Annotated in this window: 45 protein-coding genes (1 of these 45 running past the window's edge); 16 read left to right on the forward strand and 29 right to left on the reverse strand. The window is 72.3% G+C overall.

Annotated elements, in window-relative coordinates:
• Positions 1–18: 18 nt before the first annotated feature.
• The 5 genes from ACZ434_RS15860 to ACZ434_RS15880 all read right to left on the reverse strand — a co-directional run bounded on the left by ACZ434_RS15860 (position 19) and on the right by ACZ434_RS15880 (position 6,532).
• A complete protein-coding gene (locus tag ACZ434_RS15860; RefSeq protein WP_468456389.1) occupies positions 19–1,311 on the reverse strand; it encodes a M50 family metallopeptidase in 1,293 nt (430 codons plus the stop codon).
• An 8-nt stretch (positions 1,312–1,319) separates the two neighbouring features.
• Positions 1,320–2,582: a 1-deoxy-D-xylulose-5-phosphate reductoisomerase gene (gene dxr / locus ACZ434_RS15865; protein ID WP_468456007.1), complete on the reverse strand. Its 1,263-nt coding sequence runs from the start codon at positions 2,580–2,582 to the stop codon at positions 1,320–1,322.
• 113 nt (positions 2,583–2,695) lie between these two features.
• Entirely contained in the window at positions 2,696–4,636 is a 1,941-nt protein-coding gene (locus ACZ434_RS15870) for an acyl-CoA dehydrogenase family protein (RefSeq protein WP_468456009.1), read from the reverse strand.
• Between the two features lie 124 nt (positions 4,637–4,760).
• Positions 4,761–5,444, reverse strand: a complete 684-nt coding sequence (locus ACZ434_RS15875) for an ABC transporter ATP-binding protein (protein WP_468456011.1) — start codon at positions 5,442–5,444, stop codon at positions 4,761–4,763.
• Positions 5,441–6,532, reverse strand: coding sequence for an ABC transporter permease (locus tag ACZ434_RS15880; RefSeq protein WP_468456013.1), 1,092 nt, complete (start codon positions 6,530–6,532; stop codon positions 5,441–5,443). The genes ACZ434_RS15875 and ACZ434_RS15880 overlap by 4 nt, the downstream gene beginning before the upstream one ends.
• Positions 6,533–6,712: 180 nt before the next feature.
• On the opposite strand from ACZ434_RS15880, the gene ACZ434_RS15885 reads away from it, so the two are divergent.
• The 3 genes from ACZ434_RS15885 to ACZ434_RS15895 all read left to right on the forward strand — a co-directional run bounded on the left by ACZ434_RS15885 (position 6,713) and on the right by ACZ434_RS15895 (position 9,876).
• Positions 6,713–8,056: a sensor histidine kinase gene (locus tag ACZ434_RS15885; RefSeq protein ID WP_468456015.1), complete on the forward strand. Its 1,344-nt coding sequence runs from the start codon at positions 6,713–6,715 to the stop codon at positions 8,054–8,056.
• On the forward strand, positions 8,057–8,695 hold the full coding sequence (locus ACZ434_RS15890; RefSeq protein WP_468456017.1) for a response regulator: 639 nt from the start codon (positions 8,057–8,059) through the stop codon (positions 8,693–8,695).
• Between the two features lie 170 nt (positions 8,696–8,865).
• Positions 8,866–9,876, forward strand: coding sequence for a LacI family DNA-binding transcriptional regulator (locus tag ACZ434_RS15895; RefSeq protein WP_468456019.1), 1,011 nt, complete (start codon positions 8,866–8,868; stop codon positions 9,874–9,876).
• Here the strand turns inward: ACZ434_RS15895 and ACZ434_RS15900 are convergent, their stop codons facing one another.
• The 7 genes from ACZ434_RS15900 to ACZ434_RS15930 all read right to left on the reverse strand — a co-directional run bounded on the left by ACZ434_RS15900 (position 9,877) and on the right by ACZ434_RS15930 (position 21,051).
• Complete coding sequence (locus tag ACZ434_RS15900; protein WP_468456021.1) at positions 9,877–10,695, reverse strand: dioxygenase family protein; 819 nt, start codon at positions 10,693–10,695, stop codon at positions 9,877–9,879.
• Positions 10,696–10,801: 106 nt separating this feature from the next.
• A complete protein-coding gene (locus tag ACZ434_RS15905; RefSeq protein WP_468456023.1) occupies positions 10,802–13,045 on the reverse strand; it encodes a glycosyl hydrolase family 95 catalytic domain-containing protein in 2,244 nt (747 codons plus the stop codon).
• Positions 13,042–15,012, reverse strand: coding sequence for a beta-galactosidase (locus ACZ434_RS15910; protein WP_468456025.1), 1,971 nt, complete (start codon positions 15,010–15,012; stop codon positions 13,042–13,044). Before ACZ434_RS15910 ends, ACZ434_RS15905 begins: the two co-directional genes overlap by 4 nt.
• The gene (locus ACZ434_RS15915; protein WP_468456027.1) at positions 15,012–17,201 is read right to left on the reverse strand and encodes a 1,4-beta-glucanase; all 2,190 of its coding nucleotides are present in this window, start codon (positions 17,199–17,201) and stop codon (positions 15,012–15,014) included. Before ACZ434_RS15915 ends, ACZ434_RS15910 begins: the two co-directional genes overlap by 1 nt.
• Before the next feature lie 120 nt (positions 17,202–17,321).
• Positions 17,322–18,278, reverse strand: a complete 957-nt coding sequence (locus tag ACZ434_RS15920) for a carbohydrate ABC transporter permease (protein ID WP_468456029.1) — start codon at positions 18,276–18,278, stop codon at positions 17,322–17,324.
• Positions 18,275–19,339, reverse strand: coding sequence for an ABC transporter permease (locus ACZ434_RS15925; RefSeq protein WP_468456031.1), 1,065 nt, complete (start codon positions 19,337–19,339; stop codon positions 18,275–18,277). The genes ACZ434_RS15920 and ACZ434_RS15925 overlap by 4 nt, the downstream gene beginning before the upstream one ends.
• A gap of 26 nt (positions 19,340–19,365) precedes the next feature.
• A complete protein-coding gene (locus ACZ434_RS15930) occupies positions 19,366–21,051 on the reverse strand; it encodes an extracellular solute-binding protein (RefSeq protein ID WP_468456033.1) in 1,686 nt (561 codons plus the stop codon).
• 357 nt (positions 21,052–21,408) lie between these two features.
• On the opposite strand from ACZ434_RS15930, the gene ACZ434_RS15935 reads away from it, so the two are divergent.
• On the forward strand, positions 21,409–24,249 hold the full coding sequence (locus ACZ434_RS15935) for a glycoside hydrolase family 3 C-terminal domain-containing protein (protein ID WP_468456035.1): 2,841 nt from the start codon (positions 21,409–21,411) through the stop codon (positions 24,247–24,249).
• 90 nt (positions 24,250–24,339) lie between these two features.
• Here ACZ434_RS15935 and ACZ434_RS15940 read toward each other — a convergent pair whose 3' ends face one another.
• The 3 genes from ACZ434_RS15940 to ACZ434_RS15950 form a co-directional block, all read right to left on the reverse strand.
• Positions 24,340–25,785 (reverse strand): aldehyde dehydrogenase family protein, encoded by a 1,446-nt coding sequence (locus ACZ434_RS15940; RefSeq protein ID WP_468456037.1) that lies wholly within the window; start codon positions 25,783–25,785, stop codon positions 24,340–24,342.
• A 376-nt stretch (positions 25,786–26,161) separates the two neighbouring features.
• The gene (locus ACZ434_RS15945; RefSeq protein ID WP_468456039.1) at positions 26,162–27,724 is read right to left on the reverse strand and encodes a PucR family transcriptional regulator; all 1,563 of its coding nucleotides are present in this window, start codon (positions 27,722–27,724) and stop codon (positions 26,162–26,164) included.
• A 124-nt stretch (positions 27,725–27,848) separates the two neighbouring features.
• Positions 27,849–30,335, reverse strand: a complete 2,487-nt coding sequence (locus tag ACZ434_RS15950; RefSeq protein WP_468456041.1) for an ATP/GTP-binding protein — start codon at positions 30,333–30,335, stop codon at positions 27,849–27,851.
• Positions 30,336–30,598: 263 nt separating this feature from the next.
• Here ACZ434_RS15950 and gabT point away from each other — a divergent pair, with 263 nt between their 5' ends.
• Together gabT and ACZ434_RS15960 are read left to right on the forward strand one after the other, a co-directional pair.
• Complete coding sequence (gene gabT, locus ACZ434_RS15955) at positions 30,599–31,933, forward strand: 4-aminobutyrate--2-oxoglutarate transaminase (protein WP_468456043.1); 1,335 nt, start codon at positions 30,599–30,601, stop codon at positions 31,931–31,933.
• Positions 31,934–32,364: 431 nt separating this feature from the next.
• Positions 32,365–33,003 carry a phosphatase PAP2 family protein gene (locus ACZ434_RS15960; protein WP_468456045.1) on the forward strand — a complete coding sequence of 213 codons (639 nt, stop codon included), beginning with the start codon at positions 32,365–32,367 and terminating at the stop codon, positions 33,001–33,003.
• Here the strand turns inward: ACZ434_RS15960 and ACZ434_RS15965 are convergent.
• The 7 genes from ACZ434_RS15965 to ACZ434_RS15995 form a co-directional block, all read right to left on the reverse strand.
• Positions 32,942–34,756, reverse strand: coding sequence for a chitinase (locus tag ACZ434_RS15965; protein ID WP_468456047.1), 1,815 nt, complete (start codon positions 34,754–34,756; stop codon positions 32,942–32,944). The genes ACZ434_RS15960 and ACZ434_RS15965 overlap by 62 nt on opposite strands.
• 86 nt (positions 34,757–34,842) lie before the next feature.
• Complete coding sequence (locus ACZ434_RS15970; protein ID WP_468456049.1) at positions 34,843–36,261, reverse strand: NAD(P)/FAD-dependent oxidoreductase; 1,419 nt, start codon at positions 36,259–36,261, stop codon at positions 34,843–34,845.
• Between the two features lie 24 nt (positions 36,262–36,285).
• The gene (locus ACZ434_RS15975; protein WP_468456051.1) at positions 36,286–37,089 is read right to left on the reverse strand and encodes an ABC transporter permease; all 804 of its coding nucleotides are present in this window, start codon (positions 37,087–37,089) and stop codon (positions 36,286–36,288) included.
• The gene (locus ACZ434_RS15980) at positions 37,090–38,013 is read right to left on the reverse strand and encodes an ABC transporter permease (protein WP_468456053.1); all 924 of its coding nucleotides are present in this window, start codon (positions 38,011–38,013) and stop codon (positions 37,090–37,092) included.
• Complete coding sequence (locus ACZ434_RS15985) at positions 38,013–39,203, reverse strand: ABC transporter ATP-binding protein (RefSeq protein WP_468456055.1); 1,191 nt, start codon at positions 39,201–39,203, stop codon at positions 38,013–38,015. The genes ACZ434_RS15980 and ACZ434_RS15985 overlap by 1 nt, the downstream gene beginning before the upstream one ends.
• A gap of 4 nt (positions 39,204–39,207) precedes the next feature.
• The gene (locus ACZ434_RS15990) at positions 39,208–40,455 is read right to left on the reverse strand and encodes a polyamine ABC transporter substrate-binding protein (RefSeq protein WP_468456057.1); all 1,248 of its coding nucleotides are present in this window, start codon (positions 40,453–40,455) and stop codon (positions 39,208–39,210) included.
• Positions 40,456–40,504: 49 nt separating this feature from the next.
• Positions 40,505–42,040 (reverse strand): gamma-aminobutyraldehyde dehydrogenase, encoded by a 1,536-nt coding sequence (locus ACZ434_RS15995; RefSeq protein WP_468456059.1) that lies wholly within the window; start codon positions 42,038–42,040, stop codon positions 40,505–40,507.
• Positions 42,041–42,261: 221 nt separating this feature from the next.
• Between ACZ434_RS15995 and ACZ434_RS16000 the strand changes: the two genes are divergently transcribed.
• Positions 42,262–42,846: an NADAR family protein gene (locus tag ACZ434_RS16000; protein ID WP_468456390.1), complete on the forward strand. Its 585-nt coding sequence runs from the start codon at positions 42,262–42,264 to the stop codon at positions 42,844–42,846.
• Here ACZ434_RS16000 and ACZ434_RS16005 read toward each other — a convergent pair.
• A complete protein-coding gene (locus ACZ434_RS16005) occupies positions 42,839–43,798 on the reverse strand; it encodes a hypothetical protein (protein ID WP_468456061.1) in 960 nt (319 codons plus the stop codon). The genes ACZ434_RS16000 and ACZ434_RS16005 overlap by 8 nt on opposite strands.
• 153 nt (positions 43,799–43,951) lie before the next feature.
• Here ACZ434_RS16005 and ACZ434_RS16010 point away from each other — a divergent pair, with 153 nt between their 5' ends.
• Positions 43,952–45,019, forward strand: coding sequence for an adenosine deaminase (locus ACZ434_RS16010; protein WP_468456063.1), 1,068 nt, complete (start codon positions 43,952–43,954; stop codon positions 45,017–45,019).
• Between the two features lie 38 nt (positions 45,020–45,057).
• Positions 45,058–45,777, forward strand: coding sequence for a glycerophosphodiester phosphodiesterase (locus tag ACZ434_RS16015; RefSeq protein WP_468456065.1), 720 nt, complete (start codon positions 45,058–45,060; stop codon positions 45,775–45,777).
• Between the two features lie 35 nt (positions 45,778–45,812).
• Here the strand turns inward: ACZ434_RS16015 and ACZ434_RS16020 are convergent, their stop codons facing one another.
• From ACZ434_RS16020 to ACZ434_RS16030, 3 genes are all read right to left on the reverse strand, one after another.
• Complete coding sequence (locus ACZ434_RS16020; protein ID WP_468456067.1) at positions 45,813–46,301, reverse strand: hypothetical protein; 489 nt, start codon at positions 46,299–46,301, stop codon at positions 45,813–45,815.
• A 62-nt stretch (positions 46,302–46,363) separates the two neighbouring features.
• Positions 46,364–46,903, reverse strand: coding sequence for a hypothetical protein (locus ACZ434_RS16025; RefSeq protein ID WP_468456069.1), 540 nt, complete (start codon positions 46,901–46,903; stop codon positions 46,364–46,366).
• A gap of 107 nt (positions 46,904–47,010) precedes the next feature.
• Positions 47,011–48,450: a gamma-aminobutyraldehyde dehydrogenase gene (locus ACZ434_RS16030; RefSeq protein WP_468456071.1), complete on the reverse strand. Its 1,440-nt coding sequence runs from the start codon at positions 48,448–48,450 to the stop codon at positions 47,011–47,013.
• 206 nt (positions 48,451–48,656) lie between these two features.
• On the opposite strand from ACZ434_RS16030, the gene ACZ434_RS16035 reads away from it, so the two are divergent.
• The 7 genes from ACZ434_RS16035 (at position 48,657) to ACZ434_RS16065 (ending at position 55,336) form a co-directional block, all read left to right on the forward strand.
• On the forward strand, positions 48,657–49,175 hold the full coding sequence (locus ACZ434_RS16035; RefSeq protein ID WP_344565635.1) for an Lrp/AsnC family transcriptional regulator: 519 nt from the start codon (positions 48,657–48,659) through the stop codon (positions 49,173–49,175).
• A gap of 2 nt (positions 49,176–49,177) precedes the next feature.
• The gene (locus ACZ434_RS16040) at positions 49,178–50,551 is read left to right on the forward strand and encodes an aspartate aminotransferase family protein (protein ID WP_468456073.1); all 1,374 of its coding nucleotides are present in this window, start codon (positions 49,178–49,180) and stop codon (positions 50,549–50,551) included.
• 217 nt (positions 50,552–50,768) lie between these two features.
• A complete protein-coding gene (locus tag ACZ434_RS16045; RefSeq protein ID WP_468456075.1) occupies positions 50,769–51,518 on the forward strand; it encodes an ABC transporter ATP-binding protein in 750 nt (249 codons plus the stop codon).
• Positions 51,500–52,822 (forward strand): hypothetical protein, encoded by a 1,323-nt coding sequence (locus ACZ434_RS16050; RefSeq protein WP_468456077.1) that lies wholly within the window; start codon positions 51,500–51,502, stop codon positions 52,820–52,822. Before ACZ434_RS16045 ends, ACZ434_RS16050 begins: the two co-directional genes overlap by 19 nt.
• Before the next feature lie 111 nt (positions 52,823–52,933).
• Entirely contained in the window at positions 52,934–53,341 is a 408-nt protein-coding gene (locus ACZ434_RS16055; RefSeq protein ID WP_468456079.1) for a VOC family protein, read from the forward strand.
• A gap of 25 nt (positions 53,342–53,366) precedes the next feature.
• Positions 53,367–54,488 carry an LOG family protein gene (locus ACZ434_RS16060; protein WP_468456081.1) on the forward strand — a complete coding sequence of 374 codons (1,122 nt, stop codon included), beginning with the start codon at positions 53,367–53,369 and terminating at the stop codon, positions 54,486–54,488.
• Between the two features lie 179 nt (positions 54,489–54,667).
• Positions 54,668–55,336 carry an LAETG motif-containing sortase-dependent surface protein gene (locus ACZ434_RS16065; RefSeq protein WP_468456083.1) on the forward strand — a complete coding sequence of 223 codons (669 nt, stop codon included), beginning with the start codon at positions 54,668–54,670 and terminating at the stop codon, positions 55,334–55,336.
• Positions 55,337–55,402: 66 nt separating this feature from the next.
• Here the strand turns inward: ACZ434_RS16065 and ACZ434_RS16070 are convergent, their stop codons facing one another.
• The 3 genes in view from ACZ434_RS16070 to ACZ434_RS16080 are tightly spaced (at most 24 nt apart) and all read right to left on the reverse strand, a layout consistent with a single transcriptional unit that may run on beyond the window.
• On the reverse strand, positions 55,403–56,188 hold the full coding sequence (locus tag ACZ434_RS16070) for a maleylpyruvate isomerase family mycothiol-dependent enzyme (RefSeq protein ID WP_468456085.1): 786 nt from the start codon (positions 56,186–56,188) through the stop codon (positions 55,403–55,405).
• Between the two features lie 24 nt (positions 56,189–56,212).
• Positions 56,213–57,235 (reverse strand): ABC transporter ATP-binding protein, encoded by a 1,023-nt coding sequence (locus tag ACZ434_RS16075; protein ID WP_468456087.1) that lies wholly within the window; start codon positions 57,233–57,235, stop codon positions 56,213–56,215.
• Positions 57,236–57,496, reverse strand: the final stretch of a protein-coding gene (locus ACZ434_RS16080; protein WP_468456391.1) for an ABC transporter permease. 1,341 nt of this gene lie beyond the right edge of the window; 261 of the gene's 1,602 nt are visible here — the last part of the coding sequence; its start codon lies off the right edge, out of view — the gene reads right to left on this strand; the stop codon is at positions 57,236–57,238.

The following is a 57,496-nucleotide window of genomic DNA, read 5'->3' on the forward strand; positions in this document are numbered from 1 at the left end:
GGATGTGTGGGACAGGGCCTAGGAGATCCGTACCGGGTTCACCACGTCCGCGATCAGCACGAGGATGGTGAAGCAGACGAAGACCCCGGCCACCACATAGGCCACCGGCATCAGTTTCGCCACGTCGAACGGGCCCGGGTCGGGGCGGCGCAGCACCTTGGCGAGGTTGCGGCGCAGCGATTCCCACAGTGCACCCGCGATGTGCCCGCCGTCGAGCGGCAGCAGCGGGAGCATGTTGAACAGGAACAGGGAGAGGTTGAAGCCCGCGAGCAGCATCACGAACATGGCCATCTGCTGTGAGGCGGGGATCTCGAGGGTGGCGATCTCGCCGCCCACCCGGGCCGCGCCGACGACGCCCATCGGGGAGTCGGGTTCGCGCGGGCCGTCGCCGAAGGCGGCGTCCCACAGGGCGGGGATCTTGGACGGCAGGGCGGCGAGGGAGTCGACGGCGTCGCCGACCCGGTCGGTCATCCAGACCACGGAGTCCCCGAAGTCCTGTCTGACGACGCCGGTGGCGGCGCTGAAGCCGAGGAAGCCGGCCTTGACGTACTCGCCCTCGACGTAGGCGCCGTTGCCGTCCTTCTTGGCGACCAGGTTGGTGGCGATCTTCGCCTGGAGGGTCACCTCCCGGCCGTCGCGGTCGACGACGATCGGCACGCTCTGGCCGGCGCTGTCCCGGATGAGGTCGGAGAGGGTGCCCCAGTCGTCGGTGCGGACACCGGCGAAGGCGACGATCCGGTCGCCGGCCTTCATGCCGGCGGCCTCGGCCGGGGACTCGGGGTCGGACTTCTTGCACTCGTCGCGGTTCTCGCTCTGCGAGATGACGCAGGGCGAGACCGAGCTGACCGTGGTGGTCTGCTGCTGGATGCCGAAGCCCATCAGCACGGTGAGGAACAGCGCGACCGCGAGGACCAGGTTCATGAACGGGCCCGCGAACATGACGACGACCCGTTTCCACGGCTTGCGCGTGTAGAACAGGCGCTTCTCGTCGCCGGGCCTGAGCTCCTCGAAGGCGGCGGAGCGGGCGTCCTCGATCATGCCGCGCCACGGTGAGGTGGAGCGGGCCTCCAGCCGGCCGTCGGGGCCGGGCGGGAACATGCCGATCATGCGGATGTAGCCGCCGAGGGGGATCGCCTTGACGCCGTACTCGGTCTCGCCCTTGTGCCGTGACCACAGGGTCGGTCCGAAGCCGACCATGTACTGGGGCACGCGGATGCCGAACATCTTGGCCGTGGACAGGTGCCCGAGCTCGTGCCAGGCGATGGAGAACAGCAGGCCGACCGCGAAGACGACTATGCCGAGGATGAACATCAGGGTCGTCATGCACGCGCCTCCGCGCTCGCCGTCCGGACTGTCAGTTCCCGGGCCCTGGTCCGGGCCCAGGTCTCCGCTTCGAGGACGTCCGGCACGGTCAGGGAGGTTCCCTTCGCCGGGGTGCCGTGTTCCTCGACCACCCGGGTTACCGTCTCCATGATCCCGAGATACGGCAGCGCGCCGGAGCGGAAGGCCTCGACGCACTCCTCGTTCGCCGCATTGAACACCGCCGGGGCCGTTCCCGCGAGCTCGCCGACGTGCCGGGCGAGGTTCACCGAGGGGAACGCCTCGTTGTCCAGCGGGAAGAACTCCCAGGTGGACGCCTTGCTCCAGTCGAAGACCGGGGCCGCGTCCGGGACCCTTTCGGGCCATCCGAGGCCGATGGCGATGGGCCCGCGCATGTCGGGGGGCGTCGCCTGGGCCAGTGTCGATCCGTCCGTGAACTCAACCATCGAGTGGACATACGACTGCGGGTGCACGACGACCTCAATGCGGTCGAAGGGAATGTCGTAGAGGAGGTGTGCCTCGATGACCTCCAGGCCCTTGTTGACGAGGGTCGCGGAGTTGATCGTGATGACCGGGCCCATGGCCCAGGTGGGGTGGGCGAGGGCGTCCTCGACGGTGACGCCGGCCAGCTGCTCCCTGGTGCGGCCGCGGAAGGGGCCGCCGGAGGCGGTGACGACGAGCTTGCGCACATCGGCGCGGGTGCCGGCGGCCAGCGCCTGGAACAGCGCGGCGTGCTCGGAGTCGACCGGGATGATCTGCCCGGGCTTGGCCAGCGCCTTGACCAGCGGGCCGCCGACGATGAGCGACTCCTTGTTGGCGAGCGCGAGGGTGCGGCCCGCCTCCAGGGCGGCGAGGGTCGGGGCCAGTCCGATGGATCCGGTGATGCCGTTGAGGACGGTGTGGCAGTCGGAGGCGGCGAGCCGCGTGGCCGCGTCCGGTCCGGCCAGGATCTCGGGCAGCCGCTCCCCCGCCTCGTACTGCGCGGACAGCGCCTCGCGCAGCGCCGGTACGACGTCCTCGCGGGCGACGGCGACCGTGCGCACCCGCAGCCGGCGGGCCTGCTCGGCGAGGAGGGCGATCCGGCCCCCGTTGGCGGAGAGGCCGGTGACCCGGAAGCGGTCGGGGTTGCGCAGCACGAGGTCGATGGCCTGGGTGCCGATCGACCCGGTGGAGCCGAGGATCACCACGTCCTTCGGGCCGTCTCCCACCACGGGGTCGTAGACGAGGTGCGGATCGGCGAGGGGGGCTGGACTGTCGGTCATCCCCCCATTGTGTCCGTATCCCGTGGCCGCCAGGACACGGGTGCCGGTGCGAGGCGCGGCGAGTCGGCCCCGGACCGGCACCGGGGAGCCGGCCGGGTGTCCCCGGCCGGCCGTCACCTGATCGGGCGGTGGACGTTCTCCCGCTGCGAGGGGCCGGGCGAGGCGTCCGCGATCCAGGGGCCGTCGTCGGAGGGGTCGATGACGCCCTGTTCGAGCCACTCGTACGTGCCGGAGAGCACGCCCTTGACGACCTTGCGGTCGACGTCGTCGGTGTTGCTCCACAGCCGGCCGAAGAGCTCCTCGACCCGGACGCGGGACTGGCGGCAGAAGGCGTCGGCGAGCTGGTAGGCCTCCCGGCCGTTCTCGCCGCGGGAGCGGAGCAGTTCCGCGCGGACGCAGGCGGCGCTCATCGCGAAGAGTTCGGCGCCGATGTCGACGATCCGGCCCAGGAAGCCCTGCTTGGTCTCCATCCTCCCCTGCCAGCGGGACATGGCGTAGAAGGTGGAGCGGGCCAGCTTGCGGGAGGTGCGCTCGACGTGGCGCAGGTGCGGGGAGAGGTCGATGCCGTGCTTGAACGCGCCGTAGGAGCCGGGGAGCTGTCCGGGTCCCGCGACGAGCTTCGGCAGCCACTTGGCGTAGAAGACACCCGCGCCCGCGCCCGCCCTCGCCTTGTCGCCGAGGGACTTCTCCGGGTCGATCAGATCACCGGCGACCGACAGGTGGGCGTCGACGGCCTCGCGTGCGATCAGCAGGTGCATGATCTCGGTGGAGCCCTCGAAGATGCGGTTGATGCGCAGGTCGCGCAGCATCTGCTCGGCGGGGACCGCGCGCTCGCCGCGGGCGCGGAGGGACTCGGCGGTCTCGAAGCCGCGGCCACCGCGGATCTGGACCAGTTCGTCGGCCATCAGACAGCCCATCTCCGAGCCGTACAGCTTGGCGAGGGCGGCCTCGATGCGGATGTCGTTGCGGTCCTCGTCGGCCATCTGCGAGGACAGGTCGACCACGGCCTCCAGGGCGAAGGTGGTCGCCGCGATGAACGCGATCTTGGAGCCGACGGCCTCGTGCAGCGCCACCGGCTTGCCCCACTGCTCGCGGGCCGCCGACCACTCGCGGGCGATCTTCAGGCACCACTTGCCGGAGCCGACGCACATGGCGGGCAGCGACAGCCGTCCGGTGTTGAGCGTGGTGAGCGCGATCTTCAGACCGTGGCCCTCCTCGCCGATGCGGTGGGAGGCGGGGACGCGCACCCGGTGGAAGCGGGTGACGCCGTTCTCCAGTCCGCGCAGGCCCATGAAGGCGTTGCGGTTCTCGACGGTGATGCCCTCGGAGGCGGCCTCCACGACGAACGCGGTGATGCCGCCCCGGTGGCCCTCGGACTTCGGCACCCGCGCCATGACGACGAGGAGGTCGGCGACCACACCGTTGGTGGTCCACAGCTTCACCCCGTCGAGGACGTAGTGGTCGCCTTCGGGGACGGCGGTGGTGGCCAGGCGCGCGGGGTCGGAGCCGACGTCCGGCTCGGTGAGCAGGAAGGCGGAGATGTCGGTGCGGGCGCAGCGCGGGAGGAAGGTCTCCTGCTGCTCGCGCGTGCCGAAGATCTTCAGGGGCTGCGGAACGCCGATCGACTGGTGGGCGGAGAGCAGGGCGCCGATCGCCGGGCTGGCGGAGCCGACCAGGGCGAGGGCCTTGTTGTAGTAGACCTGGGTGAGGCCGAGACCGCCGTACTTGGTGTCGATCTTCATGCCGAGGGCGCCGAGCTCCTTGAGCCCGGTGATCACCTCGTCGGGGATGCGCGCGTCGCGTTCGATCGTGGCCCCGTCGATCTTCGTCTCGCAGAAGTCGCGGAGCTTGGCGAGGAACTCCTCGCCGCGCTGGACGTCGTCGTCGGCCGGCAGGGGATGGGGGTGGATCAGGTCGAGCCGGAAGCGGCCGAGGAACAGTTCCTTGGCGAAGCTGGGCTTGCGCCAGTCCTGCTCCCGGGCGGCCTCCGCGACCTGGCGGGCCTCCCGTTCGGTGACCGTGGGCCGGGACGGGGACTCGGGTACTGCGGACATGAGGCTCACCTCGCCGCGAAGAGGGTGGAGTCGTTCATTACCGACTGGTGCTACCCGATCGTATGTACCCGATTCGTAGCGACCCCACCACCCTTCGTGCGGCCGTTCGGCCGATACGGCGGCCTCAGCGGGCGGGCGCCGGGAGGGTGAGGCGGCCGTCGCGGACCTCGGCGATCCGGTCGACGGCGGTGAGCAGGGCGCGGTCGTGGGTGACCAGGACGGTGGCGGTGGCGCGCCGGTGGGTGAGCCGGGTGAGCAGGTCCATGACGGCGGCGCCGCGCTCGTGGTCGAGGGCGCTGGTGGGTTCGTCGACCAGCAGGACGGTGGGGTCGTTCATCAGGGCGCGGGCGATGTTCACCCGCTGGCGCTGGCCGCCGGAGAGCTGGTGGGGGCGGCGGTCCGCCAGGTCGGCGAGGCCGACGGCGTCGAGCAGTTCCCTCGCCCGGCCGCGGGCCTTCCCCGGTGGGCGGCCGTCGATGGCGGCCATGACCTGGAGCTGTTCGGCGGCGGTCAGGGAGGGCAGCAGGTTGGGCTGCTGGAAGACGATGCCGATGCCGCGGCGGCGCAGGTCGGTGAGGTCGCTCCGGCCGAGGCCGGTGGTCGGGGTGCCGTCGACGGTGACGGTGCCGGAGTCGGGGGTGACGAGGGTGGCGGCGACGGCGAGCAGGCTGGACTTGCCGGAGCCGGACGGGCCGACGACGGCCGTGACGCTGCCCCGCGGGACGTGCAGGGTGACGCGGTCGAGGGCGGTCAGCCGGGTGTCGCCGTCGGGGTAGGTGAGGGTGATGTCGGTCAGTTCGAGGCTCATCGGGCGCTCCCCAGGGCGGTCAGCGGGTCGACGGAGGTGATGCGGCGGACGGACAGGGCGGCCCCGAGCGCGCCGAGGACGATCAGCACGGCGGCGGGGGCCAGGACGGTGGCGGGGTCCGGTTCGAAGGGGATGCCGGAGCGGGCGACGGCGGTGCCGAGCGCGGCGGCGACGGCGGTGCCGGCGAGGGTTCCGCCGGTCAGCAGCACCAGCGCCTGGCCGAGGGCGTCCGCCAGCAGCCGGCGGGTGGGGGCGCCGAGCGCCTTCAGTACGGCGATGTCGCCGCTGCGCTGGATGGTCCACACGGTGAAGAACGCGCCGACGACGAGGGCGGAGATGGCGAACAGGAAGCCGCGCATCAGCTGCAGGGAGCCGTTCTCGGAGGTGTAGGAGCCGATCGCGGACAGGGAGTCGTCCTTGGTGACGGTCCTGGTGCCGGCGGCGCGGTCGGCGGCCGCGAGGTCGGTGTCCGGGCCGGTGGCGAGGGCGATGACGGTGGCGGTGGGGGCGCCGTCGCGGGCGGCGGTGGGCGGGGCGATGGTGTTCCAGGTGTCCAGGGAGGTCCAGACGACGGGGGTGTGGCTGAAGGAGGCGTCCCCGCGCGCGGCGGCGACGGTCAGTTTCCGGCCGGCGAGGGTGACGGGGTCGCCGGTGCCGACGCCGAGTTCTTCGGCGGCGGCGGTGGAGAGCACCACCGTGCCGTCCTCGACGCGGTCGCCGCCGGGGGCCAGCGGGGAGTCCGGCAGGACGCCGAAGACGGAGACGCCGGTGCCGCGTTCGCCGGCGCTCGCCCGGGTGGTGGTGATGCCGAGCGGTTCGGCGCGCGTCACCCCGGGGGTCGCCGCCCACCGCCGCCACTGCCGTTCGGTGACGGTGGAGTCGGCGTACGAGAGGTCCTGGCCGTCGGCGGGGGCGGCGAAGGCGATCCGGTCGGCGGGCAGCCCGGTGACGGCGGAGACGTTCTCCCTGGCCAGCCCGGCGGTCAGCCCGGACAGGAGCCCGACGAGCAGGGTGATCAGGACGACGACGGTGCCCATCAAGGCGAATCGCCCCTTGGCGAACGTGAGATCCCTCCAGGCGACGAACATGTCCCGGCCTGTCCCTTCGATCGGTGGAAACGGTGTGAGAAACGGTGTGGCTCCACCGTCGCGCCGGGCGGGGGGCACGGGCATCGCGCCCAGGAGGGGACTTTGCGAATCGAAGGATCGGGTCGCGCCTCCACCTTTTGATCGATGCCCGTGACCGGTGCTCTTCGTAGGGTGGAGGTGATGAACCGCCTCACTCCGACCTCCCGGGCCCAGGCCGGGGGTCTGCATCTGCTCGTGGCCGGGCTGCTCGCCCTGGCCGCCGTGCGGGCGCTGACCGGGGACATGGCGCACGCGGGTGCCGTGGTCGGTGTGTGCGCCGCCGTGGCGGGTGTCTACGCGGTCGGGCCGCTGACCCCGGCCGTCTCCGCCTCGCGCCGTGCCGCGCGGTGGTGGCTGGCGGCGCTGGGCGCGGTCTGGCTGCTGTTGCTGGCGCTGACCCCGGACGGGGTGTGGCTGGCGTTCCCGCTGTACTTCCTCCAGCTCCACCTGTTGTCCCGGCGCGGCGGGCTGCTCGCGGTCGTGGCCACCGCCGCCGCCGCGATCACCGCGTTCGCCGCGCACCGGGGCGCGTTCTCCCCCGCCCTGGCCATCGGGCCCGCGCTCGGGGCGGCCGTCGCCGTCGCGGTGGTGTGGGGGTACCAGGCCCTGTACCGGGAGAGCGAGCGCCGCCGCCGGCTGATCGAGGAGCTCACCGTCACCCGTGCCGATCTGGCCGCCGCGCAGCACACCGCGGGTGTGCTGGCCGAGCGTGAGCGGCTGGCCCGCGAGATCCACGACACCCTCGCCCAGGGGCTGTCGAGCATCCAGTTGCTGCTGCGGGCCGCCGAGCGGGCGCTGCCCGACCGGCCCGGGGCGGCCGCCGGCCATGTCGTGCAGGCCCGGGAGACGGCCGTCGGCAATCTCGCCGAGGCCCGCCGGTTCGTCGCCGCCCTCACCCCGCCCGCGCTGGAGGGCACCACGCTGGCGGGCGCCCTGGAGCGGCTGTGCGCCACGACCAGCGCCCAGCACCCCGTCGCCGTCCGGTTCCACCGCACCGGCACACCCCGTGCGCTGCCGACCGCCCTGGAGGTGGCGCTGCTGCGGATCGCCCAGTCGGCGTTGTCCAACACCGTCCGCCATGCCCGGGCCACCACGGCCGGGGTCACCCTGGGCCACCTCGACGACGGCGTACGGCTCGACGTGGTCGACGACGGCATCGGATTCGACCCCGGGCGGCTCCCGGCCCCGGACCCGGCCGCCGGGGGGTTCGGCATCGCCGCGATGCGGGCCCGGGCGCGCGCCCTCGGCGGCACCCTCACCCTGGAGTCGTCGCCGGGCGGCGGCGGCACGGCGCTGTCGGCCCGGTTCCCCCTGGACCCGCCGGAGCGGCACGTCGACGCGGCGGACCGGCGCACGGACGAGGCGGACGCCGGACACGACAGGCACCCGGGCGACCCGGACGCCGCGGACCGGCGCTCGGACGATCCGGGCGCCGCGGACCGGCGCTCGGGCGGGCCCGGTGTCGCGGACAGGAGCGAGGCATAGGTGAACGACGTCGTCCCCATCCGCATCCTGATCGCCGACGATCACCCCGTGGTACGGGCCGGGCTGCGCGCGGTGCTGGAGACCGAGCCGGGGTTCTCCATCGTCGCCGAGGCGGCCACCGCCGAGGAGGCCGTGGAGCTCGCCGCGGCCGGCGGGGCCGACGTGGTGCTCATGGACCTGCAGTTCGGCGGCGGCATGAACGGATCGCAGGCCACCGCCGCCATCACCGCCCGCCCCGGAGCTCCCCGCGTGCTGGTGGTCACCACGTACGACACCGACGCCGACACCCTCCCGGCGATCGAGGCCGGGGCCACCGGCTATCTGCTCAAGGACGCCCCGCCCGAGGAACTGGCCGCCGCCGTGCGCACCGCGGCCGCGGGCCGCACCACCCTCGCGCCGGCCGTCGCCGACCGGCTGATGAACCGGCTCCGCGAACCGCACGCCTCGCTGACCCGGCGCGAGACGGAGGTGCTCACCCTGGTCGCCGAGGGGCTGTCCAACCAGCGCATCGGCGAGCAGCTGCACCTCACCCAGGCCACGGTCAAGTCCCATCTGGCGCACGTCTACGCCAAACTCGGGGTGGACTCGCGCACCGCCGCGGTCGCGGCGGCCCTGGCGCTCGGCATCATCCGCCGCTGAGGGACGATTCCTCCGTCACCGGTTCGTCTTCAACCCCGCGCCACGATGTCGAAGCGCTTCGACACCCTCTGGACACCCGTTGTCCTGTGGGGCTACTGTCGAACCACCCTCACCCACCCCGGCCGGTCCGGGCTCGTTGTCGAAGCGCTTCACACACTGGGAGAACGTGGATGGTCACCCTCGCCGAGGTCGCCCAGCACGCCGGAGTCTCGGCGAGCACGGTGAGCTATGTCCTCAGCGGCAAGCGGTCCATCTCCGCGAACACCCGCCAGCGGGTCGAGCGGAGCATCCGCGAACTCGGGTACCACCCGAACGCCGGGGCGCGCGCCCTGGCCAGCAGCAGGTCCAACATCATCGCGCTGATGATCCCGCTGCGTACGGACATGTACGTGCCGGTGATGATGGAGATCGCCATCGCGGTGGCCACCACCGCCCGCACCCACGGGTACGACGTGCTGCTGCTCACCGGTGAGGAGGGCCCGGACGCGGTGCGCCGGGTCGCGGGCAGCGGACTCGCCGACGGCATGATCCTCATGGACGTCGAGCTCGACGACGAGCGGCTGCCGCTGCTCCGCGGGGCCGAGCAGCCCGCCGTGCTGATCGGGCTGCCCGCCGACACCGCCGGCCTGACCTGCGTGGACCTCGACTTCAAGGCCACCGGCGCGCTGTGCGTGGAGCACCTGGCCGAACGGGGGCACCGGGACGTCGCCGTGATCGGCGAGGCCCCGGCGGTCTACGAACGGCACACCGGCTTCGCCGAGCGCACCCTGGACGGGCTGCGCGGCCGGGCGCGGGAGCTGGGGCTGCGGCTGCTGCACCGTCCGTGCGAGGGCGGGTACGACGCGATGGCCGTGACGCTCGCCAGGATCCTCGACGAGCGTCCCGGCACCACGGGCTTCGTCGTGCAGAACGAGTCGGCGGTCGAACCGCTGCTCGCCCTGCTGCGCCAGCAGGGCCGGGCCGTGCCCGAGGACGTCTCGGTGGTGGCGATCTGCCCGGAGCAGGTCGCCGTGCAGGCCTCGGTGCGGCTGACGTCGGTCGCCATCCCCGCCCAGGAGATGGGCCGGCACGCCGTGGAGCAGCTGGTCGCCAAGCTCGGCGGGCGCGGCGGCGACGAGGTCGTCCTGCTCGCGCCCGAGCTGACCGTCCGGGCCAGCTCGGGGCCGGCGCCCGCTCCGTAGCTACTGCACGCGGCGCCAGAGGGCGGGCACGTTGGGCGGCTCCCACCCGGTCATGGACGTGTGCATCTGGAGGCAGCGGTAGCCGGCGCCTCCGTACGTCACCCGGTCGCCCGCCGCGTAGGACCGGCCGGGTGCCCAGCTGCCGCCCGGCGGGTCGGTGGGCGGGTCGGTCGGGCCGCCGTCGACGTCGAGCACGAAGTCGAAGGTGCCCTGCCGGCCGCCGCCCGCGGCGCGGACGTTCATCAGCAGCCTGGCGTCGAAGAGGGCGTCGGTGGTGTTGCGCGGCTCACCGGGGAAGTACAGCTGGGTGGTGAGGACGGGCTCGCCGGGTGCCTGGGCCTTGACGTGGAGGTGCCGGGTGCGGCCCGGGTAGAGGCCGGGCACGATGGTACGCAGGGTGAAGGCTCCGGAGGCGTCGGTGAACTGGTGCCCGCGGAAGGTGTATCCGGCGTTGTCGTAGGCGCCCGCGTTGTCGGCCTGCCAGAAGTCGAGCAGGACCCCGGCCAGCGGGACGCAGTCGCGGCCGAAGACGTAGCCGCTGACGGTGAGCGGGGTGCCGGAGGTACCGGGCGTCACGAGGTCGGTGCGCCGCGGCGAGTTGGGTTTGAAGTAGGGGCCCTCCATCTGGTCGGGCGTGGGGTCGTCGCCGTCGTCGCAGTACGGGGTGGGCGACAGGGTCCGCCCCTTGGCCTCCCTGGCGAGGGCCACCGTGCCCGTGGCGAGCAGCGGGGCGGCGGCGCCGGCGGCGACGGCCGCCCGGAGCAGGTTCTTGCGGCTGATCGGGCGGCCGTCGGGCTCGTCGGCGGCTGAGGGGGTCATCGCGGATCCTCCGGGCTTCTCGGTGGGGGCGTGTGCCGGTGAACGCCGGAAACGTAATCGCGGCGGCCACCGGCCGGGCAGCTCCCGTTCCGACCCCTGGAGCGCGTTATGGAAGGCGCGAGGGTGCCGTGGGTGTCCTCAGCGTGAGGACACGGTCCTCCCCGGCGACCAGGTCGAGCGGCTCGGCGCCGGCGGAGGTCCACAGGGTGACGCGGTGGGTGCGGGCCGGACGGACGACGGCGGTGGCGCCGTCCGGGGACCAGCCGAGATCCAGCGAGGCCCCGAAGCGGGTGCGGATGCCGCGCAGTCGCCCGCTCGGGTATGCGGGAAGCGGGGCGGGCAGCAGGACCAGCCGGTCGGGGGTGGACTGGACGAGGGCCTCGATCAGCACGGCGGGCAGGGTGTGGGCGGCGTCGGCGTTGTAGACGTGGCGGCGCGGGTAGTGCGAGCTCATCAGCGAGGCGTGGAAGAAGTCGCCGTCGAGGACCTGGGCCAGTGCGTGGGCGACCCGCTCGCCGTCCCGGAGGCGGGCCGCGATCAGCGCGTGGTGCAGGTGTCCGTGCGCCGAGTCGTTCTCGGCGCCGCGCAGTTCCAGGGCGCGGTGGGCGGCGGCGGCCGGCTCCGGGGTGTCGTAGGGGGTGATCTCGTCCAGGGGCCAGACGCCGTAGAGGTGGCTGAGGTGGCGGTGGTCGTAGGTGTCGTCCAGGCCGGGCCAGGCCCATTCGGCCAGTGCGCCGTCGGAGTTGACGCGGTGCGCGGGGAGCCGGTCGGCGAGGGCCCGCCAGCGGGCGGCGTGCAGCGGGTGGTACGCGGCGGCGGTGTACAGGGCGTGCCGGGCGGCGGAGAGGTCCATGGCCGCGTTGACGGCGCCCCAGCTCGCGTTCGCGGGCCGGTTCTCGGGCGAGTAGGAGGGGACGACGACCGGGCGGCCGTCGCCGTCGGTGCGGCTGAGGAAGTCCTCGTAGAACAGAGCGACTTCGGCGAGCGCGGCGGCGGTGTGCGGGTCGCGGGCGCCGCGTGTCTCGTCGTGGTCGACGAGGGGTTTGAGCAGCCAGTCGGCGCCGGCGGTCCACAGGTGCAGCGGGTACTCGCGGCTGAAGTGGTACGCGTGTCCCGACTCGCCGTCGCTGTGGGCGGGCGCGACCACGCCCCGGGTGCCGAACACCGTACGGGCGTTGTCCCGCCAGTCGGGCAACTGGCGCCGGATCAGGGCGGCCAGCGCCTCGGTGACCTCGGGAAGGTCGGCGGCCGCGGCGGAGGCGGTCTGGAGGCCCAGGTTGGCGTCGTTGGTGAAGGCGCCGGACCAGGCGGTGTCCCAGTCGCCGGTCCACAGTCCGGTGAGCCGGGGCGGGAACAGGCCGCTGGCGGACAGCAGGTGGTAGCGGCCGGCGGCGAAGAGCCGCTCCAGCAGGGCGGCGCTGCGCGGCCGGGTGAGCAACTCGGAGCCCGGCAGGGCGCGTTCGTCCGGGTCGGCGGCCAGGTCCAGGGCGACGCGTTCGTAGGCGGTGCGGTGCCGGAGGAGATGGCGGTCGAGGAGGCCGTCGTACGGGATGTCCGGTGTGCCGGCGAGCAGGTCGCGCAGGGCGCGGCCCTCGGCGAGCACGTCCGCCTCCCCGGTGTGCCGGCGCACCCGGGTGAGCAGCAGCACCGAGCGTGCGCGCTCGACGCGTACGCCGGGCGGGGCGAGCGTGGTCGTGCCGCCGGTGACGGCGGCGAGGGTGATGCCGGTGCAGGCGAGGTCGCTGCCCGGGTAGCGGGCGCGCAGGCTCAGCAGCGCGCCCTCGGGGGTGAGGACGGATCCGTGGCCGATGCCCAGACCGGTGGGGGCGTTCGGGAGCCGGTGGTCCAGGGAGAGGTCGAGGGTGAGTGCGGGGCCGGTGACGTACTGGACGATCACGTCGTCGGCGCGGGAGACGAAGACGCGGCTGGACCAGCCGTCCCGGGTGGCCTCCGCGACGCCGGTGGTGAAGTCGACCGTACGGCGGTACCCGGACGGGTCCGACGGGTCCGGATCACTTGCCGTGCGTCGCACGCGGACCTGGAAGGCCGGGTGGAAGGCGCGCACCCACTGCAGGGGGCGGCCGTCGGTGAAGTCCTCGGCGGCGGCCGTGTCACCGGAGAGCAGCCGGTCCTGGAGCCGGACGAGTCCGTCGGCCAGGCGGGGCGGCAGCCGGTGGGGCTCGTCGCCCTCGACCGGACGGACCAGGGTGTGATGGGTGACGACGGTACGGTCGTCGTCCGGATCGCCGAACACGAGGGCGCCGTGGTGGCCGTTGCCGCTCAGGAAGGCGTCCTCCCAGCGGCCGGCCGGACGTGGTTCCCAGGTGCCGTGGACGGGCGTGGCGCTCATGGTTTCAGCACCGCCACGCCGTAGCGGCCGAGGGTGACGCGGTCGGTCACGGTGGTCCCCGTCAGGAGGTCGCGGTGGGTGCCGGGGACGTCGACGGTGACCGGCTCCCGGCCGTGGTGGAGCAGGAACAGCAGCTCACCGCGGCGCACCGCCTCGACCCCGTCCGGGAGTCCGTCGAGCACCGGCCGCGCCCCCGCCTCCGCGGCGGCGCGGGCCAGCAGCGCGCGCAGGGCGTCCGGTTCGGGCAGCGTGGAGACGTACCAGGCGCGCCCCTTGCGCAACACGGCGGGCAGCCCTTCGAGTTCACCGCCCCGGTAGGGGACGGTCTCGTCCGCGGTGCCGTCGGGCTCCAGTTCCTCGGACCACAGGGTGCCGCGCAGGCCGTCCTCGCACTCGACGGTCTCCCCCGGCTCCAGCGGCCACCATTCGTGCAGGGTGCGGATGCCGAACAGCTCCCGCAGCCGGGCGTCCATGCCGCCGGGCCGCACCCGGTCGTCCTCGTCGGCGACACCGGTCAGGAACCCGCAGACGAGGGTGCCTCCGCCGCGTACGTACGCCAGGAGGTTGTCGGCGGCCGTGTCGGTGAGGAGGTAGAGCTGCGGGACGACGACGAGGCGGTAGCCGGACAGATCGTGCCCGGGGTGGGCGAAGTCGGTGGTGAGCTGGGACTGCCACAGCGCCCGGTGCCAGGCGCCGAGGACCGCCGGGTAGTCGACCTCGCGGGACGGGCGGCCCTCCTGGTCGCCGGCCCACCAGGAGTGCCAGTCGTGCAGCACGGCGACGTCGGCGGTGATCCGGCCGCCGCTGACGTGGGGGGCGATCCGGGCGAGGTCCGCGCCGAGCCGCTCGACCTCCCGGTACGTGCGTCCCCGCTCGCCCGCGTGGCCGACCATCCCGGAGTGGAACTTCTCGGCGCCCTGCCGGGACTGGCGCCACTGGAAGTAGCAGACGGCGTCCGCGCCGCGCGCCACGGCCTGGAGCGACCACAGCCGGTTGAGGCCGCGCGGCTTGGGGTGGTTCACGCCGCGCCAGTTGACCGCCCCGGCCGCCTGTTCCATGAGCATCCACGGGCCGCCGGCCTGGGAGCGGGTCATGTCCTGGACCAGCGCGCCGCTCTGTGCGCCGAACGGGTCGCGCGGGTCGGGGTAGAGGTCGACGGAGACGGCGTCCTCCTCCTCGGCCCAGCGCCAGGCGTCCTGGCCCGCCCACAGCGGCATGAAGTTGGTGGTGACCGGCAGGTGGGGGGTGTGCCGGCGGACGATGTCGCGCTCGGCGGTGTAGCACTCCAGGAGCATGTCGGAGGTGAAGCGCCTGAAGTCGAGCACCTGGGTGGGGTTCTTCATGTAGTGCGCGTGCCGGGGCGGCAGCACCTCCGCCCAGTCGCCGTAGCCCTGGCTCCAGAAGGCGGTTCCCCAGGCGGTGTTGAGGGCGTCGAGGGTGCCGTAGCGGTGGCGCAGCCAGGAGCGGAAGCGGGCGGCGGCCTCGTCGCCCCAGTCGTAGGTGCAGTACTCGTTGTTGATGTGCCACATGGTGAGGGCCGGGTGGCCGGCGTAGCGGGCGGCCAGGTCCTCGGTGACGGCGGCGGCGAGGCGGCGGTAGGTGGCGCTGGAGTGCGAGAAGTGCTGGCGCCCGCCCCACCACTCGGTCCGGCCCTCGGCGTCGCGGGGCAGGGTGTCGGGGTGCAGGTGGCCCATCCAGGGCGGGGGCGAGGCGGTGGGGGTGGCGAGGACGACGCCGACGCCGTGGCCGTGCATCAGGTCCATCAGCCGGTCCAGCCAGCCGAACTCCCGCTCCCCCGGGCGGGGTTCGATCCTGGCCCAGGAGAAGACGCCGAGGGTCACGGAGTTGACGCCGGCCTGCTTCATCAGGCGGGCGTCCTCGTGCCAGGTCTCCTCGGGCCACTGCTCGGGGTTGTAGTCGCCGCCGTAGAGGATGCGGCCGCGGGTGGCGTCGTTCAGACTCGGCATCAGACGGGCTCCCCGTACTGGATGCCGCGCCCGTTGGTGGCGAGGTAGACCCGGCCGTACACGCGGGGGTCGCCGGTGACGGTCTCGCCGGTCCAGCCCCACTGGTGGTCGTCGTCGTTGATGCGCACCCAGGTCCTCGCCTCGTCGTCGGAGCGGTACACGGCGGTGATCGCCTCGGTGGCGCCGACCTGGTAGATCGCCGGGTAGCCGGCGCCGCCCGCGGCCTTGCCGAAGCCGAGGGTGTAGGAGGCCCAGCAGCTCTCCACCTTGGTGAAGGTCGCGCCGCCGTCGGTGGAGCGGTACAGCCCGTTCCATTTCGCGCTCAGCCAGAGGTCGCCGGTGCGGCCGGGTGCCGCGACGACCTTGAACTGGCTGTCGCCGGAGGGCAGTCCGGTCGCCCGGGCGGTGAAGGAACGGCCGTGGTCGGTGCTGGCGAGCAGCGTTCCCGTGTCGGTGTCGTAGGCGTAGAAGAGCGCCGGGTCGGCCGGGTCGGCGACCGGCGTGGCGCCCTGGGGGAAGGAGGGGACCTCGGACCAGGTGGTGCCGTTGTCCGCCGAGCGGTGGGTTGGGTGCCTGGTTCCGTCCCAGTGCACGAAGGACCACAGGAGCACACCGCCGTCGGCGCCGGTGGCGATCGGTCCGGGTGCGTTCTCGGCGATGGGGGGCTGGGTGGCGAAGGGCGCCCAGGTCCGTCCGCCGTCGTGGGAGTACGCGCCGTTGCCGTGCTCGCCCCAGCCCGCCCGGACGACGTACGCCGGTCTGCGCGCCGCCTGCGCGAGTCCCGTCGCCGACCCGGAGACGGGGTTGGTGGCCATGCCGTGCGCCGGGGACGAGGTGAGCCGCTCGTGGTACATCACGCCGATGTCCCGCGACCCGCTGATCAGGTGCGCCCGCCCGGCCGGGGGCGAGACCAGCTGGGTCACGGAGGTCTCCTCCAGGCCGCGGACCCGCGGTGCCCAGTGACGCAGGTCGCGGGTGCCGTAGAGAGTGGCGCCGGTGCCGTACACGAGGTTCTCCGCGTCGTACGGGTCGAGGGCGAGCGCCTGGATCCACCAGCCGAACTTGGGCTCGTCCTCGCCCCACTTCAGATACGGGGTCTCGGAGACGTCGAGTACGGCGGTGTCCTTCAGCGACCGCCAGCTGCGGCCGCCGTCGGTGGAGCGGTACAGCGTGTCGACGGCCGCCCAGCGGTTGTTGGTGGAGACGACGACCGTGCCGGGGCGGCGGGCGTCGACGGCGACCCCGCCGTAGCCGAAGGTGTCGGCGGAACCGTCGCCGGTGCTCCCGCCGGGCTTCACCGGGGTGACCTCGGTCCACCGGCCGCCGGCGGTGCGCAGCTTGTGCACACTGCCGTCGGACTGGCCGTTGGGGCCGGGCGCGTCGGCGTACGTCAGATACAGCTCGCGGGCGTGCCGGTCGTAGGCGGCGCGGACGGGCACGCGCGCGGCGGCGCCGGACGGCTGCCCGGGGACCGCCTCCCAGGTCGTGCCGTCGGACGTGCGGAACAGGTTCGCCTCGCCGCCGTCGCCCCAGCCGGCGTAGACGGTGCGCCCGGCGGCGACCAGGAGGGTGACGCCCTGGCCGGTGGCGGACGGGGCGGCCGGGAAGCCGCTCACCGGGGCCCAGGTGGTGCCCCGGTCGGTCGACCTGAGCAGTCCGTCGTGCCGGGTGCCCAGCCACAGGGTGTCGCTGTCCCGCGGATCGACGAGCAGCCGCTCACCGGTGCCCCGGCCGTCCTCGTTGGCGCCGAGTTTCACGGTGAGGTCGGTGCGCTGCCAGGTGGCGCCGCGGTCGTCGGAGCGCAGGACGGCACCGTTGCTCCCCCACGACTGGGCGTAGGTGCCGCAGGCGAGGTAGAGCCGGTCCGGGTGGGCGGGGTCGACGGCCATCGCCTCGACGCCGAGCAGGTTCCAGTCGTCCCACCCGATGTGATCGAGGAGCGGTGTCCAGCGCTCCCGCCGGTCGTCCCAGCGGTAGGCACCACCGATGTCGGTACGGGCGTAGGCGAGCCCGCGCACCCGGGGGTGGAACAGCACGCCGGTGATGAACCCGGTTCCGCCGATGACGACGTTGCGCCAGCGGTAGGAGGAGGGCGGGGCGGCCTCGGCCCGGCCGGCGAGAACGGGAACAGCGGCGACTGCCGCCGCTCCGGCAAGAACGGCACGCCGGCTCAGAGAAGACGCGAACATGACAGAACCTCGCCTGTGAGGGGGTGAGTGGAGAAACCTGAAGGGGCGCGGGGAACTGCGCGATCAACCACACGTGACCCGCGGGCGAACGACCACGCAGGATCCCCACTGCACAGGGCGTCAGCCCTTGACGGCACCGGTGAGCATCCCCTTCTTGAAGTGCTTCTGGACGAAGGGCGACAGCACGGCCACCGGCAGCAGCGCCAGCACCATCACCGCCATCTGGATGGCCAGCGGCGACAGTTGCCCCGTGTTGATCTGCGCGGACAGCCCCACCGGCCGCTCCTGCTTCTGCACCAGCTGGATCATCACGTTCTGCAGCGGCATCATGTCCTGGTCGGTGAGATAGATCGACGCGTTGAACCAGGCGCTCCAGTACCCGACCGCGTAGAACAGCGCGATCACCGCGATCACCGCACGCGACAGCGGCATCACGATGCGGAACAGGATCCGCCAGTCGCCCGCCCCGTCGATGCGGGCGCTGTCGATGAGTTCCTGGGAGATGTTCATGAAGAACGCGCGCAGCACCAGGATGTTGAAGACGCTCACCGCACTGGGCAGGATCAGCGCGAGGTAGGTGTCGGTCAGTCCGAGCGCCTGCACCAGCAGATACGTCGGGATCAGGCCGGCGCCGAAGAACATCGTGGCGAGCAGGGTCATCAGGATCCAGCGGTGTCCCAGCGAGCCGCTCCGCGAGAGGCCGTAGGCGCTCAGCACCGACACGGCCATGCTGAACAGCGTGCCGACGACGGTGACGCCGATGCTGACCAGCGTGGCGCGCTGCACCTGGCCGCCGGTGAGGAGTTCCTGGTAGGCGACGAAGGTGACGCCCTTCGGGATCACCACCAGACCGCCGGCCTCGTCGATGGTCTGCTTGGTCTGGAGACTGGTGACGATGACGATCCACAGCGGAAAGAGGATGCCCAGGCAGGCCAGACCCAGGGCGAGGCCCTTGCCCGCCTGTCCGGCCTTGGACGGCTCCTCCTCCCAGACGGGACGCGGCGGCGCGGCCCACGGGCTCGGCTTCTTCTCCGCCTTCTCCGCCTTCTCCTCCGGTGCTCCGAGGACGGTGGTCACTTCTTGTACACCCCCTGCTCGCCCATGAGATGGGCCACCTTGTTGGCGGTCAGCACCAGACCCAGACCGACCACGCCCTTGATGAGGCCCGCGGCGGCGGCGTAGCTGAAGTCCTGGTTGCGGATGCCGTTCCACCACACGTAGGTGTCCAGGACCTCGGAGGCGTCGACACCCACCGCCTGCCGTTGCAGCAGCAGTTGCTCGAAGCCGACGGTGAGGGCGTCTCCTACGCGCAGCACCAGCAGCAGGGCGATCACCGGGCGCAGGGCGGGCAGCGTGATGTGCCACATGCGCCGCCAGCGTCCGGCGCCGTCCATGGCGGCGGCCTCGTACAGGTCGTTGGAGACCGCCGACAGTGCGGCGAGGAAGACGATGATGCCCCAGCCGGCGTCCTTCCAGATGGTCTCGGCCGTCACCAGGTACTTGAAGATCTCCGGGTTGGTCATCAGGTCGAAGCCCTCGTAGCCGTGCCGGCGGAGGGTCTGCGCGATGATGCCCGCGCCGCCGAAGATCTGCATGAACACGGTGACGACGAGGACCCAGGAGAAGAAGTGCGGGAGGTACATGATCGCCTGGGCGACCGCCCGCACCCGGGGCCTGACCACGCTGTTGATGAGCAGCGCGAGCAGGATGGGGATGGGGAAGTAGAGCACCAGCTGGAGGAAGAACAGCACGAAGGTGTTCCGCACCGCGTGCCAGAAGGCCGAGTCGGCGAAGATCCGCTCGAACTGCTCCAGGCCGGTCCACGGGCTCTCGAAGATGGCGACGAAGCCGTTCTCGCTGAGATACGGGTCGTAGTCCTGGAAGGCGACCACGTTGCCGAGGATCGGTATGTAGTTGAACACCAGGATCAGCAGCAGGGCCGGCACCGTCATCAGGATCAGCGTGCGGTCACGCCGGAACCTGAGCCGGAGACTCAGCTTTCGCGTCCTGCCCGGAGCCTTGCCGGACCGGCCGGGGCCCCTGCCCTTCCCGGGCTCGGCGGGATCACCGCCGGTCTCCGGCGGCTTCTCGGGTGTCCGTGCCCCGGTCGTGCTCCGGGGCACCGTGCTGTGCGACACGGCCTTCTCCTTGCGTCAGCCCCGGGTCACTTCGCCGAGCCGTTGTCGTCGAGCAGCTTCCGGTACCAGTCGCGCAGTCCGTCGCCGCCCTTGCTCCTCCAGTCGGACACGGCCTGCTGCACGTCGCTGATCTTCTTGCGGCCGCGCACCACGTCGTCCTCGAGCTGCTCGAAGTCGTCGGCGAGGTTCGACCAGCGGTTGGGCTCGGTGACGGTGAGACCGAAGAAGGAGGACTTCCTGGTGAAGGCGCCCATGCGCTGCTGCCACTCGACCATCGCCTTCGTCACCTCGGGGAGGTCGGGGTAGGCGATGTACGGGGCCGGATTGCCGGTGTAGTCGTAGGCGCCGTTGACCTCGTTGACGCCCTGCTCGGTCTTGACCGGCAGACCCTTCTCGAACTCGTAGTCGGTGCCCTCGACTCCGTAGGCGGTGAGCATGAACTCCTTGGTGCCGTAGGGGGCGGCGCAGAAGTTGCAGAGGGCGAGGAAGTCCTTGATCTGCTGCTCGGTCGCGTTCTTGGAGACGAAGGTGAAGATGTTGGCCGGCTGGACCGCCCACAGCGTCGGGTCGCCGCCGCCGGGGCCGAAGATGTCGAAGGCCTCCATCGCGAAGTCCGGGTTCCCGGTGCGCTGTTCGGCGGTCTTGCCCCACCAGTCGGAGATGTTCTGGTTGTAGACCAGCACCTCGCCGGCGGTGAACCGGTTGCCCGCGTTGCCGCCGGCCTTGCCCTGGACCGCGTCGGGGTGGACCACTTCGGCGGCGTAGAGCTTGCGGGTCCACTCCAGTGCCTCGAGGTACTGCTCGGTCTCGACGCGGTTGACCAGCTTGTCGCCCTCGAGGTTCCACCAGAGCGCCTTGTCGCTGCCGGAGAGGACGCCGAAAATGTTGAACGCCGTCCACTTCATGTCGTCGCAGGCCCAGAGCTTGGACTTGGCGTCGGTGGCCTCCTTCGCCCAGGACAGGAACTCCTCGGGGCTCTTCGGGACGGCGTAGCCCTTCTTCGCGAACAGGTCCTTGCGGTACAGGGGGGCGATGTCGGTGACGTACGGGGCGGGCATCGGGACGCCGCGGAGCCGGCCGCCGAAGATGCCGCGCTGCCACGCCTCCGTGGGGACGGCCGCCAGGTTGGGGTAGTCCTTGACCTTGTCGCCGGCGAGGTGGGGGCCGAGGTCGGCGAACTTGGCGTTGATGGCGCTGGGGATGCGCCCCATCAGGTTCCAGCCGGGGACGACCACGACGTCCGGGATGTCGCTGGAGGCGAGGACCGCGCCGAGCTTCTGGTCGTAGGTGACGCCGTCCTGGTTCTGCCAGGTGACGTCGACGCCGACGGCCTCGTTCATCGCCGTGTAGTACGGGTTGTCGCCCTTGGGCGGGGTGCCCCAGAACGGCGACATGATCTTCAGTCGGCCCCCGCCGCCCAGCGCCTTCGGCACCGAGGTCTTCAGCTCCGCCGTCGGTATCGCCCGGGTGAAGCCGGCCGCCGAACCGTTCTTCGCGGGGATGTCCGGGGTGACGACGGCCGACGCCACGAACGCGGGGAGCAGCTTCTCGGCCTCCTTGCCGGAGGTGGTCCCCTCCTTGCGGCCCTCCTGTTCACCCCCGCACGCGGCGAGCAGCGGCATTCCCCCCGCCACCGCTGCGGTGGCGACCGCCGTGGAGGCGAGGAAGCGTCTCCGGCTCGGTCCGGAGGAGTGGGAGGCGTTCGGCGTCATCGCGTCAACCCTTCATGGCGCACCAGGACACCCGGCAGGGGCCGTCGGCTGCGGTGTCTTCAGTGGAACTGGCTGAGCCGAAGCGGTCGTTCGGCGGGGGCTGTGCCGTACGGGCGGCCTCGCAGTCGAAGCGCTTCGATGTTGCTGCGAGGTTAAGTGAACACCCAGGGGCACACAAGGGCCACATCCAAGATTCCTCGGATGTCCGCGTGATCGCGGTGCAGGCAGGAGAGAGGCGGATCGGCGGAGAAGGGCCCGATCCGGTGACTCCGGGTCCCTTGACACCCACCCCCGCCTCGAACCAGCATCGAAGCGCTTCGAAAGCACCTCGCCGCTCCACCCCGAGGGGAACCCCACGTGACCGCATCCACGCCGCCCGCACCGCCTTTCCGCGATCCGAGTCTGCCGTTCGCGAAGCGCATCGACGACCTTCTGTCCCGGCTCACCCTCGACGAGAAGACCGCTTTCCTGCACCAGTTCGGGCCGGCCGTCGAGCGTCTGGGCATCGCCGCCTTCCGCACCGGCCAGGAGGCCCTGCACGGGGTCGCCTGGATGGGCCCGGCGACCGTGTTCCCCCAGGCCGTCGGGCTGGGCGCGACCTGGAACGAGGAACTGGTGCGCCGGGTGGGCGAGGCGGTGTCCCGGGAGGCGCGGGCGATGCGCGCCCGGGACGAGCGGGTCGGCCTCAACGTCTGGTCACCGACCGTCAATCTGCTGCGCCACCCGCTGTGGGGCCGCAACGAGGAGGGCTACTCGGAGGACCCGAGGCTCACCTCGGCGATCGCCACCGCCTACACGCGCGGGCTGCGCGGCGACCACCCGGTGTACTGGCGCACGGCGCCCGTGCTCAAGCACTGGCTGGCGCACAACAACGAGACGGACCGCGACACCTCCTCCGCCTCCGTGCGCCCGCGCGTGCTGCACGAGTACGACCTGCGGGCCTTCCGGGAGACGGTCGAGGCGGGCACGGTGGCCGGGGTGATGCCGGCGTACAACCTGGTCAACGGCCGCCCGAACCACGTGTCGCCGTATCTGCGCGAGCAGTTGCGCTCCTGGACCGAGGAGGAGCTGCTGGTCTGCTCGGACGCCGGCGCGCCGTCCAACCTGGTCGACTCCGAGCACTACTTCGACACCCACGAGGAAGCCACCGCCGCGGCCCTGCGGGCGGGGGTCGACAGCTTCACCGACCACGGCACCGACAGCTCGAGGATCGTCGGACGGGTGGAACGGGCGCTGGAGCAGGGACTGTTGACGGAGGCCGACGTCGACGCGGCCGTCCGCCGCCAGCTCTCGGTGCGGTTCCGGCTGGGCGAGTTCGACCCGGGCGCGGACCCGTACGCCGGGGAACGGGCCTTCGACACCCCCGAGCACCGGGCGCTCGCCCGGGAAGCCGCCGAACAGGCGGTCGTCCTGCTCAAGAACGACGGTCTGCTGCCGCTCTCCCCGGACACCCGCGTCGCCGTGGTCGGACCGCTCGCCGACGAGTGCAAGCTCGACTGGTACAGCGGCAGCCTCATCCACCGCTCCACCCCGCTGGAGGGTCTCCGCGAGCGGTTCGGCGCCGACCGCGTGGAGTTCGCCGAGGGCGTGGACCGGGTCCTGCTGAAGACCTCCGCGGGTACGTTCCTGCACGTCCCGCCCGCGTCCGGCGCCCCCGGGGAGGCGCGCGGCGCCGAAGGCGCCCTCGACCCGGCGCTGCTCGCGGGGCGTACCGACCTGCCACCGCTCACCGCGGGGGCGGCCGGCACCGAACTGGCCCTGGTCGACTGGGGCGGGGGCGTGCTCACCCTGCGGGCCCCCGACGGCCGTCACCTCTCGGTCGCCGATGACGGGTACGTCCGCGCCTCCGCCGACCAGCCGGGCGGCTGGATCGTGCAGGAGACGTTCCGGCTGGAACCGCGCGGCGCCGGTCACCTCCTCAGGCATGTGGGAACGGGACGCCATGTGCGGGTCGCCCCCGACGGCGTGAAGGTCGCCGGGGAGGACCCGGAGGTCTTCGAGCTGGTCGTCGTCGAGCGCGGGGAGGACGCGGTCACGCGTGCCGCGGCCCGGGCCGACGTGGTCGTGGTGGTCGCGGGCAACGACCCGCACATCAACGGGCGCGAGACCGAGGACCGTACGACGCTGCGGCTGCCCGCCCAGCAGGAGCTGCTGCTGCGCGCCGCCCGCGCCGCCAACCCGCGCACGGTGCTGGTGCTGGTCTCCGCCTACCCGTACGCGGTGGACCCGGCGGACCTCCCCGCGCTGCTGTGGACCGCGCACGGCGGCCAGGCCGCGGGCACCGCCCTGGCCCGGGTGCTCGCCGGGGACGTCTCCCCCGCCGGCCGGCTGCCGCAGACCTGGTACGCCGACGACACCGATCTGCCGGACCTCCTCGACTACGACGTGATCGGCTCCCGGCAGACCTATCTGTACTTCGAGGGCACACCGCTGTTCCCGTTCGGCCACGGCTGTTCCTACGCGTCCTTCTCCTACGGGGAGTTGACGGCGCGGGTCGACGGCGCGGCGGTGCGGGTCGGGTTCTCCGTCACCAACACCGGTGCCGTCACGGCCGACGAGGTGCCCCAGCTGTACGCACGGGCCGTCGCGCCGTCGGTCCCGCGTCCGCGCCGCGAGCTGCTGGCCCACCGGCGGGTGACGCTGGCGCCCGGGGAGACGGCCGAGCTGTCCTTCGTGGTGCCGCTGTCCGCCTTCGCGTTCTGGGACGTGGCGGCGGGCCGGTGGCGGGTGGAGCCGGGGGCGTACGAGCTGCTGGCGGGGGCCTCCAGCGAGGACGTGCGCCTGCGGACCACCCTCACGCTGGAGGGCGAGCCGGCCGCTGCGCGCCCGGTCGCCGAACGCGGCCTGGAGCCCGCCGACTTCGACGAGCAGAGCGGCACGGAGATCGTCGACCGGACGAGGACGGCGGGCGACGCCGTGACCCCCGTGGCCGGGAAGGAGGGCGAACTGCTCTTCCGGGACTGCGACTTCGGTGCCGGCGTGAGCGAGGTGACGGTGGAGGTGTCCGGCGGGGGCACGGTCGAACTCTCCCTGGGCGAGGGCCCGGTGCTCGCCTCGCTGTCGACCGCCGCCCCCACGCCGGGCCCGTACGACTACACCACGCTCCGTGCGTCGTGCGCCGTCGCCGGCGGCGTGCACGACGTGCGGCTGCGGCTGCGCGGCCCGCTGCGGCTCGCGCGGGCCGGCTTCTCCGGCTGAGGGTCCGGAGACGGCCGGCACGAAGAAGGGCCCGGCACCGAGGACTTCGGTGCCGGGCCCCTTCGCGTCCGTCCGGACGGTCCCCTCCCTCTAGAGGGCGAGACCGGTGAGGACCATCACCCGCTCGTAGGTGTAGTCGTCCATGGCGAACCGCACGCCCTCACGGCCCACGCCGGACTGCTTGGCGCCGCCGTACGGCATCTGGTCGGCGCGGTAGGAGGGCACGTCGCCGACGACCACGCCGCCGACCTCCAGGGCGCGGTGGGCCCGGAAGGCGGTCTGCAGGTCGTGGGTGAACACACCCGCCTGGAGGCCGTACTTGGAGTCGTTGACGGCGGCGAAGGCCTCGGCCTCGCCGTCCACCTTCCGCACGGTCAGCACCGGGCCGAAGACCTCCTCGCAGGAGATCGTCACATCGGCCGGTACGTCGGTGAGCACGGTCGGCGCGTAGGAGGCGCCGTCGCGCTTGCCGCCGGTGAGGAGGGTGGCGCCGGCCTCGACGGCCTCCTGCACCCACGCCTCGACGCGCTGCGCGGCCTCCTCGCTGACCAGCGGACCGACGTCGGTGGCGTCGTCGTTCGGGTCGCCGGTGACCTGGGCCTCGACGGCGGCGACGATGCGCGGCAGCAGCCGGTCGTAGACCGAGGCGTCGGCGATCACGCGCTGCACGGAGATGCAGGACTGGCCGCCCTGGTAGTTGGAGAACGTCGCGATGCGCTGCGCGGCGTGGTCCAGGTCCTCCTCGCTCGCGAAGTCGGCGAGGACGACGGCCGCGCCGTTGCCGCCGAGCTCCAGGGTGCAGTGCTTGCGCGGCACCGAGTCCATGATCGCGTAGCCGACCTTCTCGGAGCCGGTGAAGGAGATCACCGGCAGCCGCTCGTCCTGGACGAGTGCGGGCATACGGTCGTTCGGGACCGGGAGGATGCTCCAGGAACCGGCGGGCAGCTCGGTCTCGGCGAGCAGTTCGCCGAGGATCAGCCCGGACAGGGGCGTGGCGGGCGCCGGCTTGAGGACGATCGGGGCACCGGCGGCGATCGCCGGGGCGATCTTGTGGGCGCACAGGTTGAGCGGGAAGTTGAAGGGCGCGATGCCGAGGACGACGCCCTTGGGGAAGCGGCGGGTGAACGCGAGCCGCCCCTGGCCGCCGGCGTCGGTGTCCAGACGCTGTGCCTCGCCGCCGTTGAAGCGGCGGGCCTCCTCGGACGCGAAGCGGAACACGGAGACCGCGCGGCCGACCTCGCCGCGGGCCCACTTCATCGGCTTGCCGTTCTCGGCGGAGATCAGCCGGGCGATCTCCTCGGTGCGCTCGACGAGGCGCCGGCTGACGTGGTCCAGGGCGGCGGCGCGGACATGGGCGGGGGTGGCGGCGAACTCGTCCCGTACGGCGTACGCGGCGGCCACGGCCTCCTCGACCTGGGCGTCGGTGGGCACGCTCACCGAGCCGACGACCCGGCCGTCCCAGGGGGAGGTGACGTCGAAGGCGGCCTCGCCGGTGGCCTGGCGGCCGGCGAGCCAGAAGGCGTGGGTGGAAGTCATGTGGAGTCCCGGCCCTTCCGCGTAGGGGGTGTGCATGGGTTTGTGGGGTCCACGGTAGGGGCGTGCCGCCGGGCGGGGGTTTGTCCGGCACGTACGGGTGCCGGGTGGGAGTGTGCCGCATCGGCGCAAAGGGTGGCGGCCGGTCGGCGGCGTCCATGACGCGCGCCCGTCGGGCGCCTTCGCCGACGGCGCGGGCCGGGTGCGGGGACCGCGCGGGGTGCGCCGGGTCACGGCCTGCCCGGCGCGCGATCGTGCGCACGGCGGTGTCCTCCGGAACGCCGGTGCCGCGGTGGGGAGACGGACGGGTCCGGCGGCACCTCACGGCGGACACCCGTACGTCGCTCGCGCGGGGGACAGACCCCTCCGCTCGCGCCGCTCAGCCCGTTTCCGGCGCCGTCGCCTTGAGGGCCAGCCACAGTTCCATGCGGACGTCCGGGTCGTCGAGGGAGCGGCCGAGGATCTCCTCGACCCGGCGCATGCGGTAGCGCAGGGTGTGGCGGTGGACGCCGAGGTCGGCCGCCGCGGCGTCCCACTGGCCGTGCCGGGAGAGCCAGGCGCGCAGCGAGGCGACGAGGTCGCCGCGGCCGGTGGCGTCGTGCTCGCGCAGGGCGCGCAGCAGCCCGTCGGCGAACGCCTTGACCGCGTCGTCGGCGAGCAGCGGCAGTACGGACCCGGCCGCCATGTGCTCGTGCTCCACCAGCACCCTGCCCCGCCGTCTGGCCACCGAGAGCGCCTGCTCGGCCTGTTTGTAGGCGGCGGACGCGGCGATCGGCCCGGCCGGCGCGGACAGCCCGATCACCAGGTCGTCCTCGTCGGCCTTGCGGGCTGCCTCCAGCGCGGCGGCGTGCTCGCAGCAGGCGGCCAGCGCGGCGCCCCCGTCGGCGGCCAGCACGACCAGCCGGTCCCCCTCGGGCACGACCAGGACCGACTCGCCGGAGCGGGCGGCGGCTGACTCGGCGGTCTCGGCGAGGGCTCCGAGGCCGTCACCGCCCGTTTCGCCGCCGATGGCGACGATGATGCGGAAGGGTGCGTCGAGGAGGTTGCCGAACAGGTCGCCGGCCACCGCGCGGGCGTGGTCCGGCTCTCCGGCGAGCAGCATGCGCAGCACGGCGGCGCCGATGCGCTGTTCGGCCGCGTGCAGGGAGCGGGAGCGTTCCGTGGTGAGGGTGAGCAGGGCGATGGCGGAGTGGACGGCGTAGCGCTCGGCGGTGCCGAGGGTCGCGGCCGTGCCGACGGCGAGCGCCGCGCGGGGGCGGCGTCCGGTACCGAGGGAGTGCAGTTCGACCCGGTCCTCGTGGTCCGGGCCGGCCACCACGGAGGAGGCCGGCGCGGGCCGCTCCCGCAGCCGGGTCACGTCCGCGGTGAGCCGCGCGGCGCGCCGGCCCGCCCACTCCGGTGCCGTGGCGACGAGGGAGCCCGAGGCGTCGTAGAGGGCGGCCCATCCGTCGACCTGGCCGGCGAGCGCGGCGAGCAGTCCTTCGGGGCCCTCGGCCAGGGCCTGCCGGGTCAGTTCCCGCTGGGCGGCGAAGCCGGCGGTCACCGCGCGGTACTGGTCGGCGGCGATGGCCGCGGAGACGGCCTTGCTGATCGCCAGGAAGGGCGTGCGGCGCGGCACCTCCAGCAGCGGCAGGCCCTCCGCGCGTGCCGCGTCGACGAGGGCGCCCGGGATGTCCTCGTAGTGGACGCCGACGGCGAAGCCGAGCCCGACGACGCCCGCGCCGACCAGCCGCTTCACATAGCGGCGCATCGCCTCCGGGTCCTCCGCGTCGAGCTTGAGCGCGGTGATCAGCAGCAGCTCCCCGCCCTCCATGTACGGCACGGGGTCGGCGAGTTCACTGGCGTGCGCCCAGCGCACGGGGGCGTCGAGGCGGTCCTCGCCCGCGCGCACGGTCAGCTTGAGCGCGGAGTGGTGGACGAGCGAGGCGAGCGTCGGGGGCATCGGGGCCTGGAGCCCTTCGGGTCGGCGTCGGGGGTGTGAGGACTCGGTGATCTTTTGGCCGCCGCGTATGAACGGCCTGTGTCGATTCTGCCTCACTGTACGGTCCCCGGCTCGCCCGGACGGCTCACTCCCGCAGGTCCACCAGAAGGGGCGGGGCGTGCTCGCCCTCGACGGTCGTCAACGACAGCACCGCGTGCCCCGGCGGTACCGCGTGCGCCAGTTCGGAGGCGGACCACCGCTCCCGCTCCACCTGCCGTACCGTCACCGCGTCCGTCGTGACCGCCTTGCCCGTGACCAGCTTGCGCAGCGCGTGCAGGGCGCGGGTCATCGGCTGGTCGGCGAAGACCGTGTGCTTGGCAACCTCGGTCGTCTCCACCCACTCGGTGCCCCACGTCCGCGCGAACCGGCTGCCGTCCCAGGTGGTGACCCCGGAGAACGCCATGCGGCAGCCCACGGCGCCGTAGAGCGGGCCGTGCAGCGCCTCGGGGACGTCGGCGACGGTGCGCAGGGCGAGCAGCACGCCCGCGTTCTGCGACCGCAGCCGCTGGATGCGGCGCACCGACTCCGCGGTGACCGTGCCGGTGGCGTCGTCGAGGACCAGGCAGGCGAAGTGGGCGCGCCGGTTCTCCCGTACGACGGCGTGGAACTGGGCGAGGACCAGCCGGGTGATCAGCCGGCCGGCCTCCTCGTGACCGCGTTCGGGCAGGTCGATCCGTACCCGCAGGGGGTGGTGGGCGACCGCGCGCAGGGAGAAGGGCCGGCCGGAGCCGCCGCCGAAGAAGTCCGCGAACACCGGCCGGTTCAGCAGGGCCAGCCGGTCGGCGAGGGTCCGGCCCGTGTCGCCCGGCGTGCCCGTCTGCCGGGCGTGCGCGTCGAGTTCGCGGCGCATGGCGTCGTCCCCGGCCCGGGCGAGCGCCTCCCGCAGCGCCGTCAGCGCCCGTTCGTCGCCCTCCAGCAGCTCGCGCAGCTCCGGCAGGGCCGGGAAGCGGCCGTGCACCGCCCGGTACGGGCCGAGCAGCCGGGCGAGTGTGGTGGCGGCGTTCTGGGTGCCGGCCGTGTCGAGGTCTCCGGCCAGCGCCTCGGCGAGGATCGCGGCCGCCTCGTCCGGGTCGTCGGACTCGGCGTACGGGTCGAGGTCGTGCACGGAGGACGGGTCACCGATCCGCACGACGACGTCGAAGGCGTCGTCCGCGCCGAGCGGGCTCCCGGCCGCGGAGACGGCGACCACGGCGCAGCGCCCGGTGAGCGCCTGAAGTGCGAGCGCCTCGGTCACCGGCTCGACCAGGGTCCGGGTCTTGCCGGATCCGGAGGGTCCGACGGCGAGCAGCGAGGTGCCGAGCACCTGCGGGCCGAGGGCCGCCCCGGCGCCCTGGTAGGGCTCCGGGGTGTGTTCGGCCGCGACCCAGCTGCCGATCCGCACCTGCGCGGCGAGCAGGTCGTGGCGGGCGGTCCGGCGCGGCAGGTCCCGGGCACCGGAGGGGTGGGTCCAGGCGGCGCCGGCCTGGCGCAGGACGGTGTCGCGGAAGGCGGCCGGCGTGCCGGCGTGCCGGGCGGCGGCGAAGGCGTGCTCGACGCGGGCGCAGTCGACGTCGTTCATACGGCCGCCGGCGACCTCGGCCGTGAGCAGGTCCGCGGCCTCCTGCTGGCCGGCGTCGCGCAGGGCCGGCCACTGGGAGCGGGGGCGGTCGGGCGCGGAAGTGCCGGCGGGTGCGGCGTCCGGCCGCCGGGGGGTGAGCCGTTCCCTCGCGTACGGCAGCCAGGCGCCGAGGCGGGCGAACGGCCACACCACGAGCAGCGTGACCACCGTGTACAGCGTGTTGGTGAAGAAGGACGACGCCATGAGGTCGTAGCCGTCCGTGACGAGCACGGTGAGGGAGAGCAGCGGGTCGACGACCGGCACCGGGGGCCACCCGACGAGCGGGAAGGCGTCGGGGAAGACGAAGGAGAGGGCGAGCAGGGCGAGGAGGGCCGCGAGCAGCGCCCGCGCGGGCTGCGGCCTGCGGGCCACGTAGTGCCGGACGATCGCGCGCCAGCTGCCCAGCACGGCCACCGCGACGGCCAGCACCGCGAAGGAGACGCCCTCGTAGACGACGAGGGCCTCCGCGCCCGGTGAGGGCACCGCCTCCCCCGGGAACACCTTGGGCGAGATGACGGAACCGGCCCACCACCAGTCGTCCGGTGTGAAGGCCCTGAGGGGCGCCATCTGGTACGAGGTGACGCCGCGCTGCCAGAGCGACCAGACGAGGGCCGCGACGGCGAGCGGCACGAGCATGCCGGCGACCGTCACCGGCGCGATCCGCTCCTGGGTCCGCTTCGGCGGGCGGTAGCCGTACCGCCAGATCCCGGGCCGGGCGGCCGGCCGCGCCGCGTCGAGCCAGGCGGCGACGGTGGACGCGGGGCCGGGAGCCCGCCCGGGCGGCGCGGGCGGCAGGCCCGGGCTCCGGGCGGGTGCGGGCGCGGATGGCACGCCGGGGCTCTGGGCGGGCACGGGTGGTGCGCCCGGGGCCCGGTCGGGGCGCGGTGGCGCCGCGGGTACGTCCGGCGGTGCCGCCGGGCGCGGTACGGGGTCGGCATGCGTGCCCCGCGCGTCCTGGGTACCGTCGCTGTCCATCGCCCTTGCCCCCTGAGCAGCCGCGCCATCCGCCATCAGCGAGTCAATCTAACGCCCCGACAGGCGGAGTCCACCGCTTACGCGGCCGTCCGCCCGCGGCGGCACCCCGCGCGCCCGGGCGGGAGGGTCCCGTGCCGCTATGTCCACCGCGGACAACCCGCCGCCCCGGACAACGCCCACATGGAGCATGCCCAGCCCCCACGCAGCGCCCTAGCCTGCGAGAAAAGAACGCACGTGTCCGAAACACCCCCCAGGAGCCCCGCATGACCGCACTTCCGCAGGAGCGCCGCGTCGTCACCGCCATCCCCGGCCCCAAGTCGCAGGAGCTGCAGGCCCGCCGCACCGCCGCGGTCGCGCAGGGCGTGGGCTCCGTACTGCCCGTCTTCACCGCACGCGCGGGCGGCGGGATCATCGAGGACGTCGACGGCAACCGGCTGATCGACTTCGGCTCCGGCATCGCCGTGACGTCCGTCGGCGCCTCCGCCGAGGCCGTCGTCCGCCGTGCCTCCGCCCAGCTCGCCGACTTCACGCACACCTGCTTCATGGTCACGCCGTACGAGGGTTACGTGGCCGTCGCCGAGGCGCTCGCCGAGCTGACGCCGGGCGACCACGCCAAGAAGTCCGCGCTGTTCAACAGCGGCGCGGAGGCCGTCGAGAACGCCGTGAAGATCGCGCGTGCCTACACCAAGCGGCAGGCGGTCGTCGTGTTCGACCACGGCTACCACGGCCGCACCAACCTCACAATGGCGCTGACCGCGAAGAACATGCCGTACAAGCACGGCTTCGGCCCGTTCGCGCCGGAGGTGTACCGCGTCCCGGTCGCCTACGGCTACCGCTGGCCGACCGGTGCGGAGAACGCCGGTCCGGAGGCCGCCGCGCAGGCCGTCGACCAGATCTCCAAGCAGGTCGGCGCCGAGAACGTGGCCGCGATCATCATCGAGCCCGTGCTCGGCGAGGGCGGCTTCATCGAGCCGGCGAAGGGCTTCCTGCCCGCGATCAGCGAGTTCGCGAAGGACAACGGCATCGTCTTCGTCGCCGACGAGATCCAGTCGGGCTTCTGCCGCACCGGCCAGTGGTTCGCCTGCGAGGACGAGGGCATCGTCCCGGACCTGATCACCACGGCGAAGGGCATCGCGGGCGGTCTGCCGCTGGCCGCCGTCACCGGCCGCGCGGAGATCATGGACGCCGCGCACTCCGGCGGCCTGGGCGGCACCTACGGCGGCAACCCGGTGGCCTGCGCCGGCGCGCTCGGCTCCATCGAGACCATGAAGGAGCTGGACCTCAACGCCAGGGCCAGGAACATCGAGACGGTCATGAAGACCCGTCTGACCGCCATGGCCGAGAAGTTCGACGTCATCGGCGACGTCCGCGGCCGTGGCGCGATGATCGCCATCGAGCTGGTCAAGGACCGCGGCACCAAGGAGCCCCACCCCGAGGCCACCGCCGCCCTGGCGAAGGCCTGCCACCAGGAGGGCCTGCTGGTCCTGACCTGTGGCACCTACGGCAACGTCCTGCGTTTCCTGCCGCCGCTGGTCATCGGCGAGGACCTGCTGAACGAGGGCCTCGACATCATCGAGCAGGCGTTCGCACGCATCTGAGCGGGCATCGGGGCAGGTGAGCCGCCTGCCCCGGACCGCCGGGGCCGGTGAACGGCAGAGCGTGTGAAGAAGGTGTGCGGGGTGGATGACAGGGGCCCGTCGGCCCTGTCGCCGCGCCACCCGCTGCCGTAGGTTTCTCCGCGGATGAGAGATACACCCCGCCCACAGGGAACTGTGGACGGCTCAGGCCGGGGCCTCCCCAGCTTCGACCTGGTCGTGCCCTCGCGCACACAACCGGGGCCCGAGGGCCCCGGGTCTCCTCACGATCGGACGGTCGCCCGCCCCACACCCCCCGGGGCGCGCGGCGTTCCGGTCCGGACGGCCGTCCGGGATCCTCATACGGCAAGCCGTTCCCGAAGGGCCGACGCATACCCCCCCTTGCGCCGGCCCTTCGGCGCGCCGTCGGCCGCCGGCCTGCGAAGCTGGGCGGCATGCTGCTGCTCGGACCGCTCGTTCTCCTCTTCGCGCTGATCACCTGGCAGGTCCTCGTCGACGGACCGCTGGTGGATCTCGACGAGCGGCTCAGCGCATCCCTCGTCCGGCCGGACCGGGCCTCCGAACTGCTCGCGGACCTCGGCAACATCGAGGTCGCCGTGCCGGTCCTGGCGGTCGCGCTGGCGTTCGTCGCGTGGCACGGAAGCGCGAGAGGCGGTGACCGCTGGTGGCTGCCGCCCCTCGCCGGGGCCGTCGCGATGGCGCTGGTGCCGGTGCTGGTCGCGCCGCTGAAGGAGTGGACCGACCGCCCGGGCACACCTGCCGTGCCGCCCGCGGTCGGCTACTACCCCTCCGGCCACACCGCCACCGCCGTCGTGGCGTACGGCGCGGCGACGCTGCTGCTCCTTCCGCTGCTGCGGTCGCCGGCCGTACGCCGTGCGCTGGCCGTGCTCTGCGGCGCCCTGGTGCTGGGCGCCTCGTACGGGCTGGTGCGCCGGGGCTACCACTGGCCGCTGGACGTGGCGGCCAGTTGGTGCCTCGGCGCGGTGCTGCTGATCGGCGTGTGGCGGGTGGTCAGCCGAAGTAGCCGTCGAAGGTCCGCTGGAACTCCCAGCCTCCGAACCGGTCCCAGTTGATCGACCAGGTCATCAGCCCGCGCAGGGCGGGCCAGGTCCCGTGGGTCGCGTAGGAGCCGCAGTTCGTGCGCTTGGTCAGGCAGTCCAGGGCCTTGGTGACCTCGGCCGGGGACACGTACCCGTTGCCGGCGTTGGTGGTGGCCGGCATGCCGATGGCGACCTGGTCGGCGCGCAGCGGCGGGAAGACGTTGTCCGCGTCGCCCGCGACCGGGAAGCCGGTGAGCAGCATGTCCGTCATGGCGATGTGGAAGTCGGCGCCGCCCATGGAGTGGTACTGGTCGTCCAGGCCCATGATCGGGCCGGAGTTGTAGTCCTGGACGTGCAGCAGGGTCAGGTCGTCGCGCATGGCGTGGATGACCGGGAGGTAGGCGCCCGCCCTCGGGTCCTGGCCGCCCCACTTGCCGGTGCCGTAGTACTGGTAACCGAGCTGGACGAAGAAGGTCTCCGGGGCCATGGTCAGCACGAAGTCGTCGCCGTACTTGGCCTTGAGGGTCTTCAGGGCCGAGATCAGGTGGACGATCACCGGGGTCTTCGGGTTCCTGAAGTCCGTGTCGTCGGCGTTCAGGGAGAGGGAGTGGCCCTCGAAGTCGATGTCCAGGCCGTCGAGTCCGTACTCGTCGATGATCTTCGAGACGGAGGAGACGAAGGTGTCGCGGGCCGCCGTGGTGGTGAGCTGCACCTGCCCGTTGGCGCCGCCGATGGAGATCAGCACCTTCTTGCCGGCCGCCTGCTTGTCCTTGATCGCGGCCTTGAACTCGGCGTCGCTCTCCACTCCCGGGCACTCGGAGGCGGGGCACCGGTCGAAGCGGATGTCGCCGGAGGTGGCGGTGGTCGGCTCGCCGAAGGCCAGGTCGATGACGTCCCAGCTGTCGGGCACGTCGGCCAGGCGGGTGTAGCCGGAGCCGTTGGCGAAGCTGGCGTGGAGGTAGCCGACCAGGGCGTGGGGCGGGAGGTCGGAGGGGCCGCCGCCCGAGTCGGGTTCACCGGTCGTCGCGGTGACGGTGGCCGAACGGGCCGACTCCCCCGCGTCGTTGACGGCCGTGACCTGGAAGGCGTACGCCGTCCTCGGCGACAGTCCGGTGATGGTGGCCGACGTGCCGGTCACCGTCCGGACCTTGGTGCCGTCGCGGTAGACCGCGTAGCCGGTGGCGCCGGCGACCGGTGACCAGGACAGGGCGACACTCGTCGAGGTGACGGTGGGGGTCGTGAGCCCGGTGGGCGGCGGGGGCGGCTGACCCGTCTCGCCGCCCGGTCCGACGAGGGTGATGTCGTCGGCGTGGTAGGCGCCGGTGCCGTACCAGCCGTGGGTGTAGATCGTGACGCGGGTGGTGGCGGGGCCGGTGCGGAAGGTGGTGGTGAGCGGCTGCCAGTCGGGGGCGGACTGGGCCCAGGTGGAGACGTCGGTGGTGCCGGTGCCGCTCGCGCCGAGGTGGACGTAGCTGCCGCGGACGTGGCCGGAGAGGGTGTACTGGGAGTCCGGCTTGACGGTGACCGTCTGTGCGCAGCGGGCGTTGTCGGCGCCCGCCGGGGTGGCCTTGAGCGCCGACGTCCCGCTGCGCACAGGTGAGTTCACGGTCGTGCCGGAGGTGCAGCTCCAGCCGTCGAGGCCGGCTTCGAAGCCGCCGTTGCGGGCGAGGTCCGCGTCCGCCGCGCCGGCGGCCGGCGAGAGCGCGGCCATGCCGGTCGCGGCGAGTGCGGTGACGGTGAGCAACGCGACGAGGGAGCGGCGCGCACGAGGTCTGGAGCGGTCCACAAGAGCCTCCGGGCAGGGGGGAAGGGGAGGGGTGGAGCGCGCTCAATTTGGTCCAGACCAATTCGGTTGTCAAGCCCCCGCGTAGCTCAACTGTCGAAGCCCAGGCCCAACTTGTCCATCGTCCGCAGCCACAGGTTGCGGCGTCCGTCCTGGGCGTCCGCCCTGGCCAGGGACCACTTGGTGAGGGCGATGCCGGTCCAGGCGAAGGGTTCCGGCGGGAACGGCAGCGGCTTTCTGCGCACCATCTCCAGCTCCGTGCGCTCGGTCCGCTCCCCCGCCAGCAGATCCAGCATCACCTCGGCCCCGAAGCGGGTGGCGCCCACCCCGAGCCCGGTGTAGCCGGCCGCGTACGCCACCCGGCCCGCGTGTGCCGTGCCGAAGAACGCCGAGAAGCGGGAGCAGGTGTCGATCGCGCCGCCCCAGGCGTGGGTGAAGCGCACGCCCTCCAGCTGCGGGAAGCAGGTGAAGAAGTGCCCGGCGAGCTTGGCGTACGTCTCCGGGCGGTCGTCGAGCTCGGCGCGCACCCGGCCGCCGTACGGGTAGATCGCGTCGTAGCCGCCCCACAGGATCCGGTTGTCGGCGGACAGCCGGAAGTAGTGGAACTGGTTGGCGCCGTCCCCGAGGCCCTGGCGGTTCTTCCAGCCGATCGAGTCGAGCTGCCCGGGGGTGAGCGGCTCGGTCATCAGCGCGTAGTCGTACACCGGGACCGTGTAGGAGCGGACCCGGCGGACCAGGCTGGGGAAGACGTTGGTGCCGAGCGCCACCGCGCGGGCGCGGATCGCCCCGTACGGGGTGCGTACGGCCATGCCGGCGCCGTACGCCTTCAGGGTGAGGGCGGGGGTGTGCTCGTACACGCGGACGCCGAGGTCGAGGCAGGCCCGCTTCAGTCCCCAGGCGAGCCGGGCCGGGTGGAGCATCGCCACGCCCCGGCGGTCGTACAGGCCGGCCCGGAAGGTCGGGGAGTTCACCTGGTCCCGTACGGCATCCGCGTCCAGGTACTCGACGCCGTCGGCGAGATTCCTCCCCCGGATCTCGTCGTACCAGTCCTTGAGCTCCCGGGCCTGGTACGGCTCGGTGGCCACGTCGATCTCTCCGGTGCGTTCGAAGTCGCAGTCGATGGCGTGGCGGGCGACCGTCTCCTCGATGGCGTCGAGGTTGCGGGCGCCCAGCCGCTCCAGGGTGTGGATCTCGTCCGGCCAGCGGGTCAGTCCGTTGGACAGCCCGTGGGTGAGGGAGGCGGCGCAGAACCCGCCGTTGCGGCCCGAGGCGGCCCAGCCCACCTCGCGGCCCTCCACCAGCACGACGTCCCGGGAGGGGTCGCGCTCCTTGGCGACCAGCGCGGTCCACAGTCCGCTGTAGCCGCCGCCCACGACGAGCAGGTCGCAGGTCTCGGCGCCGGTGAGGGCCGGCTCGGGGGCCGGCCTGCCGGGGTCGTCCAGCCAGTAGGAGACCGGGCGGGCCTCGGAAAGGGATTTCGTCCAGCGGCTCATGGCGCCAGGGGCCATGATGTCAACTCCCTACGGTGCTTTTTATGCCTTCTGCCGGTTGCGGCGTTTACCGATGACCATGGATACCAGGACCAGCGACACGGCGATGACGAACATGGCCGTACCGATCACGTTGATCTGCACGGGAGTTCCGCGCTGCGCGGAGCCCCACACGAACATCGGGAAGGTGACGGTCGAACCGGCGTTGAAATTCGTGATGATGAAATCGTCGAAGGAGAGCGCGAAGGCGAGCAGCGCGCCCGCCGCGATACCGGGGGCGGCGATCGGCAGCGTGACCCGCAGGAACGTCTGCACCGGGCCGGCGTACAGATCCTGCGCGGCCTGCTCCAGCCTCGGGTCCATCGACATCACGCGCGCCTTCACGGCGACCACGACGAAGCTGAGACAGAACATGATGTGGGCGATCAGGATCGTCCAGAAGCCCAGCTGGGCGCCCATGTTGAGGAAGAGCGTGAGCAGCGAGGCCGCCATGACCACCTCGGGCATCGCCATCGGCAGGAAGATCAGCGAGTTCACGGCACCGCGGGCACGGAAGCGGTAGCGGACCAGCGCGAAGGCGATCATCGTGCCGAGCAGGGTGGCGCCGAGCGTCGCCCACAGCGCGATCTGGAGGCTGAGCGACAGGGAGGCGCACAGCCCGGAGACACCGCAGGGGTCCTGCCACGCCTCGGTGGAGAATTCCTGCCACGTGTAGTTGAAACGCCCCTTCGGATTGTTGAAGGAGAACACGGTGACGACGATGTTCGGCAGGAGGAGATAGGCGAGGGTGAACAGTCCCGCGATGACGACGAGACGGCGCTTGAGCCAGTTGATGACGAAGGTCATTTAAACCAGATCCTCCGTGCCGGACTTGCGGATGTAGAACGTGACGATGACGAGGATCGCGGCCATCAGGATGAAGGAGAGCGCCGCGGCCGTCGGATAGTCGAGGATCCGCAGGAATTGGGACTGGATGACGTTGCCGACCATGCGGGTGTCGGTGGAGCCGAGCAGGTCCGAGTTGATGTAGTCGCCGGACGCCGGGATGAAGGTCAGCAGCGTGCCGGAGACCACGCCCGGCATCGACAGCGGGAAGGTGACCCGGCGGAAGGTGGTCGACGGCTTGGCGTAGAGGTCGTTCGCCGCCTCGTGCAGCCGGGGGTCGATGCGCTCCAGCGAGGTGTAGAGCGGCAGGATCATGAACGGCAGGAAGTTGTACGTCAGACCGCACACCACCGCCAGCGGAGTGGCGAGCACCCGGTCGCCGGCGGTCCAGCCGAGCCAGGCGGTGACGTCCAGGACGTGCAGGGCGTTCAGGGCGTCGACCACCGGGCCGCCGTCGGCGAGGATCGTCTTCCAGGCGAGGGTGCGGATCAGGAAGCTGGTGAAGAACGGCGCGATCACCAGGATCATGATCAGGTTCCGCCAGCGTCCCGCGCGGAAGGCGATCAGATAGGCCAGCGGGTAGCCGAGCAGCAGGCACAGCACGGTCGCGGAGGCCGCGTAGAGCACCGAGCGGACGAACTGCGGCCAGTACTCCGACAGCGCGTCCCAGTAGGTGGCGAAGTGCCAGGTGACCTGGTAGCCCTCCTCCAGGGAGCCCGTCTGCACGGACGTGGATGCCTGGTAGATCACCGGCAGCGCGAAGAAGACGAACAGCCACAGCAGTCCGGGCAGCAGGAGCAGGTACGGCGTCCAGCGGCCCCTTCTGCGTGAAGGTTTCCTCTCGGGGGCCGGCGCCACGGGTGGCGCCTGGGTGAGCGTGGTCATCAGGCGGCCTCTTCCTCGACCGTCCCGACACCCGCGGAGCCCTCTGTCCCTGCAAGCATGGACTGCGCCGCGTCCAGTCCGAAGGTGTGCGCCGGGTCCCAGTGCAGGACGACCTCGGCGCCGGGTGCCAGCCGGGCGTCGCGGTCGATGTTCTGCACGTAGACCTCGAAGTCGGAGCAGACGGGGCTGTCGACGACGAACTGCGTGGAGACGCCGATGAAGCCGGCGCCGGTGATGCGGCCGGTGAGGCGGTTGCGGCCCTCGGGTATCCCGCCGGCGTCGTCGGCGTGGGTGAGGGAGATCTTCTCCGGGCGCACCCCGACCAGCACCTTGCCGCCGGTCGTCGCGGGGGCACTGCTGCGGGCCTCGGGCAGTACGAGCTTGCCGCCGCCCGCCTTGAGGACGAGGTTCCCGCCGGACGTGGAGTCGACCTCGGCCTCGATGAAGTTGGAGGTGCCGAGGAAGTTGGCGACGAAGGTGGTGCGCGGGTTCTCGTAGAGGTCGGCGGGGGAACCGAGCTGCTCGACCCGGCCGGCGTTCATCACGGCGACCGTGTCGGCCATGGTCATGGCCTCCTCCTGGTCGTGCGTGACGTGCACGAAGGTGATGCCGACCTCGGTCTGGATGCGCTTGAGCTCCAGCTGCATCTGGCGGCGCAGTTTGAGGTCGAGGGCGCCGAGCGGCTCGTCGAGGAGGAGCACCTTGGGGTGGTTGATCAGCGCGCGGGCCACGGCGACCCGCTGCTGCTGGCCGCCGGAGAGCTGGTGCGGCTTCTTGCGGGCCTGCTCGCCGAGCTGGACCAGCTCCAGCATCTCCTCGACCTGCTTCTTCACGCTCTTGATGCCGCGCCGGCGCAGACCGAAGGCGACGTTCTCGAAGATGTCGAGGTGCGGGAAGAGGGCGTACGACTGGAAGACGGTGTTCACCGGCCGCTTGTACGGCGGCAGCGCGGTGACGTCCTGGTCGCCGAGGTGGACGGTGCCCACGGTGGGCTCCTCCAGGCCGGCGATCATGCGCAGGGTGGTGGTCTTGCCGCAGCCGGACGCGCCGAGCAGGGCGAAGAAGGAGCCCTCCGGGACGGTCAGGTCGAGGGGGTGCACGGCGGTGAAGGAGCCGTAGGTCTTGCCGATGCCGGTGAGGCGCACGTCCCCGCCGTGGCCGGGCGCGGTGGTGTCTTTGGTGGTCTTCATCTCGTCACGCCCCAGTGAGCTTCGCGAACTTCTCTTCGAATTCCGTCTCTTCCTTGGAGCTCAGGGAGCGGAAGGCACGGGACTTGGACTGCATGTCCTTGTCGGGGAGGATCAGCGGGTTGTTCGCCGCGTCCTCGTCGATCTTCGCGAGCTCGTCCTTCACTCCCTCGACCGGGCAGACGAAGTTGATGTAGGCGGCGAGCTCCGCGGCCGCCCGCGGCTCGAAGTAGTAGTCGATGAGCCGCTCGGCGTTGGTCTTGTGCCGGGCCTTGTTGGGGACCAGCAGGTTGTCGCTGGACATCATGTAGCCGCTGTCGGGGATCAGGAAGTCGATGTCCGGGTTGTCCGCCTTCAGCTGGACGACGTCCCCGGCCCAGGCGACACAGGCCGCGAAATCGCCCTTGCTGATGTCGGCGGTGTAGTCGTTGCCGGTGAAGCGGCGTATCTGTCCCTTGTCGACGGCCTTCTGGAGCCGGGCGATCCCCGCGTCGTAGTCGTCGGCGGTGAACTTCTCCGGCTCCTTGCCCATGTCGAGCAGGGTCAGGCCCATGGTGTCGCGCATCTCGGTGAGCAGACCGACGCGGCCCTTGAGCTTCGGGTTGTCCAGCAGGTCGGAGAGGGTCTTCACCTCCACGCCGTCGAGGGCCTTCTTGTTGTAGGCGATGACGGCCGCGATGCCCTGCCAGGGGTAGGAGTAGGCGCGGCCCGGGTCCCAGTCGGGGCTGCGGAACTGGGGCGACAGGTTGGCGAAGGCGTTCGGCAGGTTGGCCGGGTCGAGCTTCTGCACCCAGCCGAGGCGGATCAGGCGCGCGGCCAGCCAGTCGGTGAGGACGATGATGTCGCGGCCGGTGTCCTGGCCGGCGGCGAGCTGCGGCTTGATCTTGCCGAAGAACTCGGTGTTGTCGTTGATGTCCTCGGTGTACTTGACCTTGATGCCTGTGCGTTCGGTGAACGCGTCCAGCGTCGGGTGGTTGCGCCCGCTCTCGTCGACGTCCATGTACTCGGTCCAGTTGGAGAAGTTGACGGACTTCTCCTCCTTCGAGTGGTCCTCCGCCGGGACACCGCCCCGGGTGTTTCCGGCGGCGGGGATGCCGCAGGCGCTCAGCGCGCCGAGTCCGCCCACCGCGAGCGCGCCGCCCGCTGAGGCGCGCAGCAGGGAACGGCGGGTCAGGGCCGCCCTGCCGCCGCGGAAACTGCGCCGCACGGCGGCCTCCTGGGCCGGCGAGAGGCGGTCGGGCTCGTACTGCTCCATGCGCGTGGTGCCCTTTCGGGAGGATGGCCGCGGTCGGGCGGCCTGGCTGCTATCGGTCCCCGAAGACGGTGCGGTGCCAGTCCTTGCGGACCACCGCCGTGTTGTCGAACATGACGTGCTTGATCTGGGTGTACTCCTCGAACGAGTACGCGGACATGTCCTTGCCGAAGCCGGACGCCTTGTATCCGCCGTGCGGCATCTCGCTGATGATCGGGATGTGGTCGTTGATCCACACGCACCCCGCCTTGATCTCGCGGGTGGCCCGTCCCGTGCGGTACACGTCCCGGCTCCACGCGGAGGCGGCGAGTCCGTACGGGGTGTCGTTGGCCAGCGCGATGCCCTCGTCGTCGGTGTCGAAGGGCAGGACGACCAGCACCGGACCGAAGATCTCGGACTGCACGACCTCGCTGTCCTGCGCCGCGTCGGCGATGAGCGTGGGGCGATAGTACGCGCCGTTCGCCAGTTCGCCCAGAGGCGTCTCCCCGCCGGTCACCACGCGTGCCGAGGAGCGCGCCCGGTCGACGAAGCCGGCCACCCGGTCCCGCTGGGCGTGCGAGATCAGCGGGCCGAGGTCGGTGCCGGGGGCGAAGGGGTCGCCGAGCCGGACGGTCTCCATCAGGGCGGCGGTGCGCTCGACGAACGCCTCGTAGAGCGGGCGCTGTACGTACGCGCGGGTGGCGGCGGTGCAGTCCTGCCCGGTGTTGATCAGCGCGCCGGCGACCGCGCCGTTGACGGCGGCGTCGAGGTCGGCGTCGTCGAAGACCAGGAAGGGTGCCTTGCCGCCGAGTTCGAGGTGGATGCGCTTGACGGTGGCGGTGGCGATCTCGGCGACCCGCTTGCCGACGGCGGTGGAGCCGGTGAAGGAGGTCATGGCCACGTCGGGGTGGCCGACCAGGTGCTCACCGGCCTCCTTGCCGGTCCCGGTGACGATGTTGACCACACCGTCCGGGATTCCGGCGTCGGTGGCGGCCTGCGCGAAGAGCAGCGAGGTCAGCGGGGTGAGCTCGGCGGGCTTGAGGACGACGGTGTTGCCCGCGGCGACGGCCGGGAGGATCTTCCAGGCGGCCATCTGGAGCGGGTAGTTCCAGGGGGCGATGGAGCCGACCACGCCGATGGGCTCGCGGCGGACGTAGGAGGTGTGGTCGCCCGAGTACTCGCCGGCCGACTGGCCCTGCAGGTGGCGGGCGGCGCCGGCGAAGTAGGCGATGTTGTCGATCGTGCCGGGGACGTCGAACTCGCGGCTCAGCTTCAGGGGCTTGCCGCACTGCAGCGACTCCGCGCGGGCGAAGTCCTCGGCGCGCTCGGCCACCACGGCGGCGAACCGGTGCAGGGCGTCGGACCGCTCACCGGGGGTGGCGCCGGCCCAGGCCGGGAAGGCCTCCCGCGCGGCGGCGACCGCCGCGTCGACGTCGTCGGTGCCGGCCAGGACGTAGGTGTACACCTCCGCGCCGGTGGCCGGGTCGACGACCGCGTGGGTACGGCCCGAGGTGCCCTTGGTCAGGCGGCCCGCGATGAACTGCGCTCCGTCCGCGAACCGGTCCTGGGCGGGAAATCGTTCCGGGGTGGCGTTGCCCGGGTTGTGCATGTCGCGCTCCTCCGTGTCCCCGAGGGGGGCGGCGTGGCTCCAGCTCGATTTGAGTGCCGATCCTGGCAGAGCAACGAGACTCCAACAAGTGATTCCGTTGTTGAATTTTGGTTACGCAACGGAATCTGTCGACCAGATGTCGAGTGGCCACGGAAAGGGCAGGACGGAATGTCAGTGGTTCCTGCCAGACTCGTGTGCAGGCGAGGATCATGGGGGTGGCGATGAGCGGGACGGCGGGGACGGCGATCGGTTCCAGGGAGGCGCTGATCGAAGCGCTGGCGGCCGGGGAGCGGGTGAAGTACCTGCACTTCTGGGGGCACCGGCCGTTGCCCGGCGGGCGGATCGGGGCGAGCTGTCTGAGTCAGTGGTGGCCGTCGCCGTTCACGGTGGACGGCGTGGCGTACGCGACCGCCGAGCACTGGATGATGGCGGCGAAGGCCCGGCTCTTCGCGGACCCGGAGGGCGAGCGGCGGGTGCTGGCCGCGGAGCATCCCGCCGGGGCGAAGAAGGCCGGGCGGCTGGTGCGGGGCTTCGACGAGGCGATATGGCGCCGGGAGCGGTTCCGGATCGTCGTGGAGGGCAGCGTGCACAAGTTCTCGGCCCACGACGACCTGCGGGCGTTCCTGCTGAACACCGGCGACCGGGTGCTGGTCGAGGCGAGCCCGGTCGACCGGGTGTGGGGCATCGGCCTCGCGGCGGACGCCGAGGGGGCGTGCGACCCGGGGCGGTGGCGGGGGCCGAACCTGCTGGGCTTCGCCCTGATGGAGGCGCGGGGGCGGCTCCGGGCGGCGGCTGCCGCTAGCTGAGCAGGAAGATCACGGCCAGGACGAGGCCCAGGGTGATGCCGACCGATCCGCAGATGATCCCGGTCAGGGCCTGCCCCCCGTTCGTGGCCTCGCCCCGCAGGGCCTTGCTCCGGCCGATCCCGCCGAAGATCACGGCCAGCACACCCAGCAGGACGGCCACCGGCCAGAGGCAGAAGACGACGGCCGAGACGATCCCGAGCACCAGTCCGGTGACGCCCATGGCGTTGTTCGGCATCGGTGGGGTGCCGGACCAGCCGGGGTAAGCCTGCGCCGGGGCGGCGCCGTATCCGCCGCCGGCCGGGTAGCCGTAGGGGATCCGGCCGGGCCCTTCGGGACCGATGGGCGGGGGCGGCACGGGCTCACCGCCGGCCGGGGGTGCGAACGGTGTGGCGGCGGGAGTGGGCGCGGCCGGTGGCACGGGGGCGGACGGACCGGCCCACGGCGAGGGCGGAGTGGAGCCGCCGCCCGTCGCCGGGAAGGACGTCACCGTCTGCCGGTCGTGCACGGAGGAGGAGGGCGTGGCGGGTGCGGAAGGCGTGGCGGGTGCGGTGGGTGCGGACCAGGGCGTGGGGCCGCCCGCGACGACCGTCTCACCCGGACCGCCCGCCACGACCGTCTCACCCGGACCGCCCGCGACGACCGTCTCACCCGGACCGCCGGCCACGACCGTCTCACCGGGACCGCCGGCCGCCCGGCCGCCCGGGCCGGTGTCCGACGCCGGGGCGGTGAAGTCCGAGGGCAGCGCCCAGGGATCGTCGGGGGCGGCCGCGGCGGGCCGCGTCTCGGTGGTCCGCGCGTCCACCAGCGAACCGTCCTGCGCCTGGGCGTCCTGCGCACCGCCGTCGGCCGGTGCCGGCCACATCTGCGCGCCGTGCGGACCGCCCGGCTGCGTGCCACCCCCGGTCTCCTGCCGCTTCTTCGGCGTCTGCGGCGTCTGCGCGTCGTCGGCCATGCGCTGGGGCCCCCTCCGTCGGACGTCCCGTCATGCTACGGCCCGCGTCCGCCCCGTGCGCGCCCGGCCTACGATGATCCCCGAACCGCCGATCAGCCGATCACCCGCGTCCCGCCGCACCCCGGCCGGGGACGCCGTTCCCGGGGAGGAACCATGACCGACCGCCTCGACACGGCCACCGCCGGCCAGGTCCGTGACCTGCGCGCCTTCATCGCCGGACTGCCCAAGGCCGAACTGCACGTCCACCACGTCGGCTCCGCCTCCCCCCGCATCGTCTCGGAGCTGGCCGCCCGCCACCCCGACTCCAAGGTCCCGACCGACCCCGAGGCGCTCGCCGACTACTTCACCTTCACGGACTTCGCCCACTTCATCGAGGTGTACCTGTCCGTCGTCGACCTGGTCCGCACCCCCGAGGACGTCCGGCTGCTCACCTTCGAGGTGGCCCGCGAACTGGCCCGGCAGCAGGTGCGGTACGCCGAGCTGACGATCACCCCGTTCTCCTCCACCCGCCGGGGCATCGACGAACGGGCCTTCATGGACGCCATCGAGGACGCCCGCAAGGCCGCCGAGACCGAGTTCGGGACCGTGCTGCGGTGGTGCTTCGACATCCCCGGCGAGGCGGGGCTGGAGTCCGCCGAGGAGACCGTGCGCATGGCCACCGACGGCCGGCTGCGCCCGGAGGGCCTGGTCTCCTTCGGTCTCGGCGGACCCGAGATCGGCGTGCCCCGCCCCCAGTTCAAGCCGTACTTCGACCGCGCCATCGCCGCCGGACTGCGCTCCGTGCCGCACGCCGGCGAGACCACCGGGCCGGAGACGGTGTGGGACGCGCTCATCGAGCTGGGCGCCGAGCGCATCGGCCACGGCACCAGCTCCGCCCGCGACCCCAAGCTGCTCCGGCACCTGGCCGAGCGGCGCATCGCGCTGGAGGTGTGCCCCACCTCCAACATCGCCACCCGCGCGGTGGCCACGCTCGACGAACACCCCATCAGGCAGTTCGTCGAGGCCGGCGTCCTGGTGACGGTGGGCTCCGACGACCCGCCGATGTTCGGCACCGACCTCGACAACGAGTACGCGGTCGCCGCGCGCCTGCTGGACCTCGACGAGCGGGGCGTGGCCGACCTGGCGAAGAACGGGGTCGAGGCGTCGTTCCTGGACGCCGCCGGCAAGACGCGGCTGGCCGCGGAGATCGACACCTACACCGCCGCCTGGCTCGCCTCCTGAGCACCCCGCGAGGGACCGTCGTTCCGCGAAGGACCACCATGAAGAACGTGACCGCCGTGGCGCACCGCGGCGACCCCTACCGCGTCCGCGAGAACACCCTCGCCTCGCTGCGTTCCGCGCTGCACCGGGGCGCGGACGCCGTGGAGGTCGACGTACGCCTCACCCGGGACGGCGTGCCGGTGCTGCTGCACGACGGGACGCTGAAGCGGCTGTGGGAGCACGACCGGCCGCTGTCGACGCTGTCGTGGGCGGAGGTGCGCGGGCTGACGCAGGACGGAGTGCCGGCGCTGTCCGACGCGCTGGCGGCGACGGAGGGCAGCCGGGTGATGATCGACCTGCCCGGCGAGCCGGACGTCCGTGCCGCGCGCCGGATCGTGGACGCCGTGCGCGAGAGCGGCGCCCAGGACCGGGTCTACTACTGCGCGGGCGCCCCCGCCATGCTCGCCGTACGCGCGGCGGACCCGTCCGCCGAGATCGCGCTCACCCGGACGACCCGGGCGCCGGCCCGCGCGGGCCTCCTCGCGGCGATCCGCCCGCGCTGGCTGAACTACCGCTTCGGACTGGTGGACCGGGCCCTCGCCGAGCGCGTCCACCGCGACGGCTGCCTGCTGTCCGTCTGGACCCCGGACACCCGCCGGTCCATGCGCCGGCTGCTGGCGGCGGGCGTCGACTCCATCACCACCAACCGCGTCGACGTCCTGTGCGCGCTCCGCGCGGACGCGCGGGCCGCCGGGGCCCCTCACGTCCGGCGGCCGTAGCCGGCCGGGGCCGGGATGCCGGCCCCGGCCGGGGCTCAGATGCCCATGGAGGCCATCTCGATCGCGGAACGGTAGTTGGCCGCGGTCGTCACCACACAGGCGCGGTAGGTCCGGTTGTCCTTCACGGCCAGGAAGTAGTCGCGCAGGTTCTTCCAGTAGTTGACGAGGTAGCCGAGACCGGGGACGAAGCCCGGCGGGCGCGGCACGAGGGAGAACGCCTCACTGCACCGGAGGATCTCCCCGGTGGCCGTGGACAGGACCCCGGCCACCTCGGCGTTCATGTTCCAGCCGGCCGCCAGTTGCGGCGTCCAGATCGCGCCGGCCACTTCCCTGAGCCGCTGCTGCTCCTCCGGGGTCGGATCGCTCGTCACCCCCGCCGCCACCGGCACCGGCGCCGTGGCCGGCGGTGCGCCGGCCGCGACCGCCGCCGGTCCCGCGGCCACCGCGGCGATCACCGCCGCCGTCACCACGACACAGGCCCGCAGCCCCCGCCGTCCCGCCCCGGTGCGCCCCGCTGTCGTCATCGCCCGTCCCCTCCCGTAGCCCTCGCCCCCGGCCGGTCGCGCCGGGGGCCGGGCCGACCGTGTCACGGGCCGGGGACACGGTCAACGGCGGCAATGCGCCACGTTCCGGGCCCGAGCGCCTCCAGGCGCTTGATCTTCCTGCGCACGAGGTACAGCGGGATCACGCCGAACACGCCGAACGCCATGTCGATGACGCTCCACCAGAAGGGGATGCCGCGGATCGGGCCGCAGACCAGGGCGAGCGGGATGATGCCGGCGCAGGCGATCATGCCGAACTCGATGACCCAGATGTTGCGGACGGGGTCGCGGTAGGGCCCGTAAAAGGCGACCGCGATCACGAGGTGGGCGAAGGCGAGCCAGTCCGTTCCGTAGAGGAGGAAGGGGTATTCGGCGTCGGCGGTGTCGAGTCCCTCGCGTACGCGCTCGATCCAGTCCATGAGGCCGGGGAGGTGGTCCGGTGCGCCCAGGGAACGGAGCGCTTCCTCGGCCCAGCGCAGTTCGTGCACCAGGGGGAACGCCGTGACGCCGCTGAGCACCAGGCAGACGACGAAGAACACCAGCCAGGCGCGAATGCCCTTGAGCAGGGCGGCTCTGTCGCTCATGGCAGCAGCGTACGCCGAGAGTTGAACATGTTCAAAAATGGGTCCGGCCCCTGGAGACACGTCGGCCCCGGACGGTGACGCACCGTCCGGGGCCGACGCTTCGACGCCTATGCGTCCAGGGACGTCATGACGTGCTTGATCCGGGTGTAGTCGTCGAAGCCGTACGCCGAGAGGTCCTTGCCGTAGCCGGACTTCTTGAAGCCGCCGTGCGGCATCTCCGCGACCAGCGGGATGTGGGTGTTGATCCACACGCAGCCGAAGTCGAGCTTCTTGGACATGCGCATCGCGCGGGAGTGGTCCTTGGTCCACACCGAGGACGCCAGCGCGTACTCCACGCCGTTGGCGAACTCGACGGCCTGGTCCTCGTCGGTGAAGCGCTGGACGGTGATGACCGGGCCGAAGACCTCCTTCTGGATGATCTCGTCGTCCTGGTTCAGACCGGAGACGACGGTCGGCGCGTAGAAGTAGCCCTTGTCGCCGACCCGCTTGCCGCCGGCCTCCACGCGCGCGTGCGCGGGCAGCCGCTCGATGAAGCCCTCGACCTGCGCGAGCTGGTTGGCGTTGTTGAGCGGGCCGAACAGCACGTCCTCGTCGTCCGGCAGACCCGTCCTGGTGTCCGCGGCCGCCTTGGCGAGCGCGGAGACGAACTCGTCGTGGATCGACTCGTGGACCAGCACGCGCGTGGCGGCCGTGCAGTCCTGGCCGGCGTTGAAGAAGCCGGCCTCCGAGATGCCCGCGACGGCACCCGCGATGTCGGTGTCCTCGAAGACGACGACCGGGGCCTTGCCGCCCAGCTCCAGGTGGACCCGCTTGAGGTCCTTGGAGGCGGACTCGGCGACCGACATGCCGGCCCGCACCGAACCGGTGATGGAGGCCATCGCCGGAGTCGGGTGCTCGACCATCAGCCGGCCGGTGTCACGGTCGCCGCAGATGACGTTGAAGACGCCCTTGGGCAGCACCGAGCCGAGGATCTCGGCGAGCAGGACCGTGGAGGCGGGGGTGGTGTCCGAGGGCTTCAGCACCACCGTGTTGCCCGCGGCGATCGCCGGGGCGAACTTCCACACGGCCATCATCATCGGGTAGTTCCACGGCGCGACCTGCGCGCAGACGCCGACCGGCTCACGGCGCACGATGGAGGTCAGGCCCTCCATGTACTCGCCGGCCGAGCGGCCCTCGAGCATCCGCGCCGCGCCCGCGAAGAAGCGGATCTGGTCCACCATCGGCGGGATCTCCTCGGTGCGGGTCAGCCCGATGGGCTTGCCCGTGTTCTCCACCTCGGCCGCGATGAGTTCCTCGGCGCGCTCCTCGAAGGCGTCCGCGATCTTCAGCAGCGCCTTCTGCCGCTCGGCCGGAGTGGTGTCGCGCCAGCCCGGGAACGCCTCGGCCGCGGCCGCCATCGCGGCGTCCACATCCGCCTGCCCGGAGAGCGGAGCGGTCGCGTACGCCTCGCCCGTCGCGGGGTTGACCACCTCGGTGGTCCGTCCGTCGGCGGCGTCCCGGAACTCCCCGCCGATGTAGTTGCGCAGACGACGCAGCTCGGTGCTCACTGCAGGCCCTCCTGGTGATCCTTGTCGGTGTGTCCGAGGTGTTCGGGGACGAGTTGTCCGGGCGTCCACCCTCTGAGACACCCACCCTAAACCGACGGCTGTCGTTTTCAACACCCCCACCCGCCCCGCTCCTGCGAAATCCGTACGTCGAGACCACGCAGACAACGAATTTCATCGATTACGCCTTGCGAAACTGTCGATACGTCGTGCACAGTGGCACCGTGGCCAGTCGAAGCGCAGACCCGAAGGACTCCCGCGAGTCCAAGAACGGCGGCGGTCCCCAGTTGGACGCCGTCTCCCTCGCCATCATCGAGCAGCTCCAGGAGGACGGCCGCCGGCCCTACGCCGCCATCGGCAAGGCCGTGGGTCTGTCGGAGGCGGCCGTGCGCCAGCGCGTCCAGAAACTGCTCGACCAGGGCGTGATGCAGATCGTCGCCGTCACGGACCCGCTCACCGTGGGCTTCCGCCGGCAGGCGATGGTCGGGGTCAACGTGGAGGGCGACGTGGAGTCCGTGGCCGACGCGCTGACCGCCATGGACGAGTGCGAGTACGTGGTGATGACCGCGGGGTCCTTCGACCTCATGGTCGAGATCGTCTGCGAGGACGACGACCACCTCCTGGAGGTCATCAACCGGCGCATCCGCGCCGTCCCCGGAGTGCGTTCCACCGAGAGTTTCGTCTACCTCAAGCTCAAGAAGCAGACCTACATGTGGGGAACCCGATAACCGTGAGCACCGACAGCACCGAGGATCTCAGCAAGTCCGCGTACGACCACCTGTGGATGCACTTCACCCGCATGTCCTCGTACGAGAACTCCCCCGTCCCCACGATCGTCCGGGGCGAGGGCACCCACATCTACGACGACAAGGGCAAGCGCTACCTCGACGGCCTCGCGGGGCTGTTCGTGGTGCAGGCGGGTCACGGCCGTCAGGAACTCGCCGAGACCGCCGCCAAGCAGGCGCAGGAGCTGGCCTTCTTCCCCGTGTGGTCCTACGCCCACCCCAAGGCCGTGGAACTCGCGGAGCGGCTCGCGCACGAGGCGCCGGGCGACCTCAACAAGGTCTTCTTCACCACCGGCGGCGGCGAGGCGGTGGAGACCGCCTGGAAGCTCGCCAAGCAGTACTTCAAGCTCGTCGGCAAGCCGACCAAGTACAAGGTCATATCCCGCGCGGTGGCCTACCACGGCACCCCGCAGGGCGCCCTGTCCATCACCGGACTGCCGGGTCTGAAGGCCCCGTTCGAGCCGCTGGTGCCGGGCGCGCACAAGGTGCCCAACACCAACATCTACCGCGCCCCGCTCTTCGGTGACGACCCGGAGGCGTTCGGCCGCTGGGCCGCCGACCAGATCGAGCAGCAGATCCTCTTCGAGGGCCCGGACACGGTCGCGGCGGTCTTCCTGGAGCCGGTGCAGAACGCCGGCGGCTGCTTCCCGCCCCCGCCCGGCTACTTCCAGCGCGTGCGCGAGATCTGCGACCAGTACGACGTGCTGCTCGTCTCCGACGAGGTCATCTGCGCCTTCGGCCGCCTCGGCACCACCTTCGCCTGCGACAAGTTCGGCTACGTGCCGGACATGATCACCTGCGCCAAGGGCATGACCTCGGGCTACTCCCCGATCGGCGCCTGCATCATCTCCGACCGGCTCGCCGAGCCGTTCTACAAGGGCGACAACACCTTCCTGCACGGCTACACCTTCGGCGGCCACCCGGTCTCCGCCGCCGTCGGAATCGCCAACCTCGACCTGTTCGAGCGCGAGGGCCTCAACCGGCACGTGCTCGACAACGAGGGCGCCTTCCGCGCCACCCTGGAGAAGCTGCACGACCTGCCGATCGTCGGCGACGTGCGCGGCAACGGCTTCTTCTACGGCATCGAGCTGGTCAAGGACAAGGACACCAAGGAGTCCTTCGACGCCGACGAGACCGAGCGCGTGCTGTACGGCTTCCTGTCGAAGAAGCTCTTCGAGAACGGCCTGTACTGCCGTGCCGACGACCGCGGCGACCCGGTCGTCCAGCTCGCCCCGCCGCTGATCTCCAACCAGGAGACCTTCGACGAGATCGAGCAGATCCTGCGCGCCACCCTCTCGGAGGCGTGGACCAAGCTGTAGGCCGTCCGAGTTCCCGATCTTCCTTCTGGATGATCAACACCGGCCCCGGTGCCGCCCGTTCGAGTGAGAAACGGCGGTCCGGGGCCGCGTACTGTCCGACCATCCGCCCTTACCTGCCTAGCGTGCCTGTGACCGATCGGCCGCGCCTTCGTTCCCCCGGACGGGGGACATCCCCTCATCGCGCACGGCATTTCCGATCCGAACCGAGGTGTACGCCATGGTGGCCCCACCGGACAACGACGTGCTCTGGGCGCGTGCCCTGCACTTCCGGCACGACGACGGCTCACCCGGACTGAGCGGGGTCTCGCTCGGCGTCCGGGAGGGCGAGATCCTCGCCGTCGGCGGCCCGCGCGGCAGCGGCAAGACCACCCTGCTGCGCTGTCTGTCCGGCCTGCTGCCCGTGAAGAGCGGCGAGGTCTGGTTCAACAGCGTGCCCGTGCACACCATGAGCCCGGTCGCCCGCGAGCGGCTGCGCCGGGACCGCTTCGGCTGGATCGACCCGGCCCCGCTGCTCGTGGCGGAGCTGAACGTCTGGGAGAACGCCGCCCTGCCGCTGATGCTGCGCGGCACCGGCCGGCGCCGCGCCAAGACGGCGGCCCTGGAGTGGCTGGAGCGCCTGGACATCGGTGACAGGGCCCGCAGACACCCCGACGAGCTGACGCACGCCGAGCGGCAGCGGGTGTGCATCGCCCGCGCCCTCGCCCCGGCGCCCTCGGTGCTGTTCGCCGACGAGCCGACCGCCCCCCTGCACCGGGTCGACCGCGCGCACGTCCTGCGCACGCTCACCACCGCCGCCCGCTCCCACGGCATCACCGTGGTCCTCGCCACGCACGAGGCGCAGACCGCGGCCCTGGCCGACCGCACCGTGTCGCTGCTCGACGGGCGGCGCGTGCGCACCGTCCACCTGCCGCCGGTCCCCGGGGCGGCCGAGACGGAAGGCCGGGCGGCGTGCTCGCTCTCCGTCTGAGCCTCGGCGCCCACCCCGCCGTCCAGCTGCGCCGGCTCCTCGTCGCGGCCGCGTCGGCCGGCACGGGCTTCCTGCTGCTGAGCGCCCTCGGCCATGCCCTGGCCCACCCGGACCCGTCCGTCTCCGCGCTCCGGCTGGCCTGGTGCGCGGCCCCGCTGGCCGCCACGGTGTACTTCGCGGTCGCGGTCGCCCGCACCGATCCGGGCACCCGGCCCAGGCCCGGTCTGTCGGCGGTCGGTCTCGGTCCCGCCCGGCTCATGGCGATCTCCGCGGCCACCACGGCCCTGTCCTGCCTGCTGGGCTCGGCGCTGGCGCTGCTGGTCTTCCTCCAGCTGCGGGGCGACCTCACGGCCCTGCCCTTCGACAGCTCCGGCACCGACTTCCTCGCGGCCGGCCGGCCGCTTCCGCTGCCGGCGGCACTGACCCTGCTGGCGCTGGTGCCGCTGAGCGCGTCGGCGGCGGTGGCGGTGGCGCTGCGGCCGCGCGAGCCGGTGGCGGGCGTTCCCCGGGTGACACGCGCGTACGGCCGGTTCGGCGCGTACCGGCGCACGGCGGCACTGGAGTCCTTCGGGGCGTACGGCAGGTTCGGCAAGCAGTTCGGGGCGTCGTCGCGCGGCCGGCGTACGGCCGTGGCGGCACCGGAGCGGGAGGGCACCGCGGAGGCCGCGGACGCCACCGGCAGCGCGCCCGAGGCCGCCGACGTTCCGCCCGCCGTCCCGCCGGCTCCGCCGCCCGGGCTGCCGTGGGGCATCACGGTGCTGGCGGTGGGGCTGGCCGTCGAGGCCTTCGCGAGCCGTCCGGGCCCCGGCACGCCGGGCGACCGGCCGGCCGCGCTGCTCGGGCTGGCGCTGGCCTGTGTCGGACTGGCCCTCGCCGGTCCCGGCCTGACGCATCTGTGCGGCCGGCTGCTCCAGACGGCCCGCCCGGGTGCCCTGCGGCTGCTGGCCGGACGGGTGCTCATGACCGAGGCCACGCGCATCGGGCGCCCGCTGGGGGTGGTCTGCGCGGTGATGGCGGCCGCGTACGCCATGGCCTCGCTGCACGACCGCGAGGACGCCTCGTCCGCTCCGCTCGTCGCGCTCGGAGTGCTGCTGGTGGCCGGCTGCACGGTGGCGACCCTGCTGACCGCGGCCGTCGAGACCAGGCAGACCCGCGCCGAGACGACCGCCGCGCTCCGGCGCCTGGGGGCGCCCCCGGTGACCCTGCGCAAGGCGGCCGCGCTCCGCGCGGGTGCGCTGCTGGCGCTGTTCGGGCCGTTGTCGGTGGTCGTGGCGGAGCTGTCGACGTGGCCGCTGACCGGCTGAGGGCCGTGCGGAGAACCGATCACAAAAAATTCTCCGCGAGCCGATGAGTTTCGCGCGGGCCGCCTGTCTACCCTCACGAACGCTACGGAACCGAACGGGAGAGGCCCAGCCATGTACCAGCAGATGATCTTCGTGAACCTGGCCGTCGACGACCTCGACGCCTCGAAGAAGTTCTTCACGGAGCTCGGCTACGTCATCAACCCGCAGTTCAGCGACGAGACCGCCGCATCGGTCGTGATCAGCGACACGATCATCGCGATGCTGCTGACCAAGCAGAAGTACGCGGAGTTCACGAAGAAGGAGATCGCGGACGCCACGAAGAGCAGCGAGGTGCTGATCGCGCTGAGCGCCGAGAGCCGCGAGAAGGTCGACGAGCTGGTGGAGAAGGCCCTGGCGGCGGGCGGGTCGACGGCCGGCGAGACCCAGGACCACGGCTTCATGTACGGCCGCTCCTTCGACGACCTCGACGGCCACACCTGGGAGGTCGTGTGGATGGACCCGGCGGCCGTCGAGGGCTGAGGAACAACGGACTTAGCATGGGCGAGTGCAGACCAGTCCCGCCCATGCCGTCCATCACGGGGACCGTGAGATCGAGACGCTCGAGGAGTTCGACGCGGTCGTCTCGTCGCGCGGCACGCTCTCCGGGTTCCGCGTCCAGGCCGTCGATCTGACCGACCGGACCCGGGAGTTGCTCACCACGGACACCGCCGAGGCGGTCTTCCTCGGCTGCCGGATGCGCCCGGACGCGGCCGAGAAGCTCCGCACCGACGGCGCACTGGTGCTGCCGCCCCTCCCGGGCCTGCCCTTCGATCCGTACCGGGGGCATCTCTACACGCCCGGCGAGCTGTTCGCCTCGCTCGACAAGGGCTACGAGGCGACTCCGGACGCGCTGGCCTACGCCTGGTTCCAGCGGACCAAGGCCGACGGCGACATCTTCGCCTCCATGCTGCGCGCGGTGCACGACGACTCCATGTCCGACGCCCTCGACGAACTCCTGCGCGGTGCACGGGTGGTGGGCGTCATGGGCGGTCACGCGATGACCCGCGGAAGCGAGGAGTTCCTGGGAGCCGCACGGCTCGGACGGGCGCTGACCCACGCCGGGTTCACCGTGGCGACGGGCGGCGGCCCGGGCGCGATGGAGGCGGCGAACCTCGGCGCCTACGCGGCTCCCTACGACGCGGCGGTGCTGGCCGAGGCCTGCGAACTCCTCGCGTCCGCACCGTCGTTCATACCCTCGGTCACCGACTGGGCGCGCGCCGCCTTCGAGGTGCGCACCCGCTGGCCGCAGGGCAACCACTCGATCGGCATCCCGACGTGGTTCTACGGCCACGAGCCGCCGAACGCCTTCGCCTCCCACATCGCCAAGTACTTCGCCAACGCCACGCGCGAGGACGGCCTGCTGGCCCGCTGCAACGCGGGCGTGGTGTTCCTGCCCGGCGCGGCCGGCACCGTACAGGAGATCTTCGACAACGCGACGCCGAACTACTACGAGTCGCGCGGTGAACCGACGCCCATGGTGCTGGTGAACCGGGCGCACTGGACGGAGAGGCTGCCGGCCTGGCCGCTGCTGCGGTCGCTCGCCCGGGAGCGCTCGATGGACGCGCGGATCGCCCTGGTGGACCGGATCGAGGAGGCCCCGGAGGCGTTGAAACGTCTGGGCGGTTAATAAAAGGGCAAAGCCCGGGCCTGCGATCGGCATATGCGTTGACACTACTTATGCGCCGCTTATAGACCTGGGGGCCTCATGGGAGTGCTGATGCCCCGTCACCACTCCCTCAACCCCCAGCATTTGCGCATCCCCCGTAAAGGACAAACGTGGCTGTTCTGTCCGTATCCCGCCGCACCGTGACGCGCTCCGTCCGCGCCCTCGGTGTCGTCTCCGCGTCCGCCGCGCTCACGCTCGGTATCGCAGGCAGCGCGGCGGCCTGCGACATCAACGAGTTCTCGGCCGAGGCCAAGTGCGTCGGTGACAACGGTGTCATCACCGTCACCGACGTCGACCCCACCGGCGTCCCCGCCACCGTCTCCGTGTTCCTGCAGAACAACGGCGCCGACCTGCAGAAGGTCGGCGAGCAGGTGGTCAGGGGCTCCAGCGAGGGCACCACCATCACCTTCGAGGAGGACTGGAAGCCCAACGCCGAGTACCGCATCCACGTCAAGGCGACGCCGTACGTGGACGAGGACATCGAGCCGAACCTGACCACTCCGGCGACGCCCTGCAGGAAGACGGAGGAGGAGCCTCCGGCTCCTTCGCCCTCCACCCCCGCGCAGGACCCGTCGACCTCGGCCGAGGAGCCGGGCTCTCCGGCCCCGTCCGCGTCGGAGAGCGAGAGCACCCCTCCGGCGGACACCTCGAGCAACGCGCCGTCCCCGGCCGGTGATTCCAACCTCGCCGAGACCGGTGCCGACTCCAACACCGGCCTGATCGCCGGTATCGCGGCCGCGTTCGTCGCCGTCGGCGGTGGCGCGATCTTCTTCGGCATGCGCCGCCGCGGGACGAAGAGCGAGCGCTGACGCCTCCGGCACACCAGGACGGCCCGTCCCCTGCCGGGGGCGGGCCGTTCGCGTCGCCGGAACCGCTCAGCCGAACGTCGCCCGGTCCAGCCAGAACTCCAGCAGCCTCCGGTCCCCGAGGACCTCGAGTCCGGGGGCGTCCAGCGGCAGCCGGCGGTAGAAGGCCAGCAGCACCGGCGTGAGCGGTCCGCGCAGGGCCACCGTGGCCTTCTCATGGTCACGGCGCCAGGAGACGCCCTCCTCGGTGAGTTCGATCAGCCACTCCGCCTCGGTGTCCGTGGCGTGCAGATGGATGGTGCGCCGGGGCCCGCGCAGTTCGTGCACCTCGTCGTCCGGCAGCGTCCGCTGCGCCCACTCCACGATCTCCAGCCACTCGTCGACGGCGTCGGCGGCGACATCGGGCGCGACCTCGAAGGGCAGCCCGGCGGCGAGGGCCGCGTCCGCGCGGTGGACGATCAGCTCGTGCGTCATACGGCGGGCCCAGAACCCGGCGTCGCAGACGCCCGCCCAGCTCCACACCTCCGCCTCCGGACCGGCCCTGCGCAGGTCGCCGACGATCAGCTCGCCGGACTCCGCCAGCCACGCGTCCAGCGCACCGCGATCGCCCCACTCCCCCGGTCCCTCGAATCCCGGCACCCGCTCCTCGGGGATCTCGTCGTCGGCCCCGGTGCGCACCATCAGCGCCGCCCAGCGCAGGGCGCCGCCGACATGCCGTACGAGCTGTTCCAGGGACCAGTCGGGGGTGGTCGGCACCGTGCCGGACAGGTCGGCGGCCGACGTCACGACGGTCCGCAACAGCGCCACCTGCCCGGCGATCTCCTGGCAGTAGCGGTCGTGCGCGAGTCGATTCATACCGCACACCCTAAGGAGCCGCGCTCACCCCAGCACAGCGATTTCCGCCTCGTCGAACTCCACTCCGACCACGTCCCCGACCTCCGGCGCCGACCTGAGCGGGCAGGCCGCCTCCAGGCGGGGCGCGTCGTCCCCGGGCCGGAGGCGGACGGCGACATGGGTGCCGCGGAAGGTGCGCGCGGCCACCGTGCAGCGCAGGCCCTCGCCGGCCGGGACCAGCCGGACACCGGCCGGCCGGACGAGCAGGGTCCGCGTGCCCTGCGGGGTGCCCTCCGGCACCGGGACCTTGCCCCACGGTGTCACGGCGGCCCCGCCCGCCACCGACGCCTCGACGACGTTCTCGAAGCCGAGGAAGCGCGCCACGAAGGCGTCGGCCGGCCGCTGCCACACCTGAAGCGGTGTACCGGACTGGGCGATCCGCCCGTCCCGCATCACCACCACCCGGTCCGCCAGCGCGAACGCCTCCCCCTGGTCGTGCGTGACCGCGAGCACGGTGGTGCCCAACCGGCCGAACAGCTCCCGCAGTTCGACGACGAGGCGTTCCCTGAGCGACCGGTCGAGCTGTCCGAGCGGCTCGTCCAGCATCAGCAGCCGGGGGCTCGGGGCGAGGGCACGGGCCAGCGCGACGCGCTGCTGCTCACCCCCGGACAGTGCGGCCACCGCCCGCCCGGCCGCCCCCGGCAGCCCTACGAGGTCGAGCAACTCCCGTACGCGTTCCCTCTGTTCGCCCCGGCCGGCGCCGTGCATCCGCAGTCCGAAGGCGACGTTGCCGGCCACGTCCCGCTGCGGGAAGAGCTGGTGGTCCTGGAACATCAGCCCGACCCCGCGCCTGTGCGCGGGCACGCCCGCCTGGTCGCGCCCGTCGAGCAGGATCCGCCCCGCGTCGAGGGGCTGCAGCCCGGCCACCGCCCGCAGCAGGGTCGACTTCCCGCTGCCGCTGGGCCCGAGCACACAGACGATCTCGTGCTCGGCGACCCCCAGGTCGACGGCGTCCAGCACCGCCCGCCCGCCGAAGCGGACGGTCGCGGCCTGAAGGCTCAGCAGCATCTAGAACTCCCCGGTCCGGTCGGTGCGCAGGCGCTCCAGCACCAGCAGCGCCACCGCGCACACGATCATCAGAATCGTCGACAGGGCCATCGCCTGGCCGTAGTTGAGGTCCCCGGGACGCCCGAGCAGCCGCGCCACGGCCACCGGCAGGGTCGGGTTCTCCGGCCGGGCGATGAACACCGTGGCCCCGAACTCGCCCAGCGACACCGCGAAGGCGAACCCGGCCGCGATCAGCAGCGCCCGCCGCACCATCGGCAGGTC

Source organism: Streptomyces sp. NPDC030893 (assembly GCF_055571535.1).

Bases quoted from the DNA above. Each gene is read 5' to 3' on its own strand.
- ACZ434_RS15945 (WP_468456039.1), bottom strand. From the start codon at position 27,724: ATGCCCCCGACGCTCGCCTCGCTCGTCCACCACTCCGCGCTCAAGCTG.
- ACZ434_RS16005 (WP_468456061.1), bottom strand. From the start codon at position 43,798: ATGGCCGACGACGCGCAGACGCCGCAGACGCCGAAGAAGCGGCAGGAG.
- ACZ434_RS15950 (WP_468456041.1), bottom strand. From the start codon at position 30,335: ATGGACAGCGACGGTACCCAGGACGCGCGGGGCACGCATGCCGACCCC.
- ACZ434_RS16070 (WP_468456085.1), bottom strand. From the start codon at position 56,188: ATGAATCGACTCGCGCACGACCGCTACTGCCAGGAGATCGCCGGGCAG.
- ACZ434_RS16015 (WP_468456065.1), top strand. From the start codon at position 45,058: ATGAAGAACGTGACCGCCGTGGCGCACCGCGGCGACCCCTACCGCGTC.
- ACZ434_RS15980 (WP_468456053.1), bottom strand. From the start codon at position 38,013: ATGACCACGCTCACCCAGGCGCCACCCGTGGCGCCGGCCCCCGAGAGG.
- ACZ434_RS16075 (WP_468456087.1), bottom strand. From the start codon at position 57,235: ATGCTGCTGAGCCTTCAGGCCGCGACCGTCCGCTTCGGCGGGCGGGCG.
- ACZ434_RS15860 (WP_468456389.1), bottom strand. From the start codon at position 1,311: ATGTTCATCCTCGGCATAGTCGTCTTCGCGGTCGGCCTGCTGTTCTCC.
- ACZ434_RS16055 (WP_468456079.1), top strand. From the start codon at position 52,934: ATGTACCAGCAGATGATCTTCGTGAACCTGGCCGTCGACGACCTCGAC.
- ACZ434_RS15895 (WP_468456019.1), top strand. From the start codon at position 8,866: ATGGTCACCCTCGCCGAGGTCGCCCAGCACGCCGGAGTCTCGGCGAGC.
- ACZ434_RS15880 (WP_468456013.1), bottom strand. From the start codon at position 6,532: ATGTTCGTCGCCTGGAGGGATCTCACGTTCGCCAAGGGGCGATTCGCC.
- ACZ434_RS15990 (WP_468456057.1), bottom strand. From the start codon at position 40,455: ATGGAGCAGTACGAGCCCGACCGCCTCTCGCCGGCCCAGGAGGCCGCC.
- ACZ434_RS15875 (WP_468456011.1), bottom strand. From the start codon at position 5,444: ATGAGCCTCGAACTGACCGACATCACCCTCACCTACCCCGACGGCGAC.
- ACZ434_RS15915 (WP_468456027.1), bottom strand. From the start codon at position 17,201: ATGTTCGCGTCTTCTCTGAGCCGGCGTGCCGTTCTTGCCGGAGCGGCG.
- ACZ434_RS15960 (WP_468456045.1), top strand. From the start codon at position 32,365: ATGCTGCTGCTCGGACCGCTCGTTCTCCTCTTCGCGCTGATCACCTGG.
- ACZ434_RS16025 (WP_468456069.1), bottom strand. From the start codon at position 46,903: ATGAGCGACAGAGCCGCCCTGCTCAAGGGCATTCGCGCCTGGCTGGTG.
- ACZ434_RS15930 (WP_468456033.1), bottom strand. From the start codon at position 21,051: ATGACGCCGAACGCCTCCCACTCCTCCGGACCGAGCCGGAGACGCTTC.
- ACZ434_RS15885 (WP_468456015.1), top strand. From the start codon at position 6,713: ATGAACCGCCTCACTCCGACCTCCCGGGCCCAGGCCGGGGGTCTGCAT.
- ACZ434_RS15970 (WP_468456049.1), bottom strand. From the start codon at position 36,261: ATGGCCCCTGGCGCCATGAGCCGCTGGACGAAATCCCTTTCCGAGGCC.
- ACZ434_RS16000 (WP_468456390.1), top strand. From the start codon at position 42,262: ATGAGCGGGACGGCGGGGACGGCGATCGGTTCCAGGGAGGCGCTGATC.
- ACZ434_RS15975 (WP_468456051.1), bottom strand. From the start codon at position 37,089: ATGACCTTCGTCATCAACTGGCTCAAGCGCCGTCTCGTCGTCATCGCG.
- ACZ434_RS15900 (WP_468456021.1), bottom strand. From the start codon at position 10,695: ATGACCCCCTCAGCCGCCGACGAGCCCGACGGCCGCCCGATCAGCCGC.
- ACZ434_RS15870 (WP_468456009.1), bottom strand. From the start codon at position 4,636: ATGTCCGCAGTACCCGAGTCCCCGTCCCGGCCCACGGTCACCGAACGG.
- ACZ434_RS15905 (WP_468456023.1), bottom strand. From the start codon at position 13,045: ATGAGCGCCACGCCCGTCCACGGCACCTGGGAACCACGTCCGGCCGGC.
- dxr (WP_468456007.1), bottom strand. From the start codon at position 2,582: ATGACCGACAGTCCAGCCCCCCTCGCCGATCCGCACCTCGTCTACGAC.
- ACZ434_RS15995 (WP_468456059.1), bottom strand. From the start codon at position 42,040: ATGCACAACCCGGGCAACGCCACCCCGGAACGATTTCCCGCCCAGGAC.
- ACZ434_RS16045 (WP_468456075.1), top strand. From the start codon at position 50,769: ATGGTGGCCCCACCGGACAACGACGTGCTCTGGGCGCGTGCCCTGCAC.
- ACZ434_RS15940 (WP_468456037.1), bottom strand. From the start codon at position 25,785: ATGACTTCCACCCACGCCTTCTGGCTCGCCGGCCGCCAGGCCACCGGC.
- ACZ434_RS16020 (WP_468456067.1), bottom strand. From the start codon at position 46,301: ATGACGACAGCGGGGCGCACCGGGGCGGGACGGCGGGGGCTGCGGGCC.
- ACZ434_RS15985 (WP_468456055.1), bottom strand. From the start codon at position 39,203: ATGAAGACCACCAAAGACACCACCGCGCCCGGCCACGGCGGGGACGTG.
- gabT (WP_468456043.1), top strand. From the start codon at position 30,599: ATGACCGCACTTCCGCAGGAGCGCCGCGTCGTCACCGCCATCCCCGGC.
- ACZ434_RS15910 (WP_468456025.1), bottom strand. From the start codon at position 15,012: ATGCCGAGTCTGAACGACGCCACCCGCGGCCGCATCCTCTACGGCGGC.
- ACZ434_RS16010 (WP_468456063.1), top strand. From the start codon at position 43,952: ATGACCGACCGCCTCGACACGGCCACCGCCGGCCAGGTCCGTGACCTG.